Below are 57,671 nucleotides of genomic sequence, written 5' to 3' on the forward strand. Positions count from 1 at the left end.
CCGCAATTAGCTTCAATTTCATAGTGTGGAGCCGTGGTGTAGAGGCCTAACATGCCTGCCTGTCACGCAGGAGACCGCGGGTTCGAATCCCGTCGGCTCCGCCATTATTCTCTTGATCATGAGACAGAATCTATACAGATTTCTGGAAGTAAAGATTTATTGACACTTTGGTACTGCAGATGTAATACCATAGAATGTGCTTAAGGCTCCTTACTTCATCTCAGATTTTCTTATGAGAGCCATTAGCTCAGTTGGTAGAGCACCTGACTTTTAATCAGGGTGTCGAAGGTTCGAGTCCTTCATGGCTCACCAGTATTCTCTAAGAGAATACAGTGTGATTGTGCGCGTGTGGCGGAATGGCAGACGCACCAGACTTAGGATCTGGCGTTTCACGACGTGGGGGTTCAAGTCCCTTCACGCGCACCAAATTGCGGACGTGGCTCAGCGGTAGAGCATCGCCTTGCCAAGGCGAGGGTCGCGGGTTCGATTCCCGTCGTCCGCTCCATGCGCCCTTAGCTCAGCTGGATAGAGCGTTTGACTACGAATCAAAAGGTCAGGAGTTCGAATCTCTTAGGGCGCGCCATTTATATCTTAGCAGTAATATTTACACATGCCGGTGTGGCGGAATTGGCAGACGCGCGCGACTCAAAATCGTGAGGGAAACCGTGGGGGTTCGAGTCCCTTCACCGGCACCATAGTTATCGGGATGTAGCTCAGCTTGGTAGAGCACCTGGTTTGGGACCAGGGGGTCGCATGTTCGAATCGTGTCATCCCGACCATTTAATTTGCGGGTGTAGTTCAATGGTAGAACTCCAGCCTTCCAAGCTGGTAGCGTGGGTTCGATTCCCATCACCCGCTTATTACAGATAGACAATTTATATAATAATTTTAGAAACGCACTTACCTTAAGAATTAACTTGGAAAGTGTGTTTTTTGTTGCGCGGTACATTAAAATTAATCTCTAAAAGCCTAAATTATTTGGTTGTAGGCTTTTAAAATCTTACTATATAATTGCCATGCAAATCCATAACCGCACGAGGTTGTGGGTTTTTTCTATATTTAGGGTATTACTGTAATGAGACGTGATGTCAGGAGTATTCTATCGGGATTATGTGGTGCATACTCCTATGCTATAATTATATATAGCGCAGTTTCATTCGGAAAAATCACATTTCCTATATATAAATCTATTGGACAAGGGGTGCATTGACCAACCATGCACGATTATCAGAATTTCTTGCACCACGAGTTGATTATTATCGGTGCAGGCGCATCAGGACTCATGGCCGCCGTTACTGCGCGGGATATGGGTATCGATACCGCCATTCTAGAGGGTAACGACCGGATTGGGAAAAAAATCTCAATGACAGGTGACGGTCGTTGCAATATTACGAACGATTCCACTACGACGGGTGCGGACGACGAAGTGTCGGCCTTATCGCGCAAGTATCACAGCAGTCAGGCTGAATTTCCGTTGCCTGTGCTGCAGCAATTTGGCATCCGTCAAACCATTGATTTTTTCAATATGCTTGGCCTGCCACTTACAAGATTGAAAGAGGGCTTAATGTATCCGATGTCGCTGCAGGCTGCATCCGTGTTGGATATTTTTGAGCTTGCTCTGGAGGAACGGAACGTTCCGGTATACCTTAACAACAAAGTGCTGGATGTTACCGTATCGACGAATCATCCTCGATTCAAGATTACATGCCGCAACGAGACAGAGGAGAAGCAGGTTGTCTATACTAGCGAATATCTGTTTATATGTACAGGCGGCCTCACTGGCCAGAATGCGGGGACGGATGGGTCTGGGTATGTGCTTGCCCAAAACATGGGGCACGCCATGGTAGAGCCTGTGCCAGCAATAGTGCAATTAAAGGTGCAATATCCATATATGAAGGCTCTATCTGGCATCAAACTCCAGGGACGAGCCCACATCCTCGTGAATGGCGAGGTCGTTCGCAGTGAAACCGGTGAAATTCATTTCGCCGATTACGGCTTTTCCGGCCCACCGATTCTTCAGCTCAGCCGGGTAGCCGCCGTTCATCTCTCGAAAGGGGATTCCGTGACCGTATCCGTCGATTTGATGCCGAGCCGCACGAAGGAGGAGGTTATTGAATTCTTGGAGATGAACTGGGGAACATTCGCACATCGGCCGGTCGCGGAATCCTTCGTCGGGTTTTTACACAAGAAGCTGGTCCCTGTCCTACAGAAGGAGGCAGGAATCGATCAAGAGCCAAACCTACTTTGCCAGGATCTCTCGTGGAAAACTAAAGGGATCTTTTATAAAATATTGAAGCGTTGGGAGTTCAAAGTAATAGATACCCATAGCTTCGAGAAGGCACAAGCGACAGCCGGCGGCATCGTTACAAAAGAAATTTTCGCCGACACGTTAGAATCCAGGCTTGTGCCTGGGCTCTATTTTGCCGGCGAGGTGATGGATGTCGACGGCGAGTTCGGCGGCTACAACCTGCAATGGGCCTGGAGTTCCGGCTATGCGGCCGCGATGGCGTTAGGGAAACACATTTTCAAATGAAGCCATTAGAAAAAGGAATGAATTCAACACATATGTATAAGTCGAAATCTACAATGCACCACGAGCTGTTCATTGTCGGTGCAGGTGCTTCAGGCCTTATGGCCGCCGTTACCGCGCGAGACCGAGGGATCGATGTCGCGATCATTGAAGGCAACGATCGGGTAGGAAAGAAGGTACTCACGACCGGCAATGGGCGCTGTAACATTACGAACCAATCCACGGCGAAGGGTACGGACGAAGCGGTCGCATTATCGCATAAATATCACAGTAATCAAATGGAATTCCCGCTGCCTGTGCTGCAGCAATTTGGCGTCCGACAAACCGTCGATTTCTTCAACACACTCGGCCTTCCGTTGATCGCCATTGAGAATGGCCGGATGTATCCGATGTCGCTACAGGCTGCATCTGTATTGGAAGTTTTCCGAATTGCTCTAGAGGATCGGTATGTTCCGATACACTTCAAAACCAAGGTGTTGGATGTTACCGTATCGAAGGGACATCCACGATTCACGATTTTGTGCCAAACGGAGGCAGAGGGCGAGGTCGTGTATACTAGCGATTATCTATTTATCTGTACGGGCGGCCTTACCGCTCCCAAAACAGGAACAGATGGATCCGGTTATACGTTTGCCCAGCGACTGGGACATACATTGATCGATCCTGTACCTGGGATCGTACAATTGAAGCTGCAATATCCGCATCTAAAGGAGTTGTCCGGCGTTAAATTCGAGGGATTGGGCCATATCATCGTCAACGGCGAAGTTATTCGCAGCGAATATGGGGAAATCCTGTTTACAGATTACGGCGTCTCCGGCCCACCGATTCTCCAGCTAAGCCGAAAGGCTGCGTATCAACTCAAAATGGGAGAAAACGTAACCTTATCGCTTGATTTAATGCCGGACCGTACGGAGGAAGAAGTTGTCGATTTTATGGATACGCATTGGGGGACATTCGGATACCGGACTGTTGCAGCTTCCTTGATCGGCATTTTTAACAAGAAGCTGGTCCCTATTCTGTTGAAAGAGGCGGGGATCGATCAAGAGCCAAACCTCCTATGTCAGGATTTATCGTGGAAAACTAAGAAAATCTTGTGCCAACTCATAAAGCGTTGGGAATTTACCGTAATCGATACCAATGGCTTCACGAATGCACAAACGACGGCCGGCGGCATCGATACAACAGAGTTAAAAGAAGGAACGCTAGAATCGAAGCTAGTACCTGGACTCTATTTTGCCGGCGAAGTGATGGATGTGGATGGAGATTGCGGTGGCTATAACCTGCAATGGGCCTGGAGCTCCGGCTATTCCGCCGCGGTGGCACTTGCTGATCAACTTACAGGCATCATGAAAAAAGATTGATAGTTGTTTGTTCCTTTTGGTATTATCCCCTTTGAGTAGACAGTGAAAAAACCAAGTAAGGAACCTTGGTGGTACACTGTACTCGGAGGGGATTTTTTGGCTGAAAAGCGACAGCAATTTGAAACGTATACAATAGAACAAAAGATGCGAGCCGTTGAGATGTATTTACAAGGGGGAGTGAGTTATCAAACCGTAGCGAATATTTGCGAGTCCGGGGTAGTAGCCAGGTAAAAGTTTGGGTCAGGAAACATCGAGATAACCATACGTTAGAAGATCATCGAGGGAAACATACAAACTCTAACCCTATTATTGGTCGACCACGTTCGAAGTTTTCTAGCGTGGAAGAAGAACGGGATTATTTGAAAGTGCAGGTGGAGTTCTTAAAAAGCGCAATCCAAATCTATTCGGGAGGGATCATTCCGAAAATAAATCGTTTTGAAATCATATCTTCGTTAACCTCCTAAACTTATCTATTCTTTCTATCTCAGTTGGGTTTCTACTACTTATAATTTCTTTGATTTACTTTTCAAAAAAGGCTTTAAAATCACTTGGAAACGGCACATTAATTTTTACTATAATTCCTAATATTTAAAGTGGATAATTAGCAAAAAGAAGCCACAAGTAGTAGCTTCCCAAATATATTGTGATTATTCCCTATTTAATAATTTCATTCATATTATCTCTCAAAAAACCTTATTGGTTGTATGATTGCACGAGCTAAGAGAACTGAAACAGCATTTTATAGATCCCCTTAATAATTTATATTCAGCTATCAATCCAATTAGGCAAATATTAATTTCCTTTCATACCTTCCAAAAAATATATCCCTGTCTCTTGATTACTAAACCAGATATAGGTGTTTTGTCTATCTCATGAGTGCATAATACTGATTTAAGACAATGGTCAATTTTCTTGTTGGCCTTGTTCATTGTTATTTTCCCGCAGATATTATTAGGCTTGTTTAACAAAGGTATAATCCTTCATCTTTTCTAAGTCAAACTAATATAACCTATTATATCAAAGCCTAAATTCTTTTTCTTTTTGATATATGAAACATTAATACTATCACCATCACGCAACTCTAATAAAAAATACCCCCATCAGAATTTGATAGGGGTATTAGCTTACACGACCTACCAACTTTTTGGCGGGGAACCAATTAATTTTAAGCAAGACTAACCTTCCTATAACTCGTAAGTCCCTATTAAAATCAGCCTAAAAACTTCATTTCTATTTTATAGTTTATTCCCACTCAATCGTAGCAGGTGGTTTCGAAGTCACATCGTAAACACGGTTCACGTTATCGACTTAGTTTACAATCATCACTGAAATTTACTCTAACACATCCCACAGAATACGTGCCCAGTCCGCAGTCATACCGTCAATGGATGTTGTGTAGGAATAGTGAGAATTTTTGAATTTCGAGAGTAGCGGGTAAATTGGGGGATTTCAACTGCAAAATACGAAAAGAGAATGTTTCAAAAGATGATTTTGTGACATTCTCTTTAATATACAAGTTATTTTTCATACATTACTTTGAATATTAATCTGTAATTAAATCATTTTGAAAAGTGAGCTTATCACTTTCACTTATTGATTTAATAATACCTTCGTCTATATCCCTCCCCTGAATATTTCTTAATTGTTTATCAACTAAATATGAAACCTTATTGTTATCTACAGATACAGTATAAGAAAGTTTTGCTCTCATTTTACTGTCCCCATCATACACTTTTAATTCAATACGGCTACTTATATCTAATTTGTTAAATATTAAATCATTAATAAAATCTGTGTCTCCCAATAAAACTCGATCTCCAGTAACCCGTGATAACTTGCCATAACCTCTAAACACTAGCTCTTCATTATTAAACAATTTCACCATAAATCTCATGTTTTCAAATCCAATTGGGAATATTATATTAAATTCATAACTAGGTGTATCACCAATTTCATGATTACGATAAATATCTATTCTTGGGGCAGTTACAAAGATAATCTCATTTACATCTGCATCTTGTTTTACAAGAAAGTTAATGTCATATATTTGTTTCAGCTTAGGTAAAAAACCTTTGCTAACAGGATTCTTATTTAGTCTGATTAAATTGACAAAAATAACAATTCCAAGTAAGAGTAGACATAAAATAAACCAAAACAAATATATTCCTTGGTTCATTAGGATTTCTTTATCTAAAGAAAAAAATAAAAATAATCTATTCTCAGTATAAGCAGTAACAGCTACTCCCCATATTGTTATAGATGCAATTGAAGTTAGAGTTAGTAATCCATGTATTATACTCAGCATGATTCCTTTGTTAACATAAGTACTGTAATCATTTAAAGAAGTTTTTACAACCTCATATGATAAACCATACGGTTTATAGTATTGCCTTAATACTCTTGAAGCTTCTATGTGCTTATTATCGTAAACAAAGGCAACAAACAATGATAAAAATGAGATTAATCCAATGTTTCCCGCAAAAATCCAACTCGCCAATTCGATTTTATCTTTCATGGAGTCTGTCAATGAATAGTTTAAGTTGCTGGAATAATGATAATATACTATCACCCCAACAATGGACGTAATCACCAAATGAAGGCTGAGCCATTCAATTATTAATTTGAGAGTTTTGCATAGATACTTCACAAGAAGGTTAAATATAGCTTTCAAGGACATCAATAATCTCCTCTAAATTACTGTTATCATGAAATGAAAAAACAGAAGTGCAATCTAAATCAAATTGAAACCATGAGTTGGTTATAAGATTTAGATTCATAATATCTGTTGAATTCAAGAGGAAGTCTAACTCTTTCAAGTTCTTGTCTGCAAGTTCAACAGTAAAATCTTTCTCAATATCATTATCTAACGAAGTTCTAAATTGTATAGACGCTATGTCATGAAATTTTGTGTTGTGGTTATTAGATTGTAATAAAGATACTAGCTCATCAAAAACGTTTTTTTTAGTAAAACTGAGAGAAAATATTTCATTGAATTTTCTTATTACAAATGCTACATCGCTTTCAGAATTACTAAACAATGCAAAAGAAGAACGTTTTTTAAAGTACACAATTAGTACGCGCTTCTTACTTCTTGTAATAATCTTATCTCTGTAACGAACAGTATCAACCCATGAGTATTCGCTAACCTCATGGGTCTGGCTTTTTTCAAGTATTGTATATTCTTCAAAAATGTTAATTTTAACAGAACGAGGTGGCGAGAGAACTTCATTTGAAACAAATACTGTACATTCTTTTGCAAAAAGTTTCATAACTCCCCTCTCCTGTTATATCATTTATTTTTGTAACCATTTTTCAATAGGAGACATTACACCATCAATATCTTCATATCCTATTGATTCCAAAATTACGCGTGTATTTTCTAAATACTTTCGAATTTCTTGCTTATGAGAACTACTAACGCCACCTAAGATGTTTCCAATCACTTCAACGTTTGACACAGTGTTCAATTCAACTATTTCAGATAGGAATTGCTCTTTTTCTTGGAATCTTATTAAGACCTGTTCCAACAAAATTTTTATATTGTTTAAATCGGAGATTCCATGCTCACACATTGCAATATATTCATCTTGTATCAACTCTATAACTTCATTTCTCAATTCATCATTCGAAGTATCCGCCACCACAATTTTTAGTATATCCAGCGCTTTCCCTTTTAACGCAAAAGAACAGCTTAGTTTAAACGCTTTATAACTTATAGAGGTTTTAAACTGAACAATGTCTTTCCCTAAAGTAATATATTCACATGCTAAAGGATAGTTAATAATATCTCTTCCGTTTATAGTGACATCCTTAATTTCATCATTACCTACTTTAAATTTGATTTCTTTAAAAGAAGCACCAATATTCTTAACTTTCAATCTATTATTAACAAGGTCTAGGAAAAGCGCAGTCTTGTAACTTACATTATCCTCCCAAGACAAACCACTTCGCACATTCAAAATCCTACAGTCAACTATCGGGAGCCTAAAAATACTTGTTAAAAAATTACGAATTATGCTGTGTACTTCATCGTCCCCAGAGAAAATAGTGACTACTTTCTTCGACAAATCAATTTTAACCCTGCAATTGTTTATAGCTGTTAGTCTATCTAGCGTTTTCTCACCTGTCAGCCATTGCCCTTCATATTCCTTAACAATTAATAAAAGATGAACAACATTATTATCCATACATTCAAGAACAGAAGATACTTGATACACACTTGATACAGCATGTTCTTCTTTTTTGAAGTATGTCCGAAGTTCTTTTTCTCCTTTACCATTAAAAAATGATGTATTAGAAAGCTTATGGGTATACGCAGGGAGTCCCTTACTTTTTTTGGTAACACTATATTCAACAAAGCTAATTAATTCTTTTTCCGTAACTGACTTTTTAAGCTCTAAGAAATACGGGAGAAGTTCTTGTTTTGAATATCTTTTCTTCTTTCCTTCTTTAGGCTGTGGGAAAAGCCCAATTTCTTTTAGCTTTTGAACCACTTCATCATAGTTCAACTTGTTAAAATATTTTCTAAGGATTGATTCGGGATTCATTAGCTCCCTCCCCCTCTCTCTTCAACATATTATTACACAATTTTACATGCGCGTATATGGAGTTTAATGAAGGGAGCATAATCCTTTAACTAGATAATATTCTCATAATTAGTATATTGGATTATAAGAGTTTGCTTATAAAGCAGACCCACTTTTCAGAAATAATTTTCTAGGAATTTTTTGGACTCACTTTTATGCCCTATGCCCCAATTGCCCCTTTTAGGAAGCCACCTTGTTTTATGCTACATATAGAAGGAACACGATTGCCCCTTGCCGCCGACAGGGTGTACGCACAGGAAATTCGTAAAAATTTGGTACGGGTAGAACGAAGGTAAACCGCCCGCGAGAGGTGAAAAATGATTCATTCGGCACTAAGTGGGGTCTACAAAGCAACGCCTTTAAGTTGCTCAATCTAAGTAGTAAGGTTATTGATTCTCTCCTTGGAGTTTGACACAATTTGTTCGCAACGATACCTTCAGTAATCTCGTTGTTAAAAGTTGAGGGTTATTTTTTTGTCCTTCATTGTCACTAACTTATACCAACGCCAAGGGGAATGAGAATGAGAGATATTAATCGCAAAGAAGCCGCTAAAACGGTAGGGGTCAGACCTAGAGCTATTCTGAGCCATACAATCGCGTCAGCTTGACGCTGTGAAATTTTGTGAGGGTAAGACACCTGCTCTACATGATAAGCCATCCAGCCGTTGCAGAGTATATCCGAAGAAAGGGCGGGAACAATGAAAGTAGACGAAATTGTTTTTGCGCATAAATTCACACAGCTTCCCAATAGAATATTGACTTGTAGACGATTAAGTAGATATGGTTTGTTGCTGCTGTGATGATAGACCTCAGAAATATGAGTGTATCACGTATGCCACCTGAACCTAATCCGAACGATCTTACCATATCGAAGCGTCAGTTACGCTTTGCCCTTGACTTTTAGAGAGCTATTGAAAAGCAATTAAAAGGACTGCGAACATTAGGGATAGTAACTTCATTTTCAAAGCAAGATGGAGAAGATGGTTATTTCTCTGTCACTTTTGCAGATAATCTGAAGAATAATCCATACGTAGTTTTAGATGCGGCAGAAAAACAAGTCATTAATGAATGCAAGATTTCTTTGAAAAAAGGTAGCAGGGATAGTTTAGGGAACTTATTTAAAGTTGTTAAGAAAGCCGCTGATTCTGTTGAAGCCAAATTTATTGAAAAATTGTCTCATGAGGTTGGAGAACCGAATAAGTGTCCATTAGTGAAAGAGTATAAGGAATATCTAAAATCAACTATTGTGAAATCTGGTTTAAGGGTATTTGATGAAGTTAGTAAAAGAGTCACCCCAACTTCTAATAGATATACTTCTACGAAAATGGTGGCTCAGAAGACGCAAGCAGTACAAGAAGCACAACAGGAGAGCAAGGAGATGTCCCTTGAAGACTCTGACAGACTGATTGGAGTGTCTAAGTAATGGATAAACCAGAATACGCAAAACCAAACGTTGACCTTGGAGTATGTGAACGCTGCGACCTATATTTGTATGAAAAACAGATATTTTCTGTGGTGTGGATGCAATAGAAGATATTCTATGTAGAGTTGATCTTCCACTTCAATAATCCCTATGTCCGCTTTTATCCACTACAATGTGGGGTCAAGCGGCTCCGCACGCTGAGTTATATTACTCGATACTGCTGTAAGAGACTCTCTACCCGATCCTGCAGTGCTTGCTTTAAGATGTCAGGCTTCACGGATACCACATCTTGCCAAACCTTATAAAATAATCAGCTATAAACTCCTCTTCTTCCGGATTGTAGAACCCCTTAATAACAGATTTATCGCCCGTTTCTAGCCGCATGGAAGGATAATGCTCCTTATAAAACAGATCCTCGGCTTGCTCAGAGATTTCCACCTCGAAGTGAATACTATTCTTAGATTGATACATCTCCATGGAGCGATTCACAAGCTCATCTATAGAAAAGCGGGACTGCGCGTCCACTTCCACAATTGAAGTGATCCGGTCACATCTGAATACCCGGTACTTATTCGTACTTAGCTCGATTCCAGTAGCATACCATTGACCGAACTTGGCTGAGATTTTGAAGAATTGCACCTCGTAGCTTGTTTCCTGACTATTTTTCAAATATTGAATCCTACAGGGGCTCTCATGAAGAATGCTCATTGAATCTGGTCCAAATAAGGCTCACATGATGATGCTGATACATCTCTAATTTCAGAACCTGCTTCATCTTGCGAATCTGCTCGATCTGCCCGTCAGATAGACAGTGCTCAAACTTCTCATTTAGTTGATTCACAGAGATGGAAGGGGGTTGATTGATAAGCCTCCAGCGTTAACATGGCAAAATACAGAGCATACACTTCATCCATCGTGAAAATAATAGGAGACAGCAACCGATTTTGCAGGATTCCGTACCGTCCATGTCTTCCATGCTCCGAATAAATCGGCATGCCCAATTGATCTAATGAGCTGATATCCCGCAGCGCCGTGCTTTTGGAAATATGATATTTATCCATCAGGTCCTGTAAATTAAAGAACTTCCGGCCGTTCAAGTACCGGATCATGTCGTTCAATCTTTACGATTTCTTCATCCATAATCTCCTTGCTTAAAGGTGTCATGTTTTGCTACCTATATGTATTATTATGAAATCAAGATCAAATATCAAACTTGTTGAACTAATGAATATGAGGATGTAGGCAGCCGGGTGAAATGTTCTTACGATCGCTGTTGTTCGCGGATTTCTTGATTTGATAAATTCAAGCATGGTAGAAATCCGCTCACAAAGGCGAACGCTTCGCTTCTTCAGAATCATTTCACCCTCTTGCCTCGTCCTTAATTTAGTTCAACTAATATACCCAAATCACTATATATAAGGAGATTGATACCATGAGCGCAACACTAGAAGTAGCTGTATTCCTATCCATGAACGGTAGAGCCCAAGAGGCCATCGATTTTTACAAAAACATCTCAACGCCGACCAACTACTGCTCGTCACCTACGAAGATATGGCCCAACGCGACCCCTCGTTCCCGCTTACGGAGGAGAACAAGGATCACATTACTCACTCCGTCTTAAGAATCGGAAAGACCAAAATCATGATCGCCGAAGACAGCATGAACCCCCATGAAAAGTATACAGTCGGCAATAACACCTCCCTGTGCATTCAAAGCGCGGACTTGGAGGAAATTGAGAGCTTTTATGAAAGCTTAATCTCAGATGATCGAGTGAAGGTCATTGTTCCTTTAGTCAGCAATGTGTTCAGCAAAGCGTATGGGATTATCGAAGATCCGTTTGGGGTTCAGGTGCAGTTGATGGTGGATGAGAGGTTGGGGTGAGGAGAAGGTTTAGAAAAGGAATCTTTAAATTCCTGTTATAAAAATAACAACAAAAGTTTTAAGATGGTTTATATTTTGAATGATTATTAATGGTAAAGATATAGTTCAATAATAAAACAGCCTTTCTTCTCTTTAGAAGTTAGGCTATATGTCATTTCAGTTATAATTTATTATGAATACTATAAAGTAGACTTCTTTGTAGGATAGGGTACATTTATTTAAGAGCACTTTAACCACTAAAAGTTTCATTACTTAAGATCTAAGTATATTACATGAGAACTAATGAAAAATTTTATATAATATAGAGTTTTGAGAGTGAAAAGTCTAATATGCAGGAAAATAGTACTAGTTGTCGAAAATATAAAATATAAGTATATTGTCGTAATGGTTAATCTTGATATAATGGAAACAAACGTTCGAAGAAAGGTATGAATATGAGAGTAGCTGATTTTTTTTGTGGTGCTGGTGGATTTTCTGAGGGTTTTAGACAAGCTGGTTTTGTAACTGTTTTCGCAGTTGACAAATGGATGCCTGCTGTTAATACACACCATGGAAATCATCCGCACTCTAATACTATCCTGGATGATGTTGAGAGAATATCCTTGCTTCCAGATAAAGAATTTCATGAGTTAGTTCCAGACACTGAGATAATAATTGGATCACCACCTTGTGTAGCCTTTTCCAATTCTAATAAATCAGGGAAAGGAGATAAGTCACTTGGAATAAAGTTACTAGAATCTTATTTGCGGATAGTGGCAAGAAAAAAATTTAGAACTAATTCTAGATTAAATTATTGGGTGCTTGAGAATGTACCGAATATCGAAAAGTACATAAAACCCTTGTATACTGCCCAGGATTTAGGGCTAGAAGGGGATTTTACACTACAAGTTTTGTATGAGAATTCTGGTGTTTATAATTCAAAGTATTTTGGCGTCGCTCAAAATAGAAAAAGATTCTTATGTGGTCAGTTCCCAGACCCACAACCAACTATTATGACAGATGAAGACATATTACCCTTGAAAGCAATTCTTGATTCATTAGGAGATCCTGGTGAAGAAATGGACTCTCTTATCACTGATCCCAATAACAATTTCAGAATGATTTCAAGAGATGTTACCGATCATCACTATATCAAGGAGCTCGCAAGACATGAATGGAAAAAAGCAAAACAACTAAAAGAAGACAAGGGTTACATGGGGAGAATGGCCTTTCCTGAAGATAAAAATAAGCCTGGTAGAACTGTTATGGCTAATTCATCCGTGTCTTCTAGAGAATCTGTCATATATGCCTACAAAAAAGATAGATACAGGACACCAACAGTGCGGGAATTGGCATCAGTTATGAGCTTCCCTATTGATTATCGATTTTATGGTGAATCAAGAGGAATAAAATCGAAATTAGTTGGCAATGCGGTACCCCCAAAAATGGCGTATGCATTTGCTAAATCAATGGCTGAAAGCTTAGGGAGAGAGGTTCCAATTCTATATAGACCGATTCAGCATTCAAGTAATTTTAATTTTATTAACTTAAATAATGCTGTGTTTTCTATTAATAAAGAAAAACCTAAAAGAGACTCTGCTCGATTTAAGTATCATATACCGTACTTAATAATTAATGCATATCGAGTCGAACTAACCAATTATAAATCAGACTTTAAAAATAAAGATTATCAATGGAGTGTAGAGATTCATAAAAGCCAAGGACCAAGAGCAAAGGTGTTTGAGCCAATTGTTCACTCAAAGGTATTTGACGAAGAAACTAATAAAGAAATTGAGTTGTACATTAACTCTATTCAATCCCAGCTAGTTTCCTTTAATAAATTCCAAAAGCAATATTGTCTAACCACTGAAGAGAGACAGGGGTCATTGGGACCGAATGAACTATTAGAATCAGTCAAAGAACTGATAGAAGAAATAATACAAGTAAATTTTAATGAGTCCATTGAAATTGATGAAAACCCTCAAAAACTTCCAACGGCGATTGCAATTGGTTATTTCGTTCTAAAAAGAATAATAGAAATGATGAGGAGACTTAAAGATGAATAAAGATTTGAGAATTAAAAAGTTGAAAGAGATTATGGAAAATGATACTCCTTATATGACGGGTATAAGAATAAGATATAAGGGGGAGATTCAAGAATTTAAAGCTTACAAAATTCCATTAGAATTCCTTATATATAATAAATACAACGGAAGGATTGGAAGTGTTGTGAAGTCTTTTGAAAAGCAACATAGATCAATCAATCCTGAAGATCTAGAGGATAGAAAAAGACTTGAAGGATATTTATATGAATCAAAACCTGGCAGAAATGAAGCAACTCTTAAAAACTTAATCGAAAATGGTCAACAACAATATGGGATAGTAACTAACGATGGTGTAATTATTGATGGAAATAGAAGAGCAAGCTTATTAAATAAAATTTATAGTGATAGGAAAAGGTGGCCTAATCATAATCTCGATCATTGTCGGTATTTCATAGCTGTTATCCTTCCAGATACTCCCGAGCCTAAAGAAATCATGAAGTTAGAAACTACGTATCAAATGGGGGCGGATGAGAAACTTGATTATAATCCTATTGAAAAATATCTTAAGTGTAAGGATTTAAAGGATGTAGGTTATGATGAACCCGATATAGCAGATATGATGGGTGAGAAAGAGAGTACTATCAAAGAATGGCTTGAAATTATGGAACTTATGGATAGCTATTTGGAGTATTTAGAGTACACCGGAATATATACAAGATTAGAAAAACGCGAAGGTCAATTTGTTGATTTAAATGCATATTTAAAGGCGTATAAAAAAGGAACCAACAAAGTCGAGTGGGGTGTTAAAGAATCTGATATTTCAGATTTACAAGCAGTTTGCTTTGACTATATTAGAGCTCAGTATGAAGGCAAAGAATTTAGATCAATTGCAAAACCAAGTAAAAAAGAGGGGATTTTTTGTCATAAAGAAATATGGGAATCATTTTTAAATGAGCATTCTAAACATGTAGATTCTATAACAGAGGATTCACCTGAGAAATTGTATAAAGACAATAGTGAAGGTGATTTGTCCAAGTTACTTGAAGCAAGGGATGAAATGTGGACTAAAAATGCTAGAGGATTATTACAAGGGAATTTGAATATTTCGGTAAGGAAATTAGAAGATAAGAAGGATGCAAATCAACCTTTAGAGCTATTGAAAAGGGCAAAAAATGCACTTGAAGCTATTAACCCAGATGCACTCGATAAATATAACCTAGATCTTGTTAAAGAGATTAGCTCAATAGTTTGGGATTATAAAAAAATAATTGAAAAGAAATAGGTGTGACTGAATATGCAGATAGAGGTCGGACTTAACGAAGAAAATAGTAAATTTGTTTTAGCTGGCTCGACAAATGAATTATTAAATAATCGAAGAGCTAAGATTTATATGAAGGACTATTTAAAAGCAAAAGTAGTTGGTAACGAAATTATAATTCCATATGAAGAAGAAAATCAAGAAAAAATTTTAACGAATATAAGAGAAATGATAACAAAGTATGGATTTGAAGAAATAAAGTCGGATCAAGTTGAGAAAACACTAAAAGACTACTATCAAGAAGAAGAAAACTTTAGTGTGTTCTCTAAACAGGCATATGAAATACGAAATAATAACTTTGATATAGAGGACTTCGCAGAGTTTACAAAGAGTCTTACACATAACCTCAAGAACCGTTCTTTGTATAAGTTACAGTTGCTATCTGCGTATCATTTGGCATTTTCCCAAAATGCGTGTAACTTCTCGGTTCCAGGAGCGGGGAAAACGAGTATTGTTTATGGGGCATATACATACCTAAAGAATCTTAGTCCAGAGAACCCTAAGCATATAAATAAAATTTTAATAATTGGCCCCTTAAGTTCTTTTGGTCCTTGGGAGAATGAGTACGAGGAATGTTTCGGAATAAAAGCAAAATCTAAGAGACTCTCAGGAGGCATGACAAAACAAGAAAAGTCCAAATATTTATATTCGTTTGAACCTGCTGAGTTGACCTTAATGTCATATCAGTCAGTAAGTAGTGTCATCGATGATCTAATTTACTTTATTAAAAAGAATAAAGTTATGGTAGTACTAGATGAGGCACATAAGATTAAGAATACTGAAGGGGGAATAATTGCTGACTCAGTACTTAGTATTGGAAAGTACTGCAAAGCTAGAGTCGTATTAACTGGAACTCCGGCCCCAAATGGTTACGAAGATCTAATGAACTTATTTCAATTCTTATGGCCATCGAAACAAATAATTAGATTTCACAAGTATCAACTTAAGGAAATGTCAGAAAACCCACAAGATAAAAGAGTCCAAGAATTGATAGATGATATTTCACCATATTATATCCGAATTAGAAAAAGTGATTTACGTTTGCCGGAAGCGATTAATCATCCCCCAATAATTACTGAAATGGGCTCACATCAAAGACAAATATATGATTTCATTGAAAAGAACTATATGGACTATATTATAGATAAAAGTGATTCAAGCGATATTAGAGGAGCGTTAATTAAAGCTCGTATGGTTAGGTTAATGCAGGCTGCAACAAATCCTAGTTTATTATTGAAGCCAGTTGATCAATATTTTAATGAGCATGGATTGACTGATAGAACAAATGTAGATGATTCAGAGGTAATAAATAAAATAATTAAATATAAAGAAATTGAAACACCTGAGAAATATAGAGTAGTATTAAAGCTAGTAAATGACATCCTGAATAAGGGCGAAAAAGTAATAATTTGGGCTATTTTCAATCAAAATATGAAAGAATTACAAGAGTTTCTGAAAAATAATGCTATTGAATCTAGATTACTTTATGGTGAAGTTCCTGTAGAACTGGATGAGAAACAATTAGAATATGAAACCCGTGAAAGTATTATTAGAGACTTTCATGAACAAAATTCAAAGTTCAGTGTCATTATTGCGAATCCGTTTGCAGTATCAGAATCGATTTCTTTACATAAAGCATGCCACAATGCTATTTATTTGGAACGTACATTTAATGCGGCACAGTTCATTCAATCTAAAGATAGAATACATCGGTATGGATTAAAGTTTAATGACAAAGTAAATTACTTTTATGTACTATCCAATGATTCTATAGACCAGACAGTACACGAAAGACTTGAATTTAAAGAGAACAGAATGAATCGTATTATTGAAAATGAACCGATACCTCTTTTTTCTTTAGTTGATGAGGATGATTTTGGTTATGACGATGTAAGGACGCTGATTAATAATTATGTTAACAGAGTTAAAGAGGTATAATAATTTGGGAAGTGTAAATGAAGTAATTTATCTACTAACTGAAACATTAACAGATGAACCGAAATCAATAAGTGATATTGAAAAATTCTGCTTGAGTAATACCTCACATTACAACATCCCTTCTAAAGGGATTGTTGCTTTGCTAGAGTTTATTTCAGCTATTACTTATTGTGAAAGAGGGGTATTTCTAAACGAATTTGGACATGGATTATCAAAATCGGTCATTGATGGTACTACCTCCAGGAAAATTGTAGAGAAATTACTTTCGAAAATCTTGCTGGAAGGGATGTATTCTGACTTTTTAGACTTAGAATCAATTAGCTTTGATTTTATTCATGAAGCTTACACTATTAAAAATAGCCATATTCCGTTCAAATATTCTGGAATTAGAAATTTATTAATTAACTATGGTTTTTTTAAATATAATTCTAATTCAAATATATTATTGATAATTGATAAGAGTTATACGGATTTTTTGAAAGAAATTTTAAAAACTGTTCGTAAGAAACTTAGTATAGAAAAATTCAAAGAAATGCTAATGTTAAAGGAGAAATATGGACAGGAAGCCGAGGAGTTTGTTCTAAACTATGAAAAAAAGCGTCTTTCGGGTCATATTCATCTAGAAAAGTTATCTCAGGTGTCAGTAATTGATGTCAAAGCAGGATATGATATCATCTCATTCAACTCATTAAGCTCAGAAGTATACGATAGATTTATAGAGGTAAAATCGTATTCAAACAATTTGAGCTTTTATTGGACGAGAAATGAGATTGAAACTTCAAAAAATAAAGGAAAGAGTTATTACTTATATCTAGTAGATAGGGATAAGATGAATCAGATTGGTTATCAACCACATATTATTGCTAATCCGTACATAAATGTATTTAAAAATAATGCTTGGAAACGGGAGCCAGAGACTTGGTTTTTTCGAAATGATGACGAAAATCACTAATAAGTATGGGGAAGTACCGTAAAGAGACCACGAATTATTTTCCAATTGATATTGCTTAGGAATGGGATGGTATTAAACCAGTTTTAACAATTGTGTATGATAATGGTGATCTCATTCTTTGAATGGGAAGTTTCTATTTTTATAGGTATCATTCCACCCCTCACCGGGTGGTTTCTTCTTTTTCCACCAACTCAATAATCTCCCGAATATCACTAATATCCAGCGCCTCCGCGATCCTTTCAATATGACTGAAACTAATGCTTTCACGTTTGCCGTTAGCGAGCTCACTTAAAGCCGCGTGACGAACATCAGAAAGTCTGGATAATTCCCTCAGAGATATCTTATGTTTTTTGGTTAGTTCTCCGATCTTCACGACAACTTTCTTTCCCATTTTACTCACCCCTAATTGAATCATTCCCAGCTTGACTATACGCATAAGCGTAACGTATAATATTTTTATTAGTGGTACGTATAAACGTAACGATCATGCATTTATATAGAATTATCAATAAGGGAAGAAAATAGTTCTTGGTCATGACTTTGACACACTCAGAAAGGAGGCAATCCCATGCCGCCCCTAATTGAATCCCTATACCACGGCTGCCTGATCCCCGAGGAGCAGGTAGTCCCGAAAGATCCACAATATCGCGAGTGCAGCAAGAAATTATCCGAGGCAATGGAAGTTTGGAAGAAGAGAATGTCTGCGGAGGAGTTTTCGAAGCTTGAAGAGTTACTGGATTTGCAGCAGGAAATTCAGGGGATGGAGATGGCATCGGCGTTTACGTATGGGTTTAAGTTAGGGGCGTTAATGATCATTGAGGTGCACTTCGGGGATGAGCCAAAGGGACCTTTCAAATTGAATCAAAGTGAAGGTTTAGGAAAATATCACTGGGGTTCTCGCGAGGACACCTAGCAGTTAAGCCTCCATCTTACTTAGAAGCGCAACTGACTATATTACGTTAGAACCTCCCCGTTAACAGAGGAAAGCCTGGCCAACTGGCCAGGCCTTTTTGTACCACGCTGCCTAATACCACGCTGTAAATATCATGCTGCTTGGGGAACACGCTACTTACCCACGTCCACGACTCAATGCCATCCTTTATCTTTGCTCCTCCAAAGTATCTATTCCCAAACAACGCCGCCAGCCCCAGCCCAGACCTTCAATACCTGCAAAGTGCATGGTATATTTACTATGTCATCACGAATGATAGAGCCAATGTAATCATCGTATAGAAGGCCCTTAAAGTTCTTCTACAATTCACATAAGGACGTGATTATGATAGCTGCGAAGAAAGGATCTGCATTGATTCAAGAGGTTCATCAGACAGAGGTTCCGTACGGGACTCTGGCGATCTGGTTCCTCGGTCAGGAGAGTGTTATCGTCAAAGGGGATGACGTAACTATTTATATTGATCCGTATGTGTCAGATTTTCTGGATCGGAATGGGCCGGTGCGGTCATATCCTGCTCCGATTTGTCCTAAGGACATTACGCAAGCGGATCTGTGCCTGATTACTCATGAGCATGTCGATCATATGGATGAAGGAACTATTACGGTGTTTCACGCTCAGAATGGCAGTGCTCCACTCATAGCTCCGGCCTGCTGTCATCAGGATCTACGTCGTATGGGAGTAAGTGACTCGTCTATTCTGACGGCGGATGTAAGTGAACCGATAGAACTGTTCTCCAAGCTGAAGATTACGGTGATTCCTGCTGCGCACGAACAGCTTGAACAGGATGATAGGGGGCATTACCGTAGTGTTGGCTACGTGCTTGAGCTTAATGGGGTGACTTTATACCATGCGGGGGATACAGTGATTTATCCTGGACTAACGGAGCGGATTGCGGAAATTTCGCCCGATGTTGCGATGCTGCCGATTAATGGCGGGGATTATTATCGCAGGGAAGAGGGCATTGTCGGCAACATGAATTACCGGGAAGCTGCAGAGTTAGCGGTCCGGAGTAAATCCGAGACGGTCATACCGCTGCATTATGATGTTTTCGCCGGAAACAGCGAGAAGCCGGGTTACTTCCTCGATTATTTGTACGAGAGGTATCCCGAGCAGAAGTGTCACATCATGGCACGTGGGGAACGATTCGTGTATGTGTCTCCAAGAGCTTTTGTTCAGCAATCATCATAGGACATATCTAGCATATGAAGGATGTTGTCCGCTGAGATATATAGTCTAACGGCGCTGCTAGGTTTCCATCAGAAGATTCAAAAGATAGCAGCGCCGTGTACATATATAGTTTAGGGGGAGTGCCGAATGGCCACGATCCAAGTCATCAGCCTAGACATGTTCCAAACCCTAGTCAATTTAGACAACAGATTCCTATCCATGTGGAGTCGGATTCTTAAGGATCAGTATAATGCGAGCGAAGCGAGGGTCCTTCAAGCCAAGCTGATTGAGCAATACTATGTCGTTGCTAAGCGGATGCGTGAGAATCAGCAGTTTGTTCTAACCAGAGAAATTTACCGAGAGTGTTTCGATAAATTACTCCCCAGTCTGGGCATAGCTTTTGATTGTGCTGAAGCTGTAGATATTCTGGTGCAGGAGCATCGGCAAGCGGATTTATATGAAGAAACGCTGGATTTCTTAGATTTCATTCATAAGAATTATCAGGTCTGCATTGTCAGTGATACCGACGAAGATATGCTGCCGCGTTTTTTTGAGGCTTACCGGATACCTCTGTTCTCCTCGGAGAAATACAGATCCTATAAGAATGATCACGACAACTCCATGTTCCAAGAGATAATCAAATACTACGATATAGAACCCGCGAGAATTTTACATATTGGAGATACCTTGTCCGATGTCGTCGGAGCCCAAAGAGCCGGCATCCAAGCCTGCTGGATCAATAGGCAGAATGAACCGTGGAAGCTTGAAGCACCACCTGACTACACGATTCGGAATTTGAATGAGATTAGAGATCTACTTCTGTAATGAATTTGCCGCTATCCATTGTCTCACTTCGTTCTTTTTTTTGTATATATGGAGTTTTGGTTATCATCATATAATATAGAATAAATAGGTAAACTATTTATTAGATGCAGATATGGAGGAAATTAGAGATGCAACTTACCAATAAAACGGCCATCATTACTGGAGCAGGAAAAGGGATCGGAAAATCAATCGCAATCGCTTTGGCGAAGGAAGGCGTACATCTCGGCCTAATTGCACGCACAGCCACTGATCTAGAATCATTGCAAAGTTCTTTGCAGACGGAGCATTCCGTTAAAGTATTTATCGCGACAGCGGATATTTCCAATCAACAAGAAGCTGAAGCTGCCGTACTGAAACTTCAGGAGCAGCTTGGTTCCGTAGATATTCTAATCAACAATGCGGGAATCGCTCAGTTTGGCACATTTATGGACATGGAACCAAGTACATGGGAACGAATTATTCAAGTGAACTTGATGGGGACTTACTATGTGACCCGTGCTGCACTTCCGTTCATGTTGGAACAAAATAGTGGAGATATCATCAACGTGGCTTCCACCGCTGGTGAGCGTGGTTTTGCCACGGGTTCCGCTTATTGTGCGTCTAAGTTCGGCCTTCTCGGCTTAACGGAGTCTCTATTGCAGGAAGTTCGCAAATCGAACATTCGGGTAGTTGCGCTAACACCTAGTACGGTTGCTACGGATTTAGCAGTTAATGCTGGATTGAAAATTGGGGACGAAGATCGGATGATGCAACCAGAGGATGTTGCCGAGCTGGCACTGGCTACCTTGAAATTGCCTTCCCGTGTGTTTATCAAAACGGCAGGTATTTGGACGACTAACCCGCAGTAGGAAGCATAGGCATCTAAATAGCAGAACCCCGCTCCTATGGAGTGGGGTCAGGCTGTCGACATTCAACCATGTCGACAGCTTTTTAATTTGCTATCATGAACAATAGTAGGATCATGCGTAAATGGTACACTCAACATATATGAGTGGTTGCTGAGAGGAGTTTAAAATTGAACGACTTCATGATGAGAGAATTAACGCTCGAGGATTTACATCCGGATTTGTTGCAGTGCTTCAATCGCTATCAAGAAGTCAGGCGTTGTTGGCGAATGGAGAACGGCAAGTGGATACTCAAGGATATATCTTTTACAGAACAATGGGATGATAGTTTGAAACAAGAGATTGTTGCTGTTGATTTTACAAACTGTCTTGAATCCGGTGGCTTTGTTTGGGGTGTATTCAACAATGATCATGAAGTAATTGCATTTGCAAGTCTGCTGTCAGATTTTTTCGGGAGTGAAAATCAATATCTGCAGCTTATGCAAATACATGTTTCTTATGAATATAGGAATAAAGGAATTGGGAGAGAGCTTTTTGCCTTGTGTTCAGAGAAAGCCAGACAACTAGGAGCCAAGAAGCTGTATATTTCAACGCATTCTTCGGAAGAATCCCAGCATTTTTATAAGAGTGTGGGTTGTGTAGACGCTGAGGAAATGAATAAGAAGCTAGCAGAATATGAACCTTATGACCGCCAAATGGAATTTATACTGTAGCCTTAGCTCCCACGAATAAAATCACCTTGAACCTCAACAATAAGAAGGGTAGATCGCATTTCGCAGCAAACCAACGGAACCATATTTTTCAGAAAAGGGGTCCTTGCCAATGAGCTATTTCTACGAATTTATCGACTATCAAGAGGATCTGCCGATCAGGCTGTTCGTGAACAGCGTGGCGTATGTTCCTTTTCATTGGCATAAGGAAGTGGAGATTATCTATGTCCTACAGGGTTGGATTACGATCCATGTGGATCAGCGCAGCTATGAACTGAAACAGGACGATATTATCGTCGTGAATAGTATGTCCGTTCATCAGATTGAGCGTACGAATCAGGACAACGTTCTACTTACATTGCAATTTAACCCGGAACTGCTAGATGAGCAGCGAGTGGTGGCCTGTAATTCGCTGTATCAGACATCGAAGAATCAGGAGATGTATGATCGCATCCGCCACTATCTAGCCCAGATGGCCTGGGAAGCAAGCAAGAAGACGCAAGGCAGCCGGAATTATTCATTGGGTCTACTATATATGTTGGCCGGACATCTGATGCGCTATTTCTCGATGGTGATGACCGAGGAGAAGCAGAAGAATGTCAAGGATTACGATTATCAACGACTGAACCGCGTCCTTCAGTTTATCGACCGTAATTACAGCCAGAAGATTACGCTGCAATCGATAGCTGATCAGGAGCATCTGAGCCTGCATTATTTCTCTCATTTCTTCAGCGATAAGATCGGGATTCCGTTCCAGAAATATCTGACCTCCGTCCGATTAGAGAAGGCAGTCGATGCCTTGATGAACACCAATCACAGCATAACGCAGATTGCCCTTGATTGCGGCTTTGCTAACGTTAAGCTGTTCAATAAATATTTTAAAGAGAGATACAACTCGACTCCCGGGGCTTTCCGCGAGTCTCTGACCACAGCAAAGTCTGTTGATCCTGCCCGCAAACCGTTGACCTACGAGGAATCGCCAAGTGCCGATTATTATGAAGTCGATACGATCCAAGCGATGGAATCGCTCTACCGGTATTTGGAGCCGTCCCAGGAATCGAACGCTGTATCCTCCTCTGTATCCAGCGTTACATCCGATCATGTGGAGATTCACATGAACGAACAGGACGAGGGTACTCCGTTCAAGAAGCATTGGAATTGGCTGACCACGGCGGGCAGGGCGGTCGAGGGATTGCGTGCCGATTGGCAGGCGCAGTTTCTGGAGCTTCAGGCCAGGCTTGGGTTCTCGCATATTCGCTTCCACGGTATTTTTAATGATGAGATGATGGTGTATACGGAGACGGAAGATGGTGAGCCCATCTATAACTGGGCCTATGTAGACAAGCTGTACGATTTCCTGCTTCAGGCAGGGGTTCGTCCCTATGTGGCGCTAAGCTTCATGCCTTCGGTTCTGGCCCGTTCGAAGGAGACGATTTTCTTATGGAGAGGTCATATCGCTCCGCCGAAGGATCAGAAGAAATGGAATGCACTTGTCCATGAATTCGTGCGCCACTGCCTGAACCGTTATGGGCTGGAGGAAGTATCTACGTGGTACTTCGAAGTATGGAATGAGCCAGACCTCTCCGGGGTATGCTGGGCGGGATCGAAGCAAGAGTACTTCGAGTTCTATGTCGAGACGGCGCTTACGATCAAGTCCATCTCCCCACAGCTTCGCGTAGGCGGGCCTGCACTGGGCTACGGCTCTCTCTGGAACGACAACTGGGCTGAGGAATTCATCGATCACTGCAGTAATAGACAAGCTCCAATCGACTTCTTCTCATTCCATGTCTATTCGGAATATCCTAGCTTGAAGGAAGAAGCATACAAGCTCACGACGCTTATGCCGCCGACCTTCTACTTGGATAGTGTGAAGCGCCTGAGATCGAAGTTGAAAGCGACGGCTATGCCGGAGCTGGAGCTTCATATGACGGAGTGGAACTTCTCCCTCTATGACCGCAATTTGATTCACGATACGATGTTTATGGGGGCGTTTGTCACTCACCATGCGCTGCAGACTTTAAGTACATTAGGAGCGCTTGCTTTCTGGTCGTTTACGGACGTATTTGAGGAGAGCCGGGTGCTTGCTTCGATGTTTTACGGCGGATTCGGTCTGATCAATCGCAACGGGCTGAAGAAGCCGAGTTATTACGCTTTTGAGCTGTTGGCTAAGCTGGGGGATCGGATTTTATCCCAAGGAGATGGTTATATCGTCACAAGCGGCCGGAATGGAAGCCTGCAAATTCTGATGTATAACTACGCCCATGTAGATCAGCTCTTCGCCAGTGGTGATTGGTCGGGGTTGACGGAGACAAGCCGGTACACTATTTTTGAGGAAAAAGGCAACCGTTCCTACCATCTCAAGCTGGACGGATTGGAGCGCCGCTACAAAGTGACGAGCTACAGACTGGATCGCAAGCATGGATCGGTCTTTGATGAGTGGATTCGCTTAGGAGCGCCAACCTATCCAACAGAGGAAGAACTGCAATTTTTACAGCATAGAAGTGTTCCGGAGATGCAAATTGGATGGCTGGACGCGGCTGTGGCAGAGCATCTGGAGCAGACTTATATCGTGCCTCCGCATGGCATTTTGCTGCTGAGCTTACAGCCACAGTATTAAATCTTTGATACGTATGAAAAATATCAAAAAAGGAGCGATTGCCCCGTAATGTGGGGGATCGCTCCTTTTCGTTATGCAATCTTACTGGCTGTTTATGCCGCCTTCTTCAGTGCCTGTCTACGCTGCTTGGCAGAGCGGCGGAAGAAGAACAGCTCGTAGATCACTGGTACGATGACCAGTGTAAGTGCTGTAGCGGCGGTCAAGCCGCCAACGACTACGATTGCTAAGCTCTGCGAGACGATGCTGCCTTGCTCGGAGTGTCCGAACAGGAGTGGCAGCATGGCGCAAATCGTTGCGATGGCCGTCATCAGGATCGGCCGCATCCGCGTACTGGCCGCTTCAAGCAGCGCTTCTCGAATCGTCATATGCTCCTCGTTCTGCTTGACGCGGTCGATCAGTACGATCGCGTTCGTGACGACAATACCGATCAGCATCAGCGCTCCGAATATAGCGGTGAAGTCTGGCGTTACACCGGAGATCAGTAGACCAATGACGGCGCCGATCGCCGCAAGCGGTAGGGAGAACATGATCGCCAGCGGAGCACGCAGTGTCTTGAAGGTAATGACCATGATCAGGTAGACAAGGCCAATAGAGATGATTGCAGTCATGCCCAAGTCCTTAAAATCTCCAGCTTGGTCGACAGAAGCACCACCCTCATAGAGACTTACGCCTGCCGGAAGCGTAATGGTATTGGTCTCCTTCTTAATAGAAGCCCCAATCTCGGATACCTTTTTCGGGTCCACCTCTGTTGTGATCCGTACATAGGGTTTGCCTTCTTTACGATATAGGGTAGCAGGATCGTTGCGGACCTCAAGCTTCGCCAACTGGGACAACGGCTGTGGTCCTGTAGCGGTCATCAGCGTGATGTTCTCCAGATCCTGCTGGGATTTTGGCTCGCTGAGCGGAGTTAGCACGACACTCGCTGGTGAGCCGTTCAGCTCCATCTGTCCGAGCGGAATTGGATTCAGGACGGCGGCCAGCTGCATCATGATTTCCTGAGCGTTGGCCTTGGCCGGATCTACTCGGAACGAGAAGACAGGCTTCGTGTCCTCCATGTTGCTAGATATTTTGCGGACGCCCTCAATATCTTTTACTTTATCCTGTACCTGGCTCGCTACCGTCGTAAGCTCTGACAGATCGTCTCCCGTGATATCGATATACTCGCTGGTCGAGCCTCCGCCCATGAAGCTCGTCGGGCTCGCCGACAGCACCGCTCCGGGATATTGGTCTTGAAGTCCCCGAACCTGGTTCACAAAAGCGTTGGTATCGGCATCCTTCTTCATGACGATCGTGAAGTTAACTAGGGTCGTTGAGCTTACGCTGCCCCATTGGGCCGAGTCAGCACTGTTGCCGGACTGCATGATGACTGTCTTCGCTTCCGGTAGCTTCATCATCGCTTGTTCGAGCTTCTTGCCCTCGGTCAGCACCTCAGGCACGGGTGTGTCATTTGGATATTTCAATTTGACCGAGATATGACTAGCGTCGGAAGCGTCGAGTGCTCCCTTCGGCATGTTGATATAGACAGCAATAGAGCCAACCAGAATGATCAGGCCGAGCAAGAGGGATACCCACTTGCGGCTCAGGTTCCAGTCCAGGAAACGACGGAACCATTTGGACGGTTCATGCTCCTTCATGGCCGTATTCCGCAGCAGCCGCGAGCTGAGAAGCGGAACAACGGTCAGGGCTACGATAAGCGAAGTCAGTAGTGAGTAAGTTACCGTTAGGGCAAAAGGCAGCAGGAACGCCTGCAGGCTGCCGCGCAGCAAACCCATCGGCAGGAACACCGCTACGGTTGCTATTGTTGAAGCGGTAATCGCACCAGCGACCTCTTTCGTTGCACTGATTATCATTTCAATCGAGAAAGGTTCCTTTTGCAGTCTGCGATAGATGTTCTCGATAACTACGATACTGTCATCCACCAGACGACCAACGGCTACAGCTACCCCGCCCAGCGTGATGATGTTCAGGGTAACACCCGAGAGGTTCAGCAGATATAGCGTAACAGCCAACGATAGCGGGATCGATACGACGGTTACCAGAGTAGCGCGGAAATTGCGTAGGAAGATCAGAATGATGATCGTGGCAAACAGCGCGCCGAGCAGCACCTCCCGCATCATGCTATTGACGGAATCGACGACCATTTCAGAGGTGCTGATCACGACCTCGGCTTCGGCTCCTTTGATGTTCTTGTTGATGTCTTCTAAGGTATCTTGCACCTTCTTGCCGACGTCTACCGCATTAGCGTTGGCTTCCTTCATCACGATGGCGAACAGCACATCCTTGCCGTTGGAACGGCTGACGCTCTCCTGATCGGCTTTGACCTCAACAGATGCAATATCCTGCAGCTTCACTCCATCAGAGATTGGGAGAGCCTTCAGCGTATCTACATTGTCAATCGAAGAGATGACGCCGATGCTGCCCGTCTGTCCGCCAATCGTCTGCTCACCGATGGATGCCGCGACGCTGCGGCCTTGAAGCAGCCCTGTCATCTGGACGACGGATACGCCATGGGTGGCCATCTTCTGCGGATCAAGCTTAATTTGCACCTGTGGTAAGGTTTTACCGTATAGCGCCACGTTCGCGACGCCGTCAATCTTCTGCAGCTTAGGGATAATGACCGTCTCAGCGGTCTCCAGCGTCTCCTCGGTAATCCCATTCTCGAAAGCCAGTGTCAATTGGGACACCGGAATCATGGAAGTGTTGAGCTGAAGCACATAGGGCCGCATCACTCCCTGCGGGAACTGCAGGGTATTTACCGCCTTCTGCACCTCCTGTGCGGCATCCTTCATATTCGTCTTGGAGTCAAAATGGATGTTCACCTGCGCATATCCATCTCCCGAAGAAGACATCATCTCTGTCTTTCCCTTGACCATTGCTACAGCCGATTCAATCGGCTTGGTGACGTTCTCCTCCATGGCTTGCGCATTCTGTCCTGGTCCAAGCGTTGTTACTGTTACTTGTGGATTATCGGCCTCCGGCATGAATTCCATCGGCAGAGAGGTATAGCTCATCGCTCCTACGACAAGCGCCAAGACGATCAGCAGCCCCGCTGCCGCCTTATTGCCGAATACCCATTTGGTTATCCCACTCATTGATTCTTTCTCCTTCCACTCCCTTTAATTTGGCTCTTACGGTTGTCGATTTGTTATATAAGGTTGCAATCAACCCTTTTTGAACATGATCTTATGTATGTCGACGAATATTAGTGTAGTGGTTTTCCAGGCATGACAACACGGCCATGCGAATGGTTTTAGCCCTACATCCACGGCAGGAGATACTCTCCTACCAGAGACTAGGACTAGCTAACCCGTGATGGCAACAGAATTCTTATTTTGTCGAAGAGGTGTTTTTTGCTGCATAGCTGGACTTGGTTTGTATCAGACTAGAAAGCGGACTGCGAACACAACAAAAAACACACCTGCACAGGACAAGGAACAACAAGAAAGCGCTATCAGCGCTTGTTTATAATGAGCATGTAAGTAATCAATACCAAGCTATAACGATATAGGGGGAATCATAATGCAACGTCTAATGAAGTGGATGGAAGAGAATTTCGCGCCACGATTAGAAGCATTTACGAAGAATGTCTGGGTCGATTCCATTCAGGAAGCGATAATGGTGGCCTTGCCGATGATCTTCATTGGTTCATTGATAACATTAGTGTCCATTCTGAATGACTTCATCCCAGGCATGCCTGATTTGTCGCCAATTACGACGTTCAGCTTCGGGTTGCTTGGAATCTTTATTGCTTTTCTGACACCATATACCGTCATGCAGAAGAAGGGTCACGATAAGATCAAGCTCATTGCAGGCGCAACCGGCTTATCCTTGTTCATGATGCTGCTAAAGCCGACCTTCAGTGACGACGGAACGGTACAATTCGTCCTTGAACGCTTCGGACCTTCGGGGATGGTTACTGCTCTTTTGGTGGGGGCATTTGTGGCTGTTATATTTAACGTCTTTAACCGATTCTCTTTCTTCAAGAAAAATACGACACTCCCTGAATTTATTAAGGACTGGTTTGATTTCCTCGTTCCGATTGCTCTGGTTCTCGTGATCGGCTGGATTCTGATCTACCAATTGCATTTTGATATGTTCGCGCTGATTGTAGACATTTTCAACCCACTGCAAAAGATTAGCCAAACCCTGATTGGCTTTGTCCTGTTCAACTTTATCGGAGTTCTGCTCTATTCCTTCGGTGTCAGCCCGTGGGTCATGACTCCAATCTTCTATTCGATCTGGATTCCAGCGATTGAACAGAACGCCTCGCTCGTGGCTCAAGGCTTGGAGCCGGTCAATATTAACACATTCGAGACATTCTTCTCCGGCTGGGTCGGCGTTGGCGGTCTCGGGGCGACTCTGCCACTGATTGTTTGGTTCCTGTTCGCGAAGTCGAAGAAGCTAAAGTCAATCGGGAAAGCAACGATCGTACCTTCGCTGTTCAATATCAATGAGCCGGTCATTTACGGAGCTCCGGTCGCTTTTAATCCGATCCTGATGATCCCGATGTGGATCAACGGTATTATTACGCCGGTTATCGTCTACATCGTGCTTAATCTTGGACTTGTAGACATTCCAAGTAAAGTGTTCCAGCTCTGGTATACACCGATCGGGATCTCCACGTACATCTTGACCGGGTTCAAGGGCGTCGTGCTCCTGGCGATCGTATTGCTTCAGATGTTCATCGTCTGGTTCCCGTTCTTCAAAGTGTACGACAAGCAAGAGCTTAAGAAGGAGCAGCTAGCTGCCGCTGAATAAACCAAAATATGTGATCATAAACCGATTTTCAGCACCGAAGCTTATGCTTCCGATGTGCGTTTCTTCGAAACGCTTCAGTTGGATGAAGCTAGGGACTGAGGAGCGGGGCTATACGTTTTCGTAGAAAACGACTTCGGAAGCATTTGCTTAGGCCCGGCTGAATTCAAGATTCGATGTCGAATATACTTCTTGACTCACTTCGTGATCAAAATCGGAATAAGGAGAGATAAGGATGAGACCAACACAAGAACTACTCGCGGCTATGACTTTGGAAGAGAAGGCGGCCATCTGCGCCGGACTAAATATGTGGATGACGAAGGGCTTCGAACAGCACGGGATTCCCGCTCTTCAAATGTATGATGGCACGAACGGAATCCGTAAGACGAACAGCAACGAAGAGATGGGCATTACTGGCGAGAATATTCCTGCCACCTGTTATCCAACGGGTTCTGCAATCGGTTCGTCCTGGAACACGGACCTTCTACAAGAACTTGGTGTAGCCCTGGGGGTAGAAGGACGTGAGATGGAGGTTGACCTGCTCTTAGGGCCAGGGATCAACATGAAGCGTACTCCGCTCGGTGGCCGGAACTTTGAATATTATTCGGAGGACCCGTTCCTAACGGGCGAGCTTGGAGCCGCGCTTATCAATGGATTGCAGAGTCAAGGCGTCGGCGCTTCGTTGAAGCACTTTGCCGGGAACAATCAGGAATTCGAGAAGATCGTTACAAGCTCCGAGATCGATGAGCGGACATTACGCGAGATTTATCTGGCTGCCTTCGAGCGTATCGTGAAAAAAGCTAACCCATGGACCATCATGTGCTCCTACAATCTGCTGAATGGTTCCTATACGAGTGAGAACGAGCATTTGTTGAACGATATTTTGCGTGAGGAATGGGGCTATGAAGGGGTTGTCATTTCTGACTGGACTGCTGTTAATGACCGGATTCGCGGTTTGGCTGCAGGCCTGGATCTGGAGATGCCGGGTCCGGCTTACTACAATACGAAGGCGATTGTGAAGGCCGTTCAAGAGGGCAAATTGGATGAAGCGGTCGTTGATAAATCCGCTGGTCGTATTATTGAACTTGTCCGTAAGGTCAAGGAAGCGAATGTTGAATCGGCACCTGCGAATGTAGATTATCATGAATTGGCGCGCCGGGCTGCTGCAGAGAGTATCGTATTGCTGAAGAATGATAATAGCATTCTGCCGTTGGACTCCGAGAAAATGTCCAAAATGGCTGTTATTGGAACGTTTGCGAAGCAGCCAAGAATTCAGGGAGCGGGTAGTGCGAGAGTAACGCCGACACGCGTTGATATTCCGTGGGATGAACTGAAGAACATTGTAGGAGATAAGGTTGATCTGGTCTATGCTGATGGATATCCGCAGGATGACCGCATCAATGAGCAGATGATCCAAGAGAGCGCGGCGCTTGCGGCATCTGCAGACGTTGCTGTCCTGTTCGTCGGTCAGCCGGAGTACGTTGAATCGGAAATGCATGATCTGGAGACCATCGAGCTGCCTCTTCATCAGCAGAAGCTAATCAAGGCAGTGACAGAGGTTCAGCCTCATTGCATCGTCGTCACTAGCAGCGGATCAGCACTGGCAATGAATTCTTGGATTCAGTATGTACCTGGTGTGCTCCATTCCTGGCTGACAGGCCAAGGCAGCGGTAAGGCGATTGCCGATATTCTGTTCGGACATGTCAATCCGTCCGGTAAACTGTCGGAGACCTTCCCAGTTAAGCTGTCCGACAACCCGGCGCATATGCGGATTCGCGGTGAGAACGGCAAGCTCTACTATCGCGAAGGACTTTCGATTGGTTATCGTTACTACGACCGTAAGGAGTTGGCGCCACAATTCCCATTCGGACATGGCTTGTCGTATACGACTTTCGCCTATTCTGATCTGAAGGCCGTTCAGCAAGGCGAGCATGTGAATGTCGCCTTCTTCGTAGAGAATACCGGGACGATGTTCGGTAAAGAGGTTGTACAGCTCTATATCCACGATGAAGAGTGCAGCTGGAACCGTCCGCAGAAGGAGCTCAAGGCATTTACGAAGATTGCGCTCGCACCAGGTGAGAAGCAGCAGGTTCATTTCGTGCTAGAGGAACGCGACTTCGCTTACTACAACACGAAATACAACAAATGGGTGGCAGAGACGGGTTACTTCCAAATTGTGATCGGTAGTTCTTCCCGAGACATTCGCTTGCGTGAGCGTATCCATTGCGACTTCGGTCTGGAGCCAATCTCTTTCCACAAGTTCAGCCTGCTCAACGACTGGATCAACACACCGAAGGCGAAGACTATCTTTGAGGCTTATCTTGCGGAGATGAACAAGCATGTCAGCGAGCAAGTGATCCTGGACGATGTGTTCATCGGCTTCTGGGGCGACTTCCCAGCCATTAAGATCTTCCAGATGTTTGGCCAAACCTGGTTGATCGACCGTTCGCCGGACGATGTGATTGCCGAGATGATCGCGGAATTTGAACGGCAATAAACGATAAGCTTTCCGTAATAAGCTACTACCTCCAGAGAATATCCCGTATCTTTTGCGGTACGGGGCGGCTCTGGAGGTTTTTTTTGTGATAAAAATATCCAATACATGAATCCTTAGGAGTGGTATCATCGTACATATAGATAGGATGTAACAATACATACATATACAACGGTTGACCGACAATTTTAAAAATGGGAGGGTTTTAGTTGGGAAATTTGTTTACGATTTTTGTTTCGCCGGAAATTACTTTCCAAAGACTTAAAAGCAGTAAGTTGGCTTGGCTAACATGCATGATTGTGCTAATAGTGCTGTCGTGTCTAGTAGTCTACCTGCAAATGCCGATCATAGAACAAACGGTGCTTGATAGTCTGAAGAGTAATCCTCAGATTTCTTCGGATGCTTATGATTCTGTACTTGCTGGAAGCAGGATAACTAGCTATGTAATGGCCGTTTTATCTATCGTTATGCTATTGTTCGTTGGTGGCCTTCTGTTCATGCTGCTGAATTTGATTGTTCGCGGGGAAGCGAAATATATGCAATTGGTTACTGTTGCGGCCTTTTCTGCTTTGCCTGGTATGATTAACGGGATTTTAACGGGTATTTTGCTTAAGATTGCGAACGCTCAGACTTTAACGGACGTGTCGATCAGCCTAGGGGCGTTTATTCAAGATAAAGGCAGCCTATTGTACAAGATGCTGTCTGTCATTAATCCATTTAGTATTTGGACTCTGATCTTATATATCATTGGTGCATCTGTTATGATGAACCGCCCTAAGAAGCAAGTGGCGGTGTGGATCGTAATTACTTGGCTTATCTTTTCTTTTGGTTCCTTGTTGTTAGTTTGATAATAGATAGAGGATGGGAGTGGGGTTGTCTTGTTGAAGAAGAAGTGGGTATGGGGTGTTGTATTAGGGCTTGTTCTTGTGGTACTTGTACTTGCCAATTTGAGAGGGCTGAATCGTACAGAAAGTGTAAAGGTGGCTGAGGTAACGGAAGGCCATATCGTTGAGCAGATCTATACGAATGGCAGACTGGAGCCGATCAAGTCGGTTGAGATTTTCTCGCCGGTAGGTGGCGTTGTTCAAGCGCTTAAGGTAAAAGAAGGGGACACTGTTACCGAAGGCCAGCCGCTGTTGACGCTTAAGATTGACGCCGTGAAGGAACAACTGGAGAAGGAAAAGATTAGTCTGCAGCTTACAGAAGCGGAGAGACTCGCTGCTAAAAAGCAGCACTTTGATAAATTCAAGCAGCAGGTGGCAGAGGATTCTGATCAGACGGTCGAGGAGTTGGACTTAACCTCCTATGATCTAAGAATCCGCAGCAGCCAATTGACGATCTCTTCCTTAGAGAAGCAGATGAACAACAGCACGGTATATGCCTCGGCGGGCGGTATAGTGACACTGGTATCGGTCAAAGAGGGGCAGCTTATGCCTGAGGGCAGTCAACTCGTAACCTTAGCCGATCTGTCTTCCTTTAAAGTTAAGGCTAATCTGACGGAGCTAGATTCAGGCAAGGTTGCCATGGGAATGAAGGCAGTTGTGACCGGTGAATCGATCTCGGGTACATATCATGGAGATGTTACTTATCTATCCCCGACTGCCGTGTTGAATGACAAGACCTCCAAGGACGCTTCCGTTGAAATGGAGGTTACACTTACGGATAAGGCCGCGGAGCTGCGTCCCGGCTATAATGTGGCTATTGAGATGGAAATACCGGACAAGACTCGTGTTCTCGTCCCAATCGAAGCTGTGAAATATGAAGGCGAGGAAGTCTACGTATTTAAGATTGAGGGAGATAAAGCCGTCAAATCGATCGTAAAGATCGGTAAAGAGGGAGACGAGCAGGTCGAAATCACTACAGGGGTCTCCAAGGGAGACCGAGTGGTCGTGGGAGGCGCGGATCAGCTTCGGGATGGCGATAAGGTGAAGGTCGAATGATTACTTTGACGGACATCTCCAAGGTTTATAAAAATGGTTCCCTCGAGGTTCAGGCACTCAGCCCGGTCAATTTACAGGTGGAGCGTGGAGAATTCGTAGCGATTATGGGTTCTTCGGGTTCGGGGAAGTCTACGTTGATGAATATTATCGGTTGTCTCGATGTCCCGACATCAGGCAGCTACAATCTGGACGGGCAGGAGGTTCATACGCTGAATGAGGACCAGCTGTCCAGAGTACGGAATCAGAAGATCGGCTTTGTATTTCAGAGCTTTAATCTACTCGGGCGGCAGACGGTGCTGCAAAATGTCATGCTCCCCATGATGTATGCAGGTATTCCCCGGGAGACCAGAAATGAGAGAGCGATGGAGTTGTTGGCTAGGGTTGGCCTTGCGGAGCGCGTGAAGCATCGTCCAACCGAGCTCTCTGGCGGGCAGAAGCAGCGCGTCGCTATTGCCCGTGCGTTAACGATGAAGGCACCGATTCTATTAGCTGATGAACCGACCGGTAATCTGGATACAAAATCATCCTATGAGATTATGGATTTATTTAAACAAATTCATGCGGAAGGAACGACGATCGTACTTGTTACCCATGAGCCCGATATTGCTGAACATGCTGATCGTGTGCTTCTCTTCGGCGATGGCAAGCTGCTTAAGGATACGCGCAAAGGAAGTGTGAGTTCATGAGTATTTGGGAGAGTATCCTTATTGCCCTGGACAATCTTCGAATCAATAAGCTGCGTTCTTTTCTGACGATGATCGGGATTGTGTTCGGTGTCGCCGCTGTCGTTACTGTAGTGTCGATCGGACAGGCTGGCCAGAAATCGATTATTTCCACTGTATCAAGCTATAAGGACGGATATTTTGTCGTCTATAACAATTATTCTAGTGGCTCAACCGGGGCGGATGTTGAGATTCGCCTCAGGGATCTAAATGAGGTCGCCAAGCTGCCAGGGGTTAGATATGTCTCCTCTTCGGCTACTTATTCGGCAACGACGAAGCTGAAGAATGAAGAGCTCAGATTCTCCATCACCGCGACGAAGTCGGACATGACGAAGATGATGAATCTCGATATCGTTGCCGGCAGATTTTTCAACTCTCAGGAAGAGAGGGGCCGTCAGAAAGTCATTATTGTTGATAGTAAATACGCGACGAAAGCATTCGGTTCTGAACCTGGTGCGGTTGGAAGAAAGCTTGTCTCTTCGACCGGAACTTATCGAATAATTGGCGTATACAAGCCGCAGGAGAACATTCTGAGCGGGATGGAGGGAGAACGTTATACGGGCTATGCTCCCATTACCACCATGCCGAGGGGGGAAGACGGGGATAATATACGTCTAGGTATGATTGAGGTTCTCGCCTCATCACCGGATAACATGGATCAGACCGTGAATGATGTTAAGACCTGGTTCGCCAAGAAGAACAATACCGATGTCGGGCAATATTTATCTCAGACAGGGAAAGAAGCTGAGCAGATGGTGTCCAGTACCTTTAGTATTTTGCAGACGATCATTGGTTCTATAGCGGGTATCTCCTTGCTGGTTGGCGGTATCGGGGTCATGAACATTATGTTGGTATCGGTGACGGAACGTACGAGGGAGATCGGAATTCGCAAAGCTATCGGCGCTACACCGGGGACGATTATGGTGCAATTTATGATTGAAGCGGTTATCCTGTCCTTTATCGGCGGGGCGCTCGGAGCACTGTTAGGGCTGCTTATCGCCTTCATATTTGCCATGGTCACCGGCTGGCCATTCGTAGTGAGTGTTTGGGCGATGGCACTGGCCTTTGGCTTCTCCGCTGCAGTAGGTATCTTCTTCGGTCTATACCCGGCCAATAAAGCCTCTAAGCTGCATCCGATTGAGTCACTGCGGTATGAATAACAGCTCTCTAGTATGTCTAGTAGTGCTTAGCTGATAACTCATAAATCAAGAAGGGGCATCGTTAATCGCGGTGTCCCTTTTGCTTGATAACCCGGCGATGTCGAGAATTTTAATTTTTTTATGACCGATTAATTCAATAATCCCCTCATCTTGAAATGCAGCTAATTTTCTACTCAAAGTTTCCTGGCTCATGCCTAGTTGAGAAGCGAAGTCGCCTTTTTTCATGCCCAGAACAATATTTCCCTTCACATCGGCTGAGGTTAATAAAGCTCCGGCTACTCGTTGTTCTACGGAAGTAAGACTGATCTCCTCGATCAGGTTCTCCGCCTTTTCCAGACGTTTGCTCAGTACATCCATTACTTTAAAAGCGATTGTAGGGTATTTGCCCATCAGCTCCATTAATTTTGATCCTTCAATAATGCACATGGTCGAGGTTTCTAATGCCTCCGCATTGTCTGTTAACGGCACAGAGCTGAACAGAGAGAACTCACCCATGAATTCTCCCGGGCCGATCACGCGAATGACCTGTTCCTTGCCATTTGGATTGAACCTGGATACCTTCACTTTGCCGGTATGCAGAACATGTAGTTTTCCGCTCATATCACCGGCCATATATATCATTTCACCCTTTTTAAAGGTTCGCGCTGACGTAATATAGGCAATTTCCAGCATCTCCTCATGGTTCAGGCCGCCGAATATAGGCACACTTACAATACAATTCGCGTGATTCTGCGCGTGGGAGCAGTTATTCATGTAAGACCCCTCCAGTGATATCATTATATCGCCATAGTTTTCTTTATTTTCGATTTTCCGAATCTCAATAGTCGAGTGGCATTGATGATGACTAACAATACAGACGCTTCATGCACAAGCATGCCGAAGGAAAGATTAACGGTTTTGATGAATATACCTGCTAGCAACAAGGCTGCTACCATAATCGCAAAAGTAATATTCTGTTTCATATTGCGCACAGTCGCACGACTTAACCCCATAGCATAAGAGAGCTTCTCGATTTCCTGAGACATGAGCACGACATCAGCCGTCTCCATGGCAACATCCGCTCCGGCGCCGCCAATCGCAATGCCTAGGTCTGCTTGGGCCAGCGCAGGCGCATCATTAACCCCGTCGCCAATCATAGCGACCTTTCCATATTTCTCTTGAAGTTGATTTAGGACAGTCACCTTATCTTCAGGAAGGAGCTCACTATAATATTCATCTAGCCCAACTTCCTTAGCGATTGCCTTAGCGGCTTTCTGATTATCACCCGTCAGCATAATTACTTTTTTGACGCCTAAGGATTTAAGGTTAGACACTAAGTTTCTAGCATCCTCCCTAACCATATCTGCTATCGCTATTATACCAATAACCCTTTTATTGCAGCCTACGATAACTACGGTTTGTCCCTTTTCCTCTTCGGATTCAAGATCATCCTCCAGGATAGCCAGACTAATTCTGTGGTCCTCAAACAGCCTTCTGTTGCCTATATAGTACTCTTCATCGTTTCGTGTGAATTTAATGCCTTGTCCTGTGATGATTTCAACTTTTTCCGGTATTTCCGTGACAAGGCCGAACTTCTCTGTGGCTTTGGAGAGGATGGCCCTTCCTAACGGGTGCTCTGAATAAGCTTCGCCAATTGCGGCAATTCGCAATAGCTCATCTTCACTGGTTCCATAGGCTTTCATGTGAGTAACACTCGGTTTGCCGACCGTTAAGGTTCCGGTTTTATCAAAGGCTACAGCCTTAACTGTACCCAGCTTCTCCATGATTTCTCCGCCCTTTACTAATACCCCATGCTTAGCGCCATTCCCGATTCCAGCGACGATGGAGACAGGGGTCGATATAACAAGCGCGCCTGGGCACGCGATGACTAACAAGGTCAGGGACAGATGGATATCCCTTGTAAGGAGAAACGTGATAATGGTTAACAAAATAATGGCTGGTGTATAGTAACGGGAGAACTTCTCCAGAAATTTTTGCGTTTTTGCTTTTTTATCCTGCGCTTCCTCAACCATCTGCAAAATTCTTACGAAAGTGGTGTCATCTCCAACCCTCTCAGCTCTAATCATCAAATAGCCCGATTCAATGACAGTCCCTGAGAATACGTTCTCGTCTATGCTGCGGTTGACCGGGATCGATTCGCCGGTAATCGCAGCCTGATTGATATATGCTGAGCCCTCGGTGATCGTACCGTCGATGGATATTTTCTCGCCTGGCTTAACTAGGACGATATCTCCTGGGATGACTTCTTCAGGCATAAGCTCAACTTCATTCCCGTTTCTGATGACTCTGGTCTTATCTGGTGCGAGATCAAGCAGTGACTTAATAGAAGAACGGGTCTTGTCGATGGTTCTAGACTCCAAATAGTCTCCTAGCATGAATAAGAAGGTTACTGCCGCAGCTTCCCAATACTCCCCGATCATGACTGCCCCGATAACGGCTATAGTCACAAGCGCATCAATTCCTACTACTCGGTATCTTAGGGCCCCTGCAGCCTTTTTAAAAATAGGGGTGCCTGCTACTACAGTTGTTGCTAACATAAGAATGACCGTAATCGCTTGGTATCCTAGCAGTTCCTTCAGTAGAAATGAAGCAGTTGCAAGTGAACCCGACAGTAATGCGATCTGACCCTTAGTGATTTTCATGGCAAGCACTCCGTTTCTTTTATTTTTCTCCGAGAACCTTGTAGCCTAATTTATCGATTCTGCCCTTGATGTCTTCTGAAGAGACCAGAGATTCATCAAAGTTGACCTTAACTTTTGAAGAGTTGAACATAACTTCAGATGTATGAATACCGCTGATTTTCTTGAGCATTCCTTCGATTTTTACGATGCAGCTAGGGCATGTTACTGTTTCTAATTGATAAGTTTTTGTTGTCATTTCAACAACCTCCTCATTTTAATTGATTCCCTTTCATGGCTTTAGTGTAAGTGATATTTCGGAGGGTTACTTTGACGCAGGTCAAAAACTGTGAAGTATGTTCTGGAGAAAATAGCAAAGAGCATCGATCGCTTGATCGATGCTCTGTAAAAAACGATTAACTAACTCTACCTGCGAATTCGGCAGGTTTAGTGAACCCTCCAGGCCAGAATACCGGCGTTCATGCTGCGGCACGCATCCATGGCGGCTTCAGGAGTCTGGTATTGCTCTCCCCAAGCTACAAGATAGCGGAATTCGTAAAATCCGCCTAAGGTCGCTGCGAAGTTGGTCTCCCAATAATTATTCATCGGCCAAGCATATAAGTGGGCGGGGTCTTGCTGCAGCTTGGCATCGCCATTGAGCAGGCGAAACTGATGATTCAACGAACCGAGTTGAATGAGGGGCGTATCCGGCATAGCAATCGCGACACCGTTATGAGCTGATATATAAGCAGCACCTTCGCCTACGCAATAGTAATCCGCCAAACTGCCTGTTAATTGGTCTTTGCGCGGGCGTGTCAGGGCATCCATTTTATCGATCCATAATTCCTCAGACTCACTTATGATTGGACTTCCAAAGGGCAGGGAGATATATAAGTTCTCCGGATCCCAGACGCTGTCTTTATGGATACGAACTGCAACATCAACTCGGGGATGCTGGGCATAAGCCGTAACTAACAGCGAATAATGAGAGCAGCCTGCTACCTCGAAGGTCAATTCCACGGTACCATACACATCGCCTTCTGCTATAACTTCAGCTTTCGTGAGTATTCCCGTTAAAGTAACCGCATCAGGGCCTTTGCGATTACGGCCCATTTTGCGTCGCACTTCGTACTGATCCTCCACCTTGGCTGCCCGGGTCACATCATATACGGGTGTAAAGGCGTGGTGATGGCGATCCTGGCGCAGCATTTCCTTGTCCATGCGTTTATCGATCCAAGAGGTAATACCTTCTCCCTTGGCCCATTTGATGTGGACGAATGGGGTCTCAATATAGGTTGATGTCACCTTGAATGCCCGCGCGTCGCTCGTCACATCCAGATCCATCATTCGATCAGATCCGACATAGTCGTTGCGGTATGCGGTTATGAATTTGCTGGATTTAACAGCCTGAATATGAACGGTTTTCTCTTCGCCTGGTTGAAGTGTAACTGGAATACTTATAATTACACCACGCGATGCGAGTCTAAGTTGAGAGGAGTACAATTGGCCACTGTCTACATCACGCACCTCAAATCCATCTTTAATCAGGTTGTAGTGCCACCCCTCCATAATAAGATGGGCGAAATCCTCCTGAACAAAGTCGAAGGGATTAGATAATTTGAATTTAATCGGCCGATTGGGAGATAAAAGTGCATCCCCCTTATGCTCTAGAATGTCATAAAGTGCGCGATGTGCTGCAGTGCTCGCGTTGGCCGCAAAAGCTTCTTTACGAACGCCTAATTCCTGAACAAATGGATTCCACGGTTCGGTGACTGAAGAATGATATCCCCAGGTATGCTCTGCAAACAGCGTGAGATGATACTCTATATCCTTGATGGTATCAGGGGATACGATCTTACAGTGTGGATCTAATCTCTTCACTTTGTGATACGCACGTACAGCTTCGCGGTAGATCTGCACATGCTTTGGCGTCGAGCCTACACCATCCGTCCACCAATCCGGCCAGTCGCCGCGATGGACAGGGATATCCTCGGGATGGCTTGCAGCATGTTCCCGGACTTCCGTGAAGAACTCTTCTAAGGTCGATGAGACGATCATGATCTGTTCCCCATGCTTGGCATTCCACTGCTGAATGAACTCCATGATTTGAGGATTAGGTGAGCCATTGTCCGTCGGCAAGCCGGAGAACATGACCGGAGCGAAGCGGAACGCATACCCATCCTGCTCTAAGCGATGAATATAACGCTGTATTCGTGTCTCCGCGATCTCGAAGGTCACGCCTTGGCTAGTATCTAGTTCATCTTTGGTAGTATAGGAGCCGCCGATTCCCGGTATAAATCCGAGATCATTGCCGAACATATAGTGTTCGCCATTCCAGGTTAAGAGTCGTTCACCACTAGGCATTTCCCACCAGAAGGGCTGCTGCTTTTTCCACAGTGGATACATAGAATGATGCGTATGAATACAAGTGATCAGGTTCTGAATGCCTGCATCGAGCAGGACTTGGCCATATCCCCAGCTAAATCCGGTAATATCAGCTGTCATGGCGGATGTTACCGGAGCTTCAATAGACTTCCCATAGCTGCGAATGCGTCCGATCATCGATTCTAGCAGTTCTTTATCCATCAATTCGCTCATATTGAGGTAGGTTCCGGAGAGACCGATCTCACCGCGGCGAACGGCAGCTGCAAATTCCGCCTTTTCCTGCTCGCTCGCTCTCTCCATAAAGGATTCCACTGGCCAAAATGTCTCACATACCCACTTAAAGCCTGCCCATTCCGGATGGCGACCTGAGTGGATTTCACGCAAAATCTGCAGGGCCTGACGTATGAAATTTACATGGTATTGCTGGATTTTCTCTTGGCGTTCCGTATAACCGATATCTGTATGAGAATGATGTATGGCGTAAATTTTCCACGGTTTTTGACTTGGCATGTAGATCTCTCCTTTATTCGATGTCGAGTTGCTTCCTGAATTACTTCGTGATCAAAAGGGCCGGTTTTCAGCACCAAGAAGGTTGGATGAAGCTAGGGATTGAGGAGCGGAGCGTACGTAGTTTGTACGTGAGCACCGGAAATCCCGGCTGAATTCAAGATTCGATGTCGAGTTGCTTCCTGAATTACTTCGTGATCAAAAGCGGAACATATGTGAAATACCTAGGAATGTGTTTTCTAGCATCAGCTCTGAAGTGTGTATTTGAATTTGATGTAGATCGGCGAAGCCTTGAAGAGCAGCACTGAATAAATGAAAGCTCTTTGAGAGCTGCCCTCCGAATACGAGAAGGTTTGGTTGAAATGCCTGAATGTACGGAATGAGCATGTCTACAAGGCGATTACCGAACTCCGTAAAGACCTCTCTGGATAATACATCACCGGCTATAGCGTCTTCAGCCAGTTCTTTCACGTCGAGATCAGGCTTCATCACCCCCAGGCTGTGGGCAAGCTGAAGGATACCGCGCTTGGAGAACGCATCATCAATGATTCCATCACGGTAGGGCTGATTGTACAGCCAGCCATTACCCGGAATGCCCTTGAAATGATCAATGATGGTCGATTTGTCGATAAAAGCAGTGCCTAGTCCGGTGCCTAAAGTTAGCGCAATGAAGCGATCCTGCGGATAATTCGTGCTGAAGCCAAGCGCAAACAGTCTGGCATCATTCTCAAACCTAATCTCTGCCGATTGAAGCGGTTTTGCCCATGAACCTTGTTCTTGTGCAAGCCGTTCATATAAGGCCTCTTTTACACTAAATCCGTAAAGGGATTCGAATTTATCCAGCCCCTGAATGTAACAAATTCCTTGCTTGTAATCGAAAGGGCCAGGAAAGGCCAAACCGATATGCCAATGACCGTCTTGTTCAATGAATTGGGAATGGTAAAAATCCGCTTGGTATTTAAAAATATGAATAAATTGCTCGATAATCGTCTCTTGATCTTGGTCTGCTAACGAAGGAAATTCCTTCTGACTAGCGGGTATAGGGACATGGTTCAGCATGATGCAGCTTTTGATAAATGTTCCTCCCACATCAAGCGCAATAACGATGTTACGCTTCAATGAGACTCACATCCCAAGTCTTGGATACGCCCGCTTTGATGAGTTTGCATGGCCCACTGCCAAGATTTACGATTCGGTAAGCTCCGAAACTGGCAGGTAGAATATAGGATTCGGCATATTTAAACTCTACATACATAGACTCATCCGCGCATGATATGATCCGCACCTGTTCGCCCTCGACGAGATTGTACATCACCATTTCAGCGTTTGTGTTATCCTCCCATGTAGTGTGCAAGTGCACCCGATGGACATAGAACAGTAGATCATGATGCTGACCTAATAAATACTCTTCGTTCTCGCCCTGCGACTGCAGCAAGGTAGGGAGTGGAATGAGATGTTCCTCAACCCATTGGGTCTTCTTGAAGAAGTCGATATTCTCAAATGCATGATCGATGTTAATAGGGCGTGGTTTTCCGTCTAAGCCCTGACGCAGATAATCATAGATTTTGAAGGTGAACCACCATGTGGTGGATGAGATTTCAAGCACTAGATTATCCTTGCCTGATGCATGTACTGTTCCAGTTGGGATGAGGTAGAGATCCCCCTTCTTCGCAGGATAGGAATTAACATAATCCGTTATTTCAATCGGGATTCCGGTATCTTGAGCGGTCTGTACGGCAGTATAGAAGCCTTCCTTGGTGCATGGCTCCGTCAGCCCCAGGTACACCTCGGAATTGCCCTTGCTCTCCATAATATAATAGGACTCCTGCTGCGCCATTAACTCGTTGAACTGGTTACGGATGTATTCCTGCTTCGGATGAACCTGACAGGATAAGTTACTGCCATCCATCGTATCCAGATAGTCAAAGCGAATCGGAAAATAATCGCCAAATAGCTTAACGAGCCGTTCTCCGAGAATCGAGGCATGTTCATAATGCATGACTAGGAGAAAGGGAATTTCAATCTGCTTGCCTTCATATTCCATAATGATAGAGTTCTCTGGAGCAATCGGTTCAAAGCTCCACGCGCAGTTGGCCCAATCTGCAGGCAAATCGGCGAATTCTTTAAGATATTGACCGCCCCAAACCCCTGGAGCAAAGAACGGTTTCACGCGCATAGGTACTTGAGCGATACTGGAGATCATTTGACGAAGCGAACAGGTTGTTGTCATCACGGGAGCATCGGGTTGATTCATATCGATGTAGTAGTGAATAGAGTTCAGAATATGCTTGCGATAGGTTTCAAAAATAGGCCATTCCACAAACAGCGATATTTTGTACTTCTCTGTGTCATCTTCGTTCCCATTGAATCCAAAATTCAGCAGCTGCTGCTTGTATTCGATTTGCTGATACTCACGTGAGACATCCAAGAAGTAGGTAATGTCGAAATTACCGTCGCCTAGCCAATAAGCGCCTGGACCACAAGTGATAACACAGAACGGAAGCCTAGAGGGCCTGGTAGCGGTGGCCGCATCATGTAGGGTACTTTCGGCTTCCTGCTTAGCATTAGGCCGAAAATAATCTTCAATCGTCCCCTCTGTGAAATAACCGAATGCGCGGTTATCCGTAATATTCTGCCCAAAATGCTGACGCAGCTCTTCACTTGTTTTGATAAAGCTGCTGGTTCTCATGACGAGAGTGGAGTATCCCTGTTCCTCAAGTATTTCTACCATGCTTTGCAGAACAGAATGGAAATGCGCTCCATGGGTTCCATCAAGAGCGATGCGAAGGAGACTAGGGTGGTCCTGCTCGGCTAGAGAGATCAATGGTGCGAATATCGCCTCATATCCTTGCTGCAAACCTGCCTTAGCATAAGGTATCGCTGAATCAGGTTGGATCGGATGATAGCGAACGGGGTTGACAGGCCTTTTCTCAAACATTCAAGCCACACTCCTATACAAATGATTAGCTTCATTGTAAGAAGATTTAAGGCGTAAATCTTTAGAAACAGGCTCCTGTTTTTTGTACAATTCGGACATTGTGGGAGAGTGGCTGGGGAGAGGATCGAGTTATGTCTGTTTCCTATTTTGCCGCCCATCTGTAAATTGAGCTTTTCGGAACTTGGCAGGGGCAACGCCCAGCTTTCTTGTAAATACACGGGTAAAATAATGGACGGATTCAAATCCAGTACGTTCGGCGATATCCTTAATGGCAATGTCACTGTTAAGCAGCCAGTCCTTGGCCTTCTGTACCCTCCGTTCCTGCACATAATGCACAAAGGTTTGACCTAGCTGGGTGTGAAACAGTCTTGATAAGTGCCGCGAGGAAATTCCCAGCTCTTGCGAGACTTGCTCAATTCGTAGAGGTGAAGAGAGATTATCTTCTATATATAACTTGGCTCGTCTCAACTGGCGATGCTCCTCGGTATCCTCATTTAAGGCATCACCACTCAGATTCGGCGTAGAGGAGAGACCATGCAGAAAGGATAGAAGCAGAGAGAGAACAAGATGCTGCAGCATATCTCTGGGAATGGGCTGTGTACTCTCGATCAGGCCTAGAATCGTCTGCCAAATCTGCGCTGTGATCTGAGAGTCTTCCGGGTCCGCGACAATCTTGCCGTGGTGAGCTATGCTGCGGAAGCCTCTCGTATAAGCCTCGGAGGTCTGCAATTCATCGACTTCAAAAGCTACGAAAAACAAGGCAAGGCCCTGTTCACTGCGAATTTGATGCCATACGCCGGGCTTTGAACAGAACAGGGTTCCAGTCTGCAATGGATAATCGACACCATCGTCTGTGTATTCACCTGAACCCTCTAATACGTAGCAAATTTCGAAAAAAGAGTGCCGGTGCAGAGAGTTGCTGTAATGAAGAGGCATGAAGCCCCAATAGTGAATTTTGAAGGATGCCTGGTTCCCGCTGATTTGTGAGATATGTTGATTGAGAAGGGCATTCGCTCTTCTGAAGGCTTCATAAGACATGATGTGCCCCTCCAATTAAACATAAAGTATAGTAAACAATGTATTTATCCTATCTCGCGACTACAGTTTCACCTTCAATTAACACAGGTTGATAATAGGTGCTGTGGGGCAGATCCTTTTTTCCTTGTAATTTCTTAATAACCCAATCCGCTGCATCACGACCCATCGTTTCTTGGGGGTGAGTCAAAGTAGTTAGTTTGATGTTCGAATTCTTGGCAATATAGGAGTTGTCCTGGCCAATAATCGATAGTTCCTCTGGAATAGAGATGTCTAGCTTCCTGCAGGCATGGACCACTTCCAAACCGACCTCATCGTTATAACAGACAATAGCAGTGAGGGTATCTTTATTTTTATTCAGGAAATCGGTCAAGTTTGTAGATAACGACTGTTTCGTCTCCGTATTGAACGAAAAAATTTGTTCCGGATTAAACCGCAATTTAGCTTCTTCGAGCGCTTTGATATACCCCTTCATTCGATACTTTCCTTGCAGATCATCCATTTTTGCAATAAGTCCAATTTGGTTATGCCCTTTGGATATCAATTCTTTGGTTGCCAGATAACTGGACTGCACATCATCCAGACAAAGGAAAGGCAGCTCTATTTCTTCATAAAAAGCATTGATCATGATGAGTGGAATATCCTGCTCCTTAAACGAAAGATAATAAGCAATATTGGGGTTATATAAATTGCTCTTTGTTGGTTCGATAATTAAACCATCCACGCCGTGGGACAGCATCATTTCCAGTGCTTTTTTTTCTTGAGCAACATCATTATTGGTACTAGCCAATAGCAAGGAATAATTATCCTCATTCATTCGGCTCTCAATCCCGCGGATTATGGACGGAAAGATATAGTCTGAGATATAGGTCGTAATTACGCCTATTGTCTTCTTATGGGAGCTCCCACCGGTCTTCGAAAGATATTGGTTGCTGACATAGGTGCCCGAACCCTTCTCACTTCGTAGGAATCCCTCGTTGGATAGTTCTAAAATGGCTTTTCGCACAGTCTGTCTACTAACCTCATATAAGGACTGCAAAGCAGACTCAGTAGGAATTTGGTCCCCTACATTATAATCCCCAGAAAGAATTCTACTTTTTATATCATCAATAATCACTTGATACTTTGGTTTCATGTAATTCCTCTTTCCATACTTGTTCGCTTAGATTTTTACATTTTCAATAAAGCTGTATGTACAAATTATAGCATGACTACAAAATAAATAAAAAGGAGATAGCCTGCATAAGTATAGACCAAAATTATTATTATCTCCATAAATGTACGTATATATAATCATATTATTGACAAATGTACGTACAAGTAAATATACTAAAGCTGTCAAATACGAAAACAGATTTATCATGACTTATAAAAAGCGCTGGCAGAGAGGTGACTAACATGTTATCGGATCGATTAAGCGTCCAAGTAGCCATTAATAAGGGAGAAACTTCGCTTGGGATTGAATTAGGATCTACGCGTATTAAAGCAGTACTTATTGATCATAGCTTTCAAACAATCGCTTCTGGTAGTTACGAATGGGAAAATCAGTTGAAGGATGGAATTTGGACGTACAACTTAGCGGACATAATCAAAGGTCTACAAGACGCTTATCGCGTAATGAAGCAAGAAGTTCAACAAAATTATGGAATCACCCTCCATACCGTGGGTTCGATCGGGATTTCTGCAATGATGCATGGATATATGGCTTTTGACGAACAAGATAACCTGCTTGTTCCGTTCCGGACTTGGCGTAATGCTACAACAGGCAAGGCAGCCAGAGAATTAACTGATCTATTTGAATTCAATATTCCTGAACGGTGGAGCATTGCTCATCTTTATCAGGCGATATTATGCCAAGAAGAACATGTGCCGCAGGTGCGTTTTGTTACGACACTAGCAGGATATATTCACTGGTTATTGACCGGTAACAAAGCACTTGGTGTTGGGGATGCTTCAGGGATGTTCCCGATTGATGAATCCACACAAAATTATAATGAATCCATGATACAACAGTTTGATGAACTTATTGCAAGTAAGGGTTATACCTTGAAGATCAGCAACCTACTTCCTAAGGTGTATGTAGCAGGTGAGCCAGCGGGTGTATTAACCGAAGCTGGAGCCAAAATTTTGGACCCATCACTGCATTTACAAGCAGGTATTCCATTTAGTCCTCCAGAAGGGGATGCCGGAACCGGAATGGTCGCTACGAATAGCGTAAGAAGACGCACTGGGAATGTCTCCGTAGGAACCTCTGTTTTTGCCATGATTGTACTAGAACAAGAGCTTTCCAAGGTTTATCCGGAAATCGATATAGTTACTACACCCAACGGAAGTCCGGTAGGGATGGTTCACGCCAATAACTGTTCAAGTGATCTTAATGCCTGGATTGGATTGTTCCGCGAGTTCTATGAAGCGATGGGACAAAGGGTAGAAGCTGATAAATTGTACAGTGTGCTGCTGAATAGATCTTTGGAAGCAGACCCGGATGCGGGTGGACTGCTCAGTTATGGTTATTTCTCAGGCGAGAATATTACCGGGTTAGAACAAGGGCGTCCGCTATTTGTCCGCTCTCCGGAGAGCAAATTCAATTTGGCTAATTTTATGCGTGCTCACTTGTTTAGCGCATTTGGAGCTTTGAAAATGGGAATGGACATTTTGACGAAGGAAGAGAATGTTGCCATTGACAGCATTTTAGGTCACGGTGGCTTATTTAAAACTCCGGTAGTTGGCCAAAAAATGATGGCAGCCTCAATGAATGTTCCTGTTTCCGTAATGTCGACTGCTGGAGAAGGTGGCGCATGGGGAATGGCTATTCTAGCCTCTTACATGAAGAACAAAGATCAGGAAGAAAGTTTGGAAGATTTCCTGGATCAAAAAGTGTTCAAAGACGTGAAGGGAGAAGAGATTTATCCAGATGCAACCGATATTAAGGGATTTGAAACCTTTATCGAAAGATATAAAAAAGGTCTGGCGATTGAGCAATCCGCTGTCGACAATTTAGTGTGAAAGTGGGGGGCAGGATGTTAGAACAACTTAAGGAAGAGGTCTTTCAAGCCAATTTGGAATTACCGAGACAGGGACTTATTAAGTATACATGGGGAAATGTGAGTGCGATGGATCGCGAAAGTGGATTATTCGTAATCAAGCCTAGCGGTGTAAGCTATGAGACGATGAAAGCCAGTGACATGGTAGTTGTTGATCTGGATGGCAATGTGGTTGAGGGGGAGATGAGACCTTCATCCGATACACCTACTCACGCAGTGCTTTATAAACATTACTCCGAAATCGGAGGGATCGTGCACACGCATTCCACTTGGGCGACCATCTGGGCTCAAGCAGGGCTTGACGTTCCTGTAATGGGAACGACGCACGCCGATACATTCTATGGCTCCATTCCTTGTGCGCGTTTCTTGACTCAAGAGGAAATCGATCGTGGCTACGAAGCCGCAACGGGTAATGTAATTATCGAAACCTTTGAACAACGTGGGATAGATATCATGGCGGTACCCGGTGTTTTGCTTAAAGGACATGGACCATTTACTTGGGGAAATGATGCAAAATCCGCGGTAATGAACAGTGTTGTGTTGGATGAAGTATCAAAAATGAATTTATTTGCAAGAGATTTGAACCATTTCGCAGAGGAATTACCACAAGGTATTTTAGATAAACATTACTTGCGCAAACATGGAAAAGACGCGTATTACGGTCAAAAATAATCAAACTATAGAATGACGAAAAGAGGATGAATATGTCAACAGCAGTAGCAAAAGAATTTTGGTTCGTCGTAGGGTCACAACATCTTTATGGGGAAGAAGCGTTGGCTGAAGTTAAAGCACATGCACAAACGATGGCAGATGCTTTGAATAAAAGCGGAGTTTTGCCCTACCCACTAGTGCTACAAGATTTGGCTGTTAGTGCAGATAAAATCACCAACATCATGAAAGAAGTCAACTACCGAGATGAAGTTGCCGGTGTCATCACTTGGATGCATACGTTCTCGCCTGCAAAAATGTGGATTCGCGGAACCAAGATGCTGCAAAAGCCTTTGCTTCATCTAGCTACGCAATATAACGAAAGTATTCCTTGGGCAACCATCGATATGGACTTCATGAATCTGAACCAAGCAGCACATGGTGACCGTGAATATGGCTTTATTAACGCACGTTTGAACAAGCAAAACAAAGTGGTTGTAGGCTACTGGGAACGACCAGAAGTCCAGAAGCAAATTGCGGAATGGATGGACGTAGCCGTTGCTTATAACGAAAGCTTCAACATCAAGGTAGCTCGCTTTGGTGACAACATGCGTAACGTTGGCGTAACCGAAGGAGACAAAGTTGAAGCCCAAATCCAATTTGGTTGGACGGTTGACTACTTTGGTATTGGCGACCTTGTTCAAGTTATTAATGAAGTTAAGGAAGAAGAAATCGATGCGTTGTTCGCTGAATATTCAGAGCTTTATGAATTCGATTACGGTAACTATAGCAAAGAAGCATGGGAAGCTAGCGTAAGAGTACAAGCAAGCTATGAAATCGCCATGAGACGTTTCCTTGATCAAGGTGGCTACAATGCCTTCTCAACGAATTTTGAAGATTTACACGGCATGAAACAACTTCCTGGACTTGCTGTTCAACGTTTGATGGCACAAGGATATGGTTTTGCCGGCGAAGGTGATTGGAAAACAGCGGCTTTAGATCGTTTGCTCAAAGTAATGAGCCATAACCAATCCACTGGCTTTATGGAAGATTACACGTATGAATTGGCGGTTGGACAAGAATCCATCCTACAATCCCATATGCTTGAAGTAGACCCTACTTTGGCAAGCAACAAACCCAAACTTATCGTTTCCCCATTAGGCATTGGCGGTAAAGACGATCCAGCTCGTTTAGTATTTGATGGTAAAGCAGGAGACGGTGTGGTCGTTTCCATGGCTGACTTTGGTACTCATTACAAACTTTTGATCAACGAAGTTTCAGCATTTGAGCCGACTGTTCCAGCTCCAAACCTTCCAGTAGCTCGTGTACTTTGGAATGTTAAGCCAAACTTCCAAGATGGGGTTAAAGCTTGGATTGAACATGGCGGCGGTCACCATACCGTAGTTTCATTAACTTTAACAACAGACCAAATGATTACTTACGCAAAACTTGTTAACTTGGAATATGTAGTTATTAAGTAATAGCAAAGAGCCATTCATTCTACTACTTCCCATCAGCGAGGTCCAATAAACTTCATGCGGAAATTAGAAGGAGAAATGCCTTCTTTCTTAGAAAAACAGGATTTTTAGCTTGTTCTATCCGGAAATATGTTAAATATTCGATGGGGTCATGCCGTATATTGGGTGTTCTCTATGCCAGTATTACGGATGAAGGGTCATCCATATGTTCGCCAAATTTATGGTAAAGTCGCTCTACAACGTGGGCCTTTCGTCTATTGTCTTGAAGAAGTTGATAATGGGGCTGGGTTATACCAACTTAGACTACCTATTGGATCACAATTCGAAGTACAGCCGGATGATCAGCTTCATGCAGGATTAAACGTTATTCATGCCTCTGGCGAGCGATGGACTGCCGCAGAAGGCTGGGAGGAGCATTTATATCGGAGTGATTCTAGGTGGATTAAGGAGAGTGCTCCGCTAAAATTCATCCCTTACTTTACTTGGGCAAACCGCGGATTAGGCGAGATGTCTGTGTGGATTGAAGAGACGCTATCAGAAGATGTGTAGCCATTAGATATGAAGAAAGACGACTCTGATTCATTTATCGGAGTTGTCTTTTTTTAGTACGCCCAGAGATGCAAATTTACCTTGATGCCTAGAATTAATGAAGGTATTGTTTATATTATGATGCCCCGAATTGAAACCTTTTGCCTAGAACTACTGTATTATATGGAAGATGTACTTCTAGGAAGGGAGCGGTAATCGATGGGGATTTTCTCAAGATTAAAGAATATGACGAGGGCCAATGTGAACTCTTGGAAGGACCAATCAGATGAACCTGAGAAGTCAATTGATGAGTATTTGCGCAGTTTGAACAGCGATCTGGGTAAAGTGAAAGCAGAGACGGCTTCTTTGCTCGCGGAGGAGCGAAGGGCCAAGAACGCGCTGGACGAGTGCTGTGCCGAGATCATAAAAATGCAGAGGTATGCAGATAAATCGGTGGAAGCAGGTAATGAGGATGAATCGCGAAAATTTCTGGAGCAGGCTAAGAAGCTTGGTGAAAGGTTAAGCGACCTGCAGAATGCCTACAATCTGGCTTCTTCTAAGGCTGCCAGCATGAAGCAGGTCCAGGACAGGCTGATTGTGGATCTGGCAGGGCTGGAGCAGAGACGGATCGAGCTGAAGGGGAAGCTGGCAGAAGCCAGACTCCAACAAGAAGTGAATTCTGACGGCCTATCTTCCGGTCAGGCTTCGTTCCGAGAGATTGAAGAGCAGATGACACAGGCGATCCATGAGGCGGAAGCGCTGGCCGAGCTTCGAAAGGATGATCCGGATAACAAGTAACATCGTTTTTTGCTATTCTAATGTTATTGAGGTGAGCAGATGAACGTAATTGAGTACAAATGTCCGAATTGCGGCAGCGGTATGGTCTTCGATTCGGAGAAGGGAACACTTACATGTCATAGCTGCGGCAGACAGGATAATATCGAGCAGAACCTGGATCCTCTTGGCCAGCAGGCATTCCAGGCAGACGAAGTGCAGGAATACCATTGCACAAGCTGTGGAGCGGTGATTATTGCTGATGTGGAGACAGCGGCTACGATGTGCAGCTTCTGTGGCTCCGCTGTCGTTCTCGGCGATCGCTTGAGCGGGAAGCTCGCTCCGTCGTTAGTCATTCCTTTCTCGATCAGTAAGGAGCAGGCGATGCAGGCTTTCAAGAAATGGTGCAAGAATGGCTTGCTGACCCCGAGCGGATTTATGGCTGCAAATCGTATCAAAGGAATGACAGGAGTGTATGTCCCGTTCTGGTTGTATGAATTACATAACAAAGTGGATGCCTATGGACATGCGACGAAGGTGCGGACTTATACCAGGGGAGATTACCGCTACACGGAAACGGAGCATTTTGATATCTATCGGGGGCTGCGTCTGAACTATTTGCGCGTACCGATTGACGCGTCGAAGAAGATGGATGATGAGCTGATGGATCGACTGGAGCCTTTTCCTTATGATAAATTAAAGAGCTTCAAGACCCCTTATCTGGCCGGTTATGCAGCAGAGAAGTACAGCTATACCGAAACAGATCTGCTGCCACGGGCCCAGGATAAGATCAGACAATATATCGAGGAGTCGATCTCATCGTCGGTATCGGGATACACGACCTTCCATTTTACCGATAAGCAGATTGATACGAGGATGAGGAATGCGGAATACTGCATGGTCCCGGTATGGATGTTCCAATACGACTATAATCAGAAGAGCTACACCTTCGCGATGAATGGCCAGACGGGTAAGGTGGTAGGCAAGCCTCCGCTTAGCGCAGGGAAGGTGATCGCATGGTTTGCAGGTGTTACCAGCTTCTCCTTCCTGTTACTTAAGATCATCTCCTGGGCGATGGGAGGTGGGTTCCTGTGAAGAAGCGTGGTGCATTACTAGGTTTGGCAGCCGTTCTGCTGCTTCTAGTAGGATATCTGTTTAGCCCGGCTCCATTTGTTACAGCAGCTGTAGAGACTAAGAAATTAATCTACGATAAAGCAAATCTGCTTACAGAGGAAGAATATATTGAGCTGAATAAGCTGGCTAATGAATTAGGAGCCAAAAGAGATACGGACATTATGATTATTACGACCAATAATGATCAGAACTTAGATGTTGTGGTGATTACGGAGAAGTTCTATGATACTCAGGCACCGGGGTACGATAAGCCGCATGGTAATGCCGTCCTTCTGACACTGGATATGAGGAATCGCGAGGTGTATCTAGCCGGATTCTATAAAGCAGAGTATTACCTGGGCGATGATAGACTAGATAAGATCCGCGGCAAGATTACACCAGATTTCTCGGAGGGTGATTATAAGCAGGGATTCGAGAAATATATCAGAACATCCTATAAATATATGGACTTTAAGCCCGGAGTGAACCCGGACAATATTCTGTTTAATATTTGGTTCCAATTGATCGGGGCCTTGGCGATTGGAGCTATAGTAGCTGGTATTATGGCTGCTCGTACTGGCGGACGTGTTACTGTAAGCCGACGAACCTACGAGGATGGTAGTACGTCAGGGATCGTAGGCAAGGAAGATCGGTACATTCGGACAACGGTCACGAAGCAGAAGATTGAGAAGAGCTCCGGCTCCAGCAGTTCTGGCGGTGGAGGCGGTGGCGGAATTACCGGCGGGGGACACTCGCACAGCGGCAGCAGAGGCTCGTTCTAATATAAGACTTTTTGAACAAGAACTATAACGTATTTCGGGAGGGGATTTTATATGGGATTTTTTAAGAATCAGTTTGCCAACGTTGTAGAATGGGAAGAGTTCCGTGATGATATGATCTTCTGGAAGTGGAACAATCGGGAGATCAAGAAGGGCAGTAAGCTAATTATTCGTGCAGGCCAGGACGCTATCTTTATGAATGGTGGCAAGGTCGAGGGGATTTTCCAAGAAGATGGGGAATATAACATTGAATCTGAGATCATTCCATTCTTATCTACGCTGAAAGGCTTCAAGTTTGGCTTCAACAGTGGCATGAGGGTGGAAGTCCTCTTCGTGAACACGAAGGAATTTACCGTGAAATGGGGGACCCAGAATCCGATTCTGATCCCGACTCCGCAGCTTCCAGGCGGCATGCCGATTCGCGCGAACGGTACGTTCAATTTCAAAGTAAATGATTATGTTACGCTGATCGATCGGATCGCCGGAATGAAGGAGAGCTACCTTGTTGAGGATGTTAAGATCCGCATCACTTCCATACTGGATCAACTGTTAATGAAGTGGATCAGTCGAGAAGGCAAGGACATGTTCAATCTTCAGGCTAATGCCTCTGACATTGCCAAGGGGATTCGTGAGGATCTGGATATGGAAGTGATGGCGAATGGCATGACAATCACAGGCTTCCAGGTGATGAGCTTCAATTACCCGCAAGAAATTCAGGATATGATCACGAAGACAGCATCCCATGAAATGATCGGCAACTTGCAGAAATATCAGCAGGTCAGCATTACCGATGCTATGGCGTCTGGTAAGTTACAGGGCGGTGGCGCTGCTTCGGATATGGCTGGGATGATGATGGGAATGAACATGGCGAATGAAATGATGAAGAATATGAATCAAGGTTCGAATCAAGGTGCGAATTCGCAATCGGCTGCTGGGGGCCAGTCACAGCCTGCCAACAACCCTTCGGCTCCACAAGGAGACGGTGCTAAACCGAACTTCTGCCCGAACTGCGGTGCGAAGAACGAAGGTGCTAATTTCTGTCCGAACTGCGGTCAGAAGTTGGGTTAATTAAGACAGTGTCTAATAGAAGATAATCCGACGAGAAAACAGTTCACCGCAGAGCATGCATAGCTGACCGAGCTTGCATCCTGCGGTTTTTTTATCTATAGCTTGTTTGGATGATGACGTAAATGGGATTATGGACCTTAGATTTAAGGTCCCCTTTCTTTGTTGCTGCTGAGTAACTTCGAAGGTATGGTTATATTAATAGGTTTGGATTAACACTTTTTGGAGGCCAAATGGGACAGGTACTGAAGAGGATAAGCTGGGTATTCATCGGAATCATAAGTATGTTGCTGCTAGTTATCACCGTCAGCTTCATGAATCATCGGATTCAATTGAATAGAGAGGCGGGCCTGCTGAATCCGCCAGGAATAATGGTGAATGTGAACAATCACCAGATGCATGTGTATGCCGAAGGGAGCGGGCCAAGGACGCTGGTCTTCCTGTCAGGGGGTGGCACGTCCTCACCGGTGCTGGATTTCAAGGGTTTGTATTCTAAGCTGTCGGACCGTTATAGAGTCGTTGTTGTAGAGAAGGCGGGCTATGGCTATAGTGAGACTGCGGAGGTATCCCGGGATATCGATACGATCCTGGAGGAGACGAGAAGTGCTCTAAGCTTGGCAGGCGAGCAAGGGCCCTACATTCTATTTCCACATTCCATGTCTGGGATTGAGGCATTGTACTGGGCACAGAAATACCCAGATGAGGTCACTTCTATTATCGGACTGGACCCAGCCGTGCCGGAGGCCTATGATAAATACCCTCTGCCGTCCAAATTTATGATGGGATTGACGGGCTTTGGAGCCCGGATGGGCATTACCCGCTTCTTCCCGGGGATTGTGAACTCTTCGCCTGCGATCGAGGAGAATCTTCTCACCGAGCAAGAGAAGAGCGTATACCGCGCGATCTTCTATAAGAAGACGCAAACCTCCAATATGAATGAAGAGGTTCGGATGATCGCAGATAATGCCAGGAGGGTAGCGGAGGGCGGGATTCCCGAAGTGCCGATGTACTTCTTCATATCGGATGGGGCAGAGATACCGCTATCTGATTGGAAGGGTCAATTGATGACCTATGCGGAATCGGCAGCTCACGGGAAGTATATGACTCTGGATTGTGGTCATTATGTTCACGATTACGAGCCTGAGATTATTGCAGATGAGAGCGTGAAGTACATAGATGGGCTTTAGTGCCGAATAGCTCCAAAATAGACTTTGACAAAAGGGTAACTGGTTACGTATAATATATGTAACTAGTTACCCTTTTTTGATATTGGAGTGATGTATATTGATCAATATGGAGAAGCAGGCTTATATCTTTGGCGGGATTCTTACTCTGGCTAATCGGCTGCAGGTGTTGGGAGATAAGCTGGATGATCATATTACGCTGAAGCAGTGGCTGTTCATTGCCGTGATCTCGAAGCTGGAGCAGCCGGCCCCGACGATAAGTGAAGTGGCTAAGGTAACCGGGAATTCCCGGCAGAACGTGAAGAAGATGGCGGTCCTACTTGAGAGACAGGGATTTGTATCGCTGATGCAAGATGAGCAGGATGCTAGAATCATCAGAATTCACCTTACTCCTAGATGTACGGCCTATTTCCGGGACAGAAGCGGTAAGGAGAATGAGTTCATGGCTAGTCTGTTCGATAGCTTTGATGAGAGGCTAACGGACGGACTATACAAAGGAGTAATGAGGCTGGCTGATAATGTAAGTAGAATGGAGAATGAGCTTGATGAGAAGGACAGGAGGTAGACGACTTATGTGGGTGATTATTCTGATCCTTGTCGTCATCATCGCTGGAATCCTTATATTTTTTTACATCCCCCATTCTATGACCAGAGCTAAATTTGAACAGACAGTCACTGAACAGATCAGAAGCTCTGAAGCGGCTGGGAGTGACACCTTCACGCTGGAGGATATTCAAGAGTTGCCGGAGCCGGTCCGAAGATACTTCGCATACAGCGGATATATCGGCACTGCGAAAATGTCTTATATGAAGGCAGCGTTTAAGCAAGTTGATTTCATCATGTCACCGGATAAACCAGCTGTCAAAATTGATTATACACAGTATAATTTTGTTCGCGAGCCAGTAAGACTGGCCTATATCAATACGTCGATGTATGGCATTCCATTTGAGGGGTTTGACTCTTATATAGATGGGCGTGGGGGTATGAAGGGAGTACTCGGCAAGGTTATACCATTGTTCAACCAGACGGGGGGAGAGATGAATCAGGCCTGTCTCGCCACATTCCTCTCTGAATCGTTGGTCGTTCCTAACGCCGCCCTACAGGACTATATCGCTTGGGAGCCTATTGATGATACTCACGCCAAAGCGACAATTACTTATAAAGGCATATCGGCTAGTGGTGTCTTTACCTTTAGCGAGGTCGGGGAGGCTCTAAGTTTCACAACGGAGGACAGGGCGGTTATATCTACCGATGGAACTGTACAGCGGGTGACCTGGTCGGCCCTCTTTAAGGAATATAAGAACATCGGTGGCATTCGGCAGCCGACTCATTTGCAGGCGGTCTGGAACTATGAGCAGGGCGATCTCGTTTATTTC

General features: G+C 43.8%; 46 protein-coding genes, 9 tRNA genes and 2 pseudogenes (2 of these 57 running past the window's edge). 40 read left to right on the forward strand and 17 right to left on the reverse strand.

Annotation, left to right across the window (positions count from 1 at the left end; translation table 11 throughout):
- The 11 genes from EI981_RS01600 to EI981_RS01650 all read left to right on the forward strand — a co-directional run.
- Positions 1–6, forward strand: a tRNA-Met gene (locus EI981_RS01600); it begins 68 nt to the left of the window's first position.
- A gap of 21 nt (positions 7–27) precedes the next feature.
- Positions 28–104: transfer RNA gene (locus EI981_RS01605), tRNA-Asp, on the forward strand.
- 132 nt (positions 105–236) lie between these two features.
- Positions 237–312: transfer RNA gene (locus EI981_RS01610), tRNA-Lys, on the forward strand.
- A gap of 30 nt (positions 313–342) precedes the next feature.
- Positions 343–426: transfer RNA gene (locus EI981_RS01615), tRNA-Leu, on the forward strand.
- 4 nt (positions 427–430) lie between these two features.
- Positions 431–505, forward strand: a tRNA-Gly gene (locus EI981_RS01620).
- Between the two features lies 1 nt (position 506).
- A tRNA-Arg gene (locus tag EI981_RS01625) sits at positions 507–583 on the forward strand.
- Positions 584–612: 29 nt separating this feature from the next.
- Positions 613–695, forward strand: a tRNA-Leu gene (locus EI981_RS01630).
- Between the two features lie 7 nt (positions 696–702).
- Positions 703–779, forward strand: a tRNA-Pro gene (locus tag EI981_RS01635).
- Between the two features lie 8 nt (positions 780–787).
- Positions 788–858, forward strand: a tRNA-Gly gene (locus EI981_RS01640).
- A gap of 358 nt (positions 859–1,216) precedes the next feature.
- Positions 1,217–2,533, forward strand: coding sequence for a BaiN/RdsA family NAD(P)/FAD-dependent oxidoreductase (locus EI981_RS01645; RefSeq protein ID WP_126994840.1), 1,317 nt, complete (start codon positions 1,217–1,219; stop codon positions 2,531–2,533).
- Between the two features lie 32 nt (positions 2,534–2,565).
- The gene (locus EI981_RS01650; RefSeq protein ID WP_127004252.1) at positions 2,566–3,891 is read left to right on the forward strand and encodes a BaiN/RdsA family NAD(P)/FAD-dependent oxidoreductase; all 1,326 of its coding nucleotides are present in this window, start codon (positions 2,566–2,568) and stop codon (positions 3,889–3,891) included.
- Positions 3,892–5,133: 1,242 nt separating this feature from the next.
- On the opposite strand, the pseudogene EI981_RS01660 reads toward EI981_RS01650, so the two are convergent.
- From EI981_RS01660 to EI981_RS01675, 4 genes and pseudogenes are all read right to left on the reverse strand, one after another.
- A pseudogene (locus EI981_RS01660) lies at positions 5,134–5,283 on the reverse strand (GMP synthase (glutamine-hydrolyzing)); the annotation flags it as partial.
- A gap of 151 nt (positions 5,284–5,434) precedes the next feature.
- Positions 5,435–6,406 (reverse strand): hypothetical protein, encoded by a 972-nt coding sequence (locus EI981_RS01665; protein WP_162616052.1) that lies wholly within the window; start codon positions 6,404–6,406, stop codon positions 5,435–5,437.
- Positions 6,407–6,545: 139 nt separating this feature from the next.
- Positions 6,546–7,160, reverse strand: coding sequence for a hypothetical protein (locus EI981_RS01670; protein ID WP_126994844.1), 615 nt, complete (start codon positions 7,158–7,160; stop codon positions 6,546–6,548).
- 24 nt (positions 7,161–7,184) lie between these two features.
- Complete coding sequence (locus tag EI981_RS01675) at positions 7,185–8,438, reverse strand: hypothetical protein (RefSeq protein WP_126994846.1); 1,254 nt, start codon at positions 8,436–8,438, stop codon at positions 7,185–7,187.
- Positions 8,439–9,557: 1,119 nt separating this feature from the next.
- On the opposite strand from EI981_RS01675, the gene EI981_RS01680 reads away from it, so the two are divergent.
- The gene (locus EI981_RS01680; RefSeq protein ID WP_126994848.1) at positions 9,558–9,899 is read left to right on the forward strand and encodes a hypothetical protein; all 342 of its coding nucleotides are present in this window, start codon (positions 9,558–9,560) and stop codon (positions 9,897–9,899) included.
- A gap of 273 nt (positions 9,900–10,172) precedes the next feature.
- Here the strand turns inward: EI981_RS01680 and EI981_RS30170 are convergent, their stop codons facing one another.
- From EI981_RS30170 to EI981_RS30180, 3 genes are read right to left on the reverse strand one after another with little or no spacing between them, the layout of a single operon-like run.
- Positions 10,173–10,568: a WYL domain-containing protein gene (locus EI981_RS30170; protein WP_237172640.1), complete on the reverse strand. Its 396-nt coding sequence runs from the start codon at positions 10,566–10,568 to the stop codon at positions 10,173–10,175.
- A 22-nt stretch (positions 10,569–10,590) separates the two neighbouring features.
- Positions 10,591–10,740 (reverse strand): hypothetical protein, encoded by a 150-nt coding sequence (locus EI981_RS30175; RefSeq protein WP_418789033.1) that lies wholly within the window; start codon positions 10,738–10,740, stop codon positions 10,591–10,593.
- Entirely contained in the window at positions 10,724–10,960 is a 237-nt protein-coding gene (locus EI981_RS30180) for a helix-turn-helix transcriptional regulator (protein ID WP_418789034.1), read from the reverse strand. Before EI981_RS30180 ends, EI981_RS30175 begins: the two co-directional genes overlap by 17 nt.
- Positions 10,961–11,331: 371 nt before the next feature.
- Between EI981_RS30180 and EI981_RS01690 the strand changes: the two are divergent.
- From EI981_RS01690 to EI981_RS01710, 5 genes and pseudogenes are all read left to right on the forward strand, one after another.
- Positions 11,332–11,780: pseudogene (locus EI981_RS01690) on the forward strand (VOC family protein).
- Between the two features lie 434 nt (positions 11,781–12,214).
- The gene (locus EI981_RS01695) at positions 12,215–13,825 is read left to right on the forward strand and encodes a DNA cytosine methyltransferase (RefSeq protein WP_162616053.1); all 1,611 of its coding nucleotides are present in this window, start codon (positions 12,215–12,217) and stop codon (positions 13,823–13,825) included.
- Complete coding sequence (locus EI981_RS01700) at positions 13,818–15,086, forward strand: hypothetical protein (RefSeq protein WP_126994852.1); 1,269 nt, start codon at positions 13,818–13,820, stop codon at positions 15,084–15,086. The genes EI981_RS01695 and EI981_RS01700 overlap by 8 nt, the downstream gene beginning before the upstream one ends.
- Before the next feature lie 12 nt (positions 15,087–15,098).
- Positions 15,099–17,060, forward strand: coding sequence for a DEAD/DEAH box helicase (locus tag EI981_RS01705; RefSeq protein WP_126994854.1), 1,962 nt, complete (start codon positions 15,099–15,101; stop codon positions 17,058–17,060).
- A 4-nt stretch (positions 17,061–17,064) separates the two neighbouring features.
- Complete coding sequence (locus EI981_RS01710; protein WP_162616054.1) at positions 17,065–18,012, forward strand: protein NO VEIN domain-containing protein; 948 nt, start codon at positions 17,065–17,067, stop codon at positions 18,010–18,012.
- 160 nt (positions 18,013–18,172) lie between these two features.
- On the opposite strand, the gene EI981_RS01715 is transcribed toward EI981_RS01710, so the two are convergent.
- Positions 18,173–18,403: a helix-turn-helix domain-containing protein gene (locus EI981_RS01715; protein WP_126994858.1), complete on the reverse strand. Its 231-nt coding sequence runs from the start codon at positions 18,401–18,403 to the stop codon at positions 18,173–18,175.
- A 177-nt stretch (positions 18,404–18,580) separates the two neighbouring features.
- Between EI981_RS01715 and EI981_RS01720 the strand changes: the two genes are divergently transcribed.
- The 6 genes from EI981_RS01720 to EI981_RS01745 all read left to right on the forward strand — a co-directional run bounded on the left by EI981_RS01720 (position 18,581) and on the right by EI981_RS01745 (position 25,128).
- Entirely contained in the window at positions 18,581–18,925 is a 345-nt protein-coding gene (locus tag EI981_RS01720) for a DUF6809 family protein (RefSeq protein ID WP_227011649.1), read from the forward strand.
- A gap of 363 nt (positions 18,926–19,288) precedes the next feature.
- Complete coding sequence (locus EI981_RS01725; protein WP_126994861.1) at positions 19,289–20,152, forward strand: MBL fold metallo-hydrolase; 864 nt, start codon at positions 19,289–19,291, stop codon at positions 20,150–20,152.
- Positions 20,153–20,278: 126 nt separating this feature from the next.
- Positions 20,279–20,956, forward strand: coding sequence for an HAD family hydrolase (locus tag EI981_RS01730; protein ID WP_126994863.1), 678 nt, complete (start codon positions 20,279–20,281; stop codon positions 20,954–20,956).
- Positions 20,957–21,084: 128 nt separating this feature from the next.
- Positions 21,085–21,804: a 3-ketoacyl-ACP reductase gene (locus EI981_RS01735; protein ID WP_126994865.1), complete on the forward strand. Its 720-nt coding sequence runs from the start codon at positions 21,085–21,087 to the stop codon at positions 21,802–21,804.
- Between the two features lie 179 nt (positions 21,805–21,983).
- Entirely contained in the window at positions 21,984–22,514 is a 531-nt protein-coding gene (locus EI981_RS01740) for a GNAT family N-acetyltransferase (RefSeq protein ID WP_127004254.1), read from the forward strand.
- Positions 22,515–22,623: 109 nt separating this feature from the next.
- Positions 22,624–25,128, forward strand: coding sequence for a GH39 family glycosyl hydrolase (locus EI981_RS01745; RefSeq protein ID WP_126994867.1), 2,505 nt, complete (start codon positions 22,624–22,626; stop codon positions 25,126–25,128).
- Positions 25,129–25,220: 92 nt separating this feature from the next.
- On the opposite strand, the gene EI981_RS01750 is transcribed toward EI981_RS01745, so the two are convergent.
- Positions 25,221–28,220 (reverse strand): efflux RND transporter permease subunit, encoded by a 3,000-nt coding sequence (locus EI981_RS01750; RefSeq protein ID WP_126994869.1) that lies wholly within the window; start codon positions 28,218–28,220, stop codon positions 25,221–25,223.
- A gap of 427 nt (positions 28,221–28,647) precedes the next feature.
- On the opposite strand from EI981_RS01750, the gene EI981_RS01755 reads away from it, so the two are divergent.
- From EI981_RS01755 to EI981_RS01780, 6 genes are all read left to right on the forward strand, one after another.
- Positions 28,648–29,886, forward strand: coding sequence for a PTS sugar transporter subunit IIC (locus tag EI981_RS01755; protein ID WP_126994871.1), 1,239 nt, complete (start codon positions 28,648–28,650; stop codon positions 29,884–29,886).
- Between the two features lie 232 nt (positions 29,887–30,118).
- Complete coding sequence (locus tag EI981_RS01760) at positions 30,119–32,380, forward strand: beta-glucosidase family protein (RefSeq protein WP_126994873.1); 2,262 nt, start codon at positions 30,119–30,121, stop codon at positions 32,378–32,380.
- A 206-nt stretch (positions 32,381–32,586) separates the two neighbouring features.
- On the forward strand, positions 32,587–33,225 hold the full coding sequence (locus EI981_RS01765) for a YIP1 family protein (RefSeq protein ID WP_126994875.1): 639 nt from the start codon (positions 32,587–32,589) through the stop codon (positions 33,223–33,225).
- A gap of 30 nt (positions 33,226–33,255) precedes the next feature.
- On the forward strand, positions 33,256–34,317 hold the full coding sequence (locus EI981_RS01770; protein ID WP_126994877.1) for an efflux RND transporter periplasmic adaptor subunit: 1,062 nt from the start codon (positions 33,256–33,258) through the stop codon (positions 34,315–34,317).
- The gene (locus tag EI981_RS01775; RefSeq protein WP_126994879.1) at positions 34,314–35,003 is read left to right on the forward strand and encodes an ABC transporter ATP-binding protein; all 690 of its coding nucleotides are present in this window, start codon (positions 34,314–34,316) and stop codon (positions 35,001–35,003) included. The genes EI981_RS01770 and EI981_RS01775 overlap by 4 nt, the downstream gene beginning before the upstream one ends.
- Entirely contained in the window at positions 35,000–36,199 is a 1,200-nt protein-coding gene (locus tag EI981_RS01780) for an ABC transporter permease (protein WP_126994881.1), read from the forward strand. The genes EI981_RS01775 and EI981_RS01780 overlap by 4 nt, the downstream gene beginning before the upstream one ends.
- A 45-nt stretch (positions 36,200–36,244) precedes the next feature.
- Here the strand turns inward: EI981_RS01780 and EI981_RS01785 are convergent, their stop codons facing one another.
- The 8 genes from EI981_RS01785 to EI981_RS01820 all read right to left on the reverse strand — a co-directional run bounded on the left by EI981_RS01785 (position 36,245) and on the right by EI981_RS01820 (position 46,817).
- Entirely contained in the window at positions 36,245–36,952 is a 708-nt protein-coding gene (locus EI981_RS01785; protein ID WP_126994883.1) for a Crp/Fnr family transcriptional regulator, read from the reverse strand.
- Positions 36,953–36,975: 23 nt separating this feature from the next.
- Positions 36,976–38,841 carry a heavy metal translocating P-type ATPase gene (locus EI981_RS01790; RefSeq protein WP_126994885.1) on the reverse strand — a complete coding sequence of 622 codons (1,866 nt, stop codon included), beginning with the start codon at positions 38,839–38,841 and terminating at the stop codon, positions 36,976–36,978.
- Between the two features lie 19 nt (positions 38,842–38,860).
- Entirely contained in the window at positions 38,861–39,076 is a 216-nt protein-coding gene (locus EI981_RS01795; protein WP_126994887.1) for a heavy-metal-associated domain-containing protein, read from the reverse strand.
- A gap of 188 nt (positions 39,077–39,264) precedes the next feature.
- A complete protein-coding gene (locus EI981_RS01800) occupies positions 39,265–41,712 on the reverse strand; it encodes a glycoside hydrolase family 38 N-terminal domain-containing protein (protein WP_126994889.1) in 2,448 nt (815 codons plus the stop codon).
- 195 nt (positions 41,713–41,907) lie between these two features.
- Positions 41,908–42,828 (reverse strand): ROK family protein, encoded by a 921-nt coding sequence (locus EI981_RS01805; RefSeq protein ID WP_126994891.1) that lies wholly within the window; start codon positions 42,826–42,828, stop codon positions 41,908–41,910.
- Positions 42,818–44,647, reverse strand: coding sequence for a class I mannose-6-phosphate isomerase (locus EI981_RS01810; protein WP_126994893.1), 1,830 nt, complete (start codon positions 44,645–44,647; stop codon positions 42,818–42,820). Before EI981_RS01810 ends, EI981_RS01805 begins: the two co-directional genes overlap by 11 nt.
- A 129-nt stretch (positions 44,648–44,776) precedes the next feature.
- Positions 44,777–45,685 carry an AraC family transcriptional regulator gene (locus EI981_RS01815; RefSeq protein WP_126994895.1) on the reverse strand — a complete coding sequence of 303 codons (909 nt, stop codon included), beginning with the start codon at positions 45,683–45,685 and terminating at the stop codon, positions 44,777–44,779.
- Positions 45,686–45,734: 49 nt separating this feature from the next.
- Entirely contained in the window at positions 45,735–46,817 is a 1,083-nt protein-coding gene (locus EI981_RS01820; RefSeq protein WP_126994897.1) for a GntR family transcriptional regulator, read from the reverse strand.
- 263 nt (positions 46,818–47,080) lie between these two features.
- On the opposite strand from EI981_RS01820, the gene EI981_RS01825 reads away from it, so the two are divergent.
- The 11 genes from EI981_RS01825 to EI981_RS01875 form a co-directional block, all read left to right on the forward strand.
- Positions 47,081–48,688, forward strand: coding sequence for a xylulokinase (locus EI981_RS01825; protein WP_126994899.1), 1,608 nt, complete (start codon positions 47,081–47,083; stop codon positions 48,686–48,688).
- Between the two features lie 14 nt (positions 48,689–48,702).
- Complete coding sequence (locus EI981_RS01830; RefSeq protein ID WP_126994901.1) at positions 48,703–49,398, forward strand: L-ribulose-5-phosphate 4-epimerase; 696 nt, start codon at positions 48,703–48,705, stop codon at positions 49,396–49,398.
- A 32-nt stretch (positions 49,399–49,430) separates the two neighbouring features.
- Complete coding sequence (gene araA / locus EI981_RS01835; RefSeq protein ID WP_126994903.1) at positions 49,431–50,855, forward strand: L-arabinose isomerase; 1,425 nt, start codon at positions 49,431–49,433, stop codon at positions 50,853–50,855.
- Between the two features lie 126 nt (positions 50,856–50,981).
- Positions 50,982–51,401, forward strand: a complete 420-nt coding sequence (locus EI981_RS01840) for a glycoside hydrolase family 127 protein (protein WP_162616055.1) — start codon at positions 50,982–50,984, stop codon at positions 51,399–51,401.
- Between the two features lie 198 nt (positions 51,402–51,599).
- Positions 51,600–52,178: a PspA/IM30 family protein gene (locus tag EI981_RS01845; protein ID WP_126994907.1), complete on the forward strand. Its 579-nt coding sequence runs from the start codon at positions 51,600–51,602 to the stop codon at positions 52,176–52,178.
- Between the two features lie 39 nt (positions 52,179–52,217).
- Positions 52,218–53,249: a TFIIB-type zinc ribbon-containing protein gene (locus tag EI981_RS01850; RefSeq protein WP_126994909.1), complete on the forward strand. Its 1,032-nt coding sequence runs from the start codon at positions 52,218–52,220 to the stop codon at positions 53,247–53,249.
- Positions 53,246–54,049: a TPM domain-containing protein gene (locus EI981_RS01855; RefSeq protein WP_126994911.1), complete on the forward strand. Its 804-nt coding sequence runs from the start codon at positions 53,246–53,248 to the stop codon at positions 54,047–54,049. The genes EI981_RS01850 and EI981_RS01855 overlap by 4 nt, the downstream gene beginning before the upstream one ends.
- Positions 54,050–54,100: 51 nt before the next feature.
- The gene (locus tag EI981_RS01860; RefSeq protein ID WP_126994913.1) at positions 54,101–55,114 is read left to right on the forward strand and encodes an SPFH domain-containing protein; all 1,014 of its coding nucleotides are present in this window, start codon (positions 54,101–54,103) and stop codon (positions 55,112–55,114) included.
- Positions 55,115–55,344: 230 nt separating this feature from the next.
- A complete protein-coding gene (locus EI981_RS01865; RefSeq protein WP_126994914.1) occupies positions 55,345–56,298 on the forward strand; it encodes an alpha/beta hydrolase in 954 nt (317 codons plus the stop codon).
- A gap of 106 nt (positions 56,299–56,404) precedes the next feature.
- The gene (locus tag EI981_RS01870) at positions 56,405–56,860 is read left to right on the forward strand and encodes a helix-turn-helix domain-containing protein (protein WP_227011857.1); all 456 of its coding nucleotides are present in this window, start codon (positions 56,405–56,407) and stop codon (positions 56,858–56,860) included.
- Positions 56,861–56,867: 7 nt separating this feature from the next.
- Positions 56,868–57,671 carry the 5' portion of a DUF6544 family protein gene (locus EI981_RS01875; RefSeq protein WP_126994918.1) on the forward strand. Its footprint extends 39 nt past the window's final position, so 804 of the gene's 843 nt are visible here — the first part of the coding sequence; its start codon is at positions 56,868–56,870; its stop codon lies beyond the right edge, outside the window.

Source organism: Paenibacillus lutimineralis (assembly GCF_003991425.1).
In the GTDB taxonomy this organism is placed as follows: Bacteria; Bacillota; Bacilli; order Paenibacillales; family Paenibacillaceae; genus Fontibacillus; species Fontibacillus lutimineralis.

Excerpts from the sequence above, each read along its gene's own strand:
- EI981_RS01645 (WP_126994840.1), top strand. The coding sequence starts at position 1,217 with ATGCACGATTATCAGAATTTCTTGCACCACGAGTTGATTATTATCGGT.
- EI981_RS01650 (WP_127004252.1), top strand. The coding sequence starts at position 2,566 with ATGTATAAGTCGAAATCTACAATGCACCACGAGCTGTTCATTGTCGGT.
- EI981_RS01665 (WP_162616052.1), bottom strand. The coding sequence starts at position 6,406 with ATGAAAGATAAAATCGAATTGGCGAGTTGGATTTTTGCGGGAAACATT.
- EI981_RS01670 (WP_126994844.1), bottom strand. The coding sequence starts at position 7,160 with ATGAAACTTTTTGCAAAAGAATGTACAGTATTTGTTTCAAATGAAGTT.
- EI981_RS01675 (WP_126994846.1), bottom strand. The coding sequence starts at position 8,438 with ATGAATCCCGAATCAATCCTTAGAAAATATTTTAACAAGTTGAACTAT.
- EI981_RS30180 (WP_418789034.1), bottom strand. The coding sequence starts at position 10,960 with ATGGATAAATATCATATTTCCAAAAGCACGGCGCTGCGGGATATCAGC.
- EI981_RS01695 (WP_162616053.1), top strand. The coding sequence starts at position 12,215 with ATGAGAGTAGCTGATTTTTTTTGTGGTGCTGGTGGATTTTCTGAGGGT.
- EI981_RS01700 (WP_126994852.1), top strand. The coding sequence starts at position 13,818 with ATGAATAAAGATTTGAGAATTAAAAAGTTGAAAGAGATTATGGAAAAT.
- EI981_RS01705 (WP_126994854.1), top strand. The coding sequence starts at position 15,099 with ATGCAGATAGAGGTCGGACTTAACGAAGAAAATAGTAAATTTGTTTTA.
- EI981_RS01715 (WP_126994858.1), bottom strand. The coding sequence starts at position 18,403 with ATGGGAAAGAAAGTTGTCGTGAAGATCGGAGAACTAACCAAAAAACAT.
- EI981_RS01720 (WP_227011649.1), top strand. The coding sequence starts at position 18,581 with ATGCCGCCCCTAATTGAATCCCTATACCACGGCTGCCTGATCCCCGAG.
- EI981_RS01725 (WP_126994861.1), top strand. The coding sequence starts at position 19,289 with ATGATAGCTGCGAAGAAAGGATCTGCATTGATTCAAGAGGTTCATCAG.
- EI981_RS01730 (WP_126994863.1), top strand. The coding sequence starts at position 20,279 with ATGGCCACGATCCAAGTCATCAGCCTAGACATGTTCCAAACCCTAGTC.
- EI981_RS01735 (WP_126994865.1), top strand. The coding sequence starts at position 21,085 with ATGCAACTTACCAATAAAACGGCCATCATTACTGGAGCAGGAAAAGGG.
- EI981_RS01740 (WP_127004254.1), top strand. The coding sequence starts at position 21,984 with ATGATGAGAGAATTAACGCTCGAGGATTTACATCCGGATTTGTTGCAG.
- EI981_RS01745 (WP_126994867.1), top strand. The coding sequence starts at position 22,624 with ATGAGCTATTTCTACGAATTTATCGACTATCAAGAGGATCTGCCGATC.
- EI981_RS01750 (WP_126994869.1), bottom strand. The coding sequence starts at position 28,220 with ATGAGTGGGATAACCAAATGGGTATTCGGCAATAAGGCGGCAGCGGGG.
- EI981_RS01755 (WP_126994871.1), top strand. The coding sequence starts at position 28,648 with ATGCAACGTCTAATGAAGTGGATGGAAGAGAATTTCGCGCCACGATTA.
- EI981_RS01760 (WP_126994873.1), top strand. The coding sequence starts at position 30,119 with ATGAGACCAACACAAGAACTACTCGCGGCTATGACTTTGGAAGAGAAG.
- EI981_RS01775 (WP_126994879.1), top strand. The coding sequence starts at position 34,314 with ATGATTACTTTGACGGACATCTCCAAGGTTTATAAAAATGGTTCCCTC.
- EI981_RS01780 (WP_126994881.1), top strand. The coding sequence starts at position 35,000 with ATGAGTATTTGGGAGAGTATCCTTATTGCCCTGGACAATCTTCGAATC.
- EI981_RS01785 (WP_126994883.1), bottom strand. The coding sequence starts at position 36,952 with ATGAATAACTGCTCCCACGCGCAGAATCACGCGAATTGTATTGTAAGT.
- EI981_RS01790 (WP_126994885.1), bottom strand. The coding sequence starts at position 38,841 with ATGAAAATCACTAAGGGTCAGATCGCATTACTGTCGGGTTCACTTGCA.
- EI981_RS01795 (WP_126994887.1), bottom strand. The coding sequence starts at position 39,076 with ATGACAACAAAAACTTATCAATTAGAAACAGTAACATGCCCTAGCTGC.
- EI981_RS01800 (WP_126994889.1), bottom strand. The coding sequence starts at position 41,712 with ATGCCAAGTCAAAAACCGTGGAAAATTTACGCCATACATCATTCTCAT.
- EI981_RS01810 (WP_126994893.1), bottom strand. The coding sequence starts at position 44,647 with ATGTTTGAGAAAAGGCCTGTCAACCCCGTTCGCTATCATCCGATCCAA.
- EI981_RS01815 (WP_126994895.1), bottom strand. The coding sequence starts at position 45,685 with ATGTCTTATGAAGCCTTCAGAAGAGCGAATGCCCTTCTCAATCAACAT.
- EI981_RS01820 (WP_126994897.1), bottom strand. The coding sequence starts at position 46,817 with ATGAAACCAAAGTATCAAGTGATTATTGATGATATAAAAAGTAGAATT.
- EI981_RS01825 (WP_126994899.1), top strand. The coding sequence starts at position 47,081 with ATGTTATCGGATCGATTAAGCGTCCAAGTAGCCATTAATAAGGGAGAA.
- EI981_RS01830 (WP_126994901.1), top strand. The coding sequence starts at position 48,703 with ATGTTAGAACAACTTAAGGAAGAGGTCTTTCAAGCCAATTTGGAATTA.
- araA (WP_126994903.1), top strand. The coding sequence starts at position 49,431 with ATGTCAACAGCAGTAGCAAAAGAATTTTGGTTCGTCGTAGGGTCACAA.
- EI981_RS01840 (WP_162616055.1), top strand. The coding sequence starts at position 50,982 with ATGTTAAATATTCGATGGGGTCATGCCGTATATTGGGTGTTCTCTATG.
- EI981_RS01845 (WP_126994907.1), top strand. The coding sequence starts at position 51,600 with ATGGGGATTTTCTCAAGATTAAAGAATATGACGAGGGCCAATGTGAAC.
- EI981_RS01850 (WP_126994909.1), top strand. The coding sequence starts at position 52,218 with ATGAACGTAATTGAGTACAAATGTCCGAATTGCGGCAGCGGTATGGTC.
- EI981_RS01860 (WP_126994913.1), top strand. The coding sequence starts at position 54,101 with ATGGGATTTTTTAAGAATCAGTTTGCCAACGTTGTAGAATGGGAAGAG.
- EI981_RS01865 (WP_126994914.1), top strand. The coding sequence starts at position 55,345 with ATGGGACAGGTACTGAAGAGGATAAGCTGGGTATTCATCGGAATCATA.
- EI981_RS01870 (WP_227011857.1), top strand. The coding sequence starts at position 56,405 with ATGGAGAAGCAGGCTTATATCTTTGGCGGGATTCTTACTCTGGCTAAT.